The organism is Paractinoplanes aksuensis (genome assembly GCF_024137025.1).
In the GTDB taxonomy this organism is placed as follows: Bacteria; Actinomycetota; Actinomycetes; order Mycobacteriales; family Micromonosporaceae; genus Actinoplanes; species Actinoplanes aksuensis.
In genome coordinates this window covers 1-57671 of record NZ_JAMYJR010000048.1, presented here as the reverse complement: position 1 = coordinate 57671, position 57671 = coordinate 1, and the positions used below count along the sequence as shown (strand labels likewise).

The following is a 57671-nucleotide window of genomic DNA, read 5'->3' as shown; positions in this document are numbered from 1 at the left end:
GAACGGATGCCGCCGCGGCGAGAAGCCGGCCTTGTACGAGAACAGCGAGTCCTGCTCGCCCCCCTTGCCTCCGCCGAGGTGGAAGACGGTGTCGCCGCGTGCCTTGCACCAGCGCCGCACCTCGTCGTAGAGCAGCTCGTCGGCGTACCGCTTGGGCGCCCGCCGGGTCGACGAGACGTACCCGGTGGCGATGCCGTGGTGTTCGAAGAATGTGTTGCCCCCGACCACTTCGCCGTCCTCGAGCGCGACGGCCAGGTGCATGCGGTCGCCCATCACGTCGTGCACGGCGGCCAGGTGTTCGCGGCTGAAGAAGTAGTAGTCGCTGGCCCCGACCCGCCGCATGTTGTCGTGGTAGACCTCGACCCACTCGTCGAGCCGGTCCCAGTCGTCGAACACGACCTCGGTGCCGGCCCGCCGGGCCCGGTTGATGTGGTTGCGGTGGTCGCTGCGCGTCTGTTTCCACATGTCGTCGAGGCTGATCGTCAGGTCCATCGAGACGGTCTCGCCGTGGTGCACCATCGTGCCGAACCGGCCGAGCAGCGACAGCGGCGCGGGCAGCAGCGGGTGCATGCGGATGAACGCGGTGACGATGCCCTCGTCCCGCAGCGTCTCGAGCATGGCCGCGCAGGCGCGTTCCCAGAAGTCGCGGTCGCCCGGCATGGCATCGCTGATGGGCCCCGGATAGCCGTACGGGGAAAGGGCGTCTCTCAGCCCCGTGCCGGGGATCTCGCGCAGGATGAGGGGCAGGAGCAGTTGGCGGTTGCCGTCGGAATACCAGAAGGCGGCCGGCGTGCCGGAGCACAGCGCCGCGTCCAGCGTCACGTAACCGGGCAGATGATAGGTGTCGTGCCGGGCGCGGTGCAGGGCCTCCTTCCATTCCCGGGCCGCCGGTCCCACGAGCGCTGCGGTCATTTCCTGGCTCCTAACAAGCGGGCATTGAGCGCCATGTTGGCGGCGAACTGGTCGTTGACGACGCGGTGGCTCTCCAGCCGCTGCTGGACGCCGGGGCTCGAGCGGCCGAGCTTGACGAAGCCGTCCGAGAACCAGCCGTTGTCGGCGCCGCTGCCGTCCACATAGGCCTTGTAGGTGGTGCCGCCCGGCCACACGACCCGGGTCAGCAGGCTCGAGAAGGCCGCCAGGTCGGCCTGGGTCCAGGTGGTGCCGCGGTCGCGGGCCTCCACCACGTACGCCATGACGCCGTTGCCATGGCTGACGTCCTGGCCCGGCCGCTCCGCCGAGCCCCACCGGTCACTCCAGAAGTACGCAGTCGGCTCGACCGGGTGACGGCGCATCTGCTGGCGCAGTCCTCCGCTCTGCCCCGGCACGTGCTGGTCGACGTCGGCCACGACGCTCAGATAGCGCTGCTTGCGGCCGGCGTCCGCGGTGACCCGCGACAGGTTGAGCGCGATGAGCGCCCAGTGCGCGGTCATGTGAGTGCGTTCCCGATAGATCGTGTCGTCGGAGCCGCGCGAGTACCACTTCTCGAAGATGTGCTTCTCGGCGAACGACACCAGGCGGTCGTAGCGGGCCCGGTAGGCCGGATCGCCGTACACGGCCGCGTTCTCGCGCATCGCGACGAGCAGGCCCGTCCCGTACCGCCAGAAGTAGCTCTCGTACAGCGGCACCTCGTCGCCGTCCTCCTGGGCCGACGTCCAGCCCAGGTAGCCGCCGCGCATCGAGCGCGCCGAGCCCACCACGTTCTCGACGAATTGCAGCGACCGGTCGAGGTAACGCCGTTCGCCGGTGGCCCGGAACATCGCCACCGAAGCATCCACGGTGTACGACACCTCGTAGTGATCCCAGCTGTCGGCCGACCGGCTCAGCGGCAGCCCGACCCGGGCCGTGTAGTCCCAGCCGCGCAGATACACGCCGGCCCAGTGACTGACCGACTTCAGCTCGGCCGCCGTCACCTTGGTGTCGGGTTCAGCCGGCAGCGGACTGAGGGCCGCGGTCGAGTCCTCCTTCGGTGTGGTGCAGGCGGCGACCGATCCGAGCGCCGCCACCAGCAGCGCCCGCCTCGTCACACTCATGCCGGCACCTCCTCGAGCACCCGGGCCGGCACGGTGGCCGCGGCCGCCGCCATCGCCATGAAGATCCAGGCCAGCCGCGAGTCGTAGTAGTCGCCGGAGAACAGGCTGCTCAGCCCCACGAAGACGGCAGCCGCCACGGCCAGCCCGGTCAACTGCGGCCGATGGCCACCCCCGCGTACGGTCGTCGCCCACAACAACACGGCCGCGCTCAGCAGCCCGATGCCGATCAGGCCGCCCTCGGCCGCCACCCCGAGCACGTAGTTGTGCGGGTACTCGACGAACTGGTTCACGCCGACCAGCCCGTAGAAGCCGTCGAGCCCGGCCCCCGCCAGCGGATGGTCGACTGCGAGCTGCCAGGCCGCGGCCCAGATGTCGGTGCGGTCGGAGAGGTAGCGGTCCTGCACGGTCTGCTCGACGAAGCGCTCCTGGAACAGGTTGGTGAACGCGGGCGGCGCGAACGCCCAGATCGCGATGACCGCGACGGTGACGAAGGCGAGCGCGCCCGCGACGGCCCCCGGGTGCAGCTTGCGCCGGATCTTGAACAGCGCGAAGGCGCCCACGGCGGCCCCGGCGAGCAGGCCGGCCCGCGACCCGGAGAGCACGGCGGCCAGGCCGAACAGCGGAGTCGCCAGCAGCGGCCACAGGCGGCGGATGAACAGGGCCAGCGCCACCGCGCTGATGATGCCGAGCACCTCGATGCGGACGAAGACGTTGGGTCCGCCGCCGAACGCCGAGTACCGGCCCTGCTCGCCCGGCCCGTTGATGAACAGCGCGGCCAGCGCGAAGACGATCGCGGCCACGTAGAACAGCAGGAACGCCGTACGCACGACCGCGTCGGGATCACCCAGGGCGTAGAGATAGAAAGCGACGACCAGGGCGCCCATCAGCACGAGGTCGAGCGTCTGCGGCCCGACCCGCGAGGCCGCCGGCGCCCACAGCCCCGACGCGATCTGGAACAGGAAGAACAGCATCGTGGCGACGAGCCAGCCCTCGCGTCTTTCCGCGGTTTCGCGGCGAGGGCGGCGGGCGATGTCCACCACGAGCACGGCCAGCGCGATCAGCAGGCCCACCACGCGCAGGTCGACCCAGGCCAGGTCGGTGTAGCCGGCCCGGTCGAGCGTGTACCGCCCGCCGATCGCGACCAGGATCAGGATCAGGCCGGGCGCCAGGAAGACCCGCGGGGTGCGCAGCCAGGTCATGGCCGGTCACCCGTCACCCGGTTGGCCACGAGCGCGAACAGCAGGCACGAGCCGTAGCCGATGAGCGAACCGTAGGCGGCGCCCAGGATGCCGAAGGGCGGGATGAGCGAGAGGTACGCGACGAAGCTGACCACGAAGCCGGTGATCTCGGCCGCCGAGACCAGACTGCCGTGGCCCTTGGCGATGAGCAGGCCCAGCACGACCCGCGAGAGCGCGTAGAGCCCGGCCGCGGCGACCAGCGGCACCACGACCGCCTTGGCCGCGGCGTAGTCCTGACCGAACACCGGCACGATCAGCAGATAGAGCGCACCCGCGGCGATCGGGGCCACGACCAGGCAGTACAGGCCGACCGCGAGCAGGATCGGGCGGGTCGGCAGGCCACCGTTCTGATGAGCCTGACGCCACTTGCCGAGCCGCGAGTCGGCGTAGGCCCGGATCGGCCAGGCCAGCAGCTCGGTCATCGTGGCCACGGCGGCATAGAGGCCGAGGGCCGACGTCGAGGCCAGCGCGGGCAGGGCCAGGCGGTCGGTCCGCAGCATCGCCATGTTCGAGATGGCGGCCGGGAAAAGGGCCAGACCTTCCCGGCGTACGAGGCGGTTGCGGTCGGGGAGGCCGGGCCCGTCGGGCGCCGGGCGACGCAGCCAGACGACGACGTAGACGGCCGTCGGCAGCAGGCCGGCGATCAGGTAGGCGACGATCCACAGCGCCGGGGTCGTCGTGTCGGCCAGGTAGAGCACGACCAGCAGGCCGAGCAGCAGCAGCGCCTCGGCGACCCGGGCGATCAGGAAGTCGCCGACCCGCCCGGCCGCGATCGCGATCGACCGGGTCGCCAGCCCGGCCACCTCGACCAGCGTGTAGAGCGTGATCAGCCCGATGACCAGCAGCCCCGGGTTGTACCGGGCGGGCGCGAGGATCTCGTAGCCGATGGCCAGGGCGACCCCGGCCGTACAAGGAATGATCAAGAGCTTGGCGTACGCCTTGACGGCCGCGGCCGGGCGGATCTCGTGATAGCCGGCGACGAAGCTGCGTTCGGTGCCCAGCAGCATGAACTGCGTGGACAGATAGACCACCTGCAGCATGAGCGCGACCTCGCCGCGGTGCGCGGGGGCGAGGGCCCGGACCATCAGGATGTTGGCCACGAAGGCCACGCCCCCGGTCAGCAGCTGCGAGGCGAAGAGCTGCACGTACGACTCGCGCAGCTGCCCACCGAGCCAGGCGACCGGGCCGGGACGCCGCTCGGCGACGACCTCGGTGGCCGGGCGCTCGGCCTGGAGCTCACTCATCCTCGTCCTGCTTATCGAGCTTCTCGGTCGCGTCCTCGTCCTTCGCCGGCTTGTCCGGCTTCGCTGTCACGCGGGCCTCTCCCTGGAGGACGTCGCTGCCGTTGACCGGCTTGATCCTCTGGGTGGTGACCCCGTCCGCGGGGACGAAGGCGATCCGCTGCGTGGTCGTGCTGTCGTCCGCAGGCCGGGGCTTGAAGTCGTCCGCTACCGGCTTGCGATGCTTGACCATCGCCCGGCCGCTGACCGGATTGGCCGGGGGCGACGGCGCCTCGTCGGGTTCCTCGCGCCGGCCGAGCAGGGTGGTGACCAGGCTGTCGTTGTCGAGCGGGGCGGGCCGGGGCGGCTGCGGCGGGGCCGGCTCGTCGGGCAGCCGGCGGGGCAGCGCGTTGAGGACGGCCGCGACGAGCCGCGTGCCGATCCGCTCCAGCAGGTCGGTTGAGCGTTGCACGTCGGCTGTCCGGGTCCGGTTGGCCCGCACCACCAGCAGCGCGCCGTCGGTCACCTTGCCCAATACGGCGGCGTCGGCCACCCCGTGCAGCGGCGGCGCGTCGACCAGCACGACGTCAAAACGTGCGGTCAATTCGCTCATGGTCGCGGCCAGCGTGGGCGAAGCGAGCACCTGACCTGGGTCGAACCGTTTCTCGCCGGGTGGGAGCACGGTCAGCCGCCCGTCCAGCGGGTCGCGTAGCACGTCGCTGACCCGGGCTTGCCCGGTCAGCACGTCGGCCAGCCCGGGACCGCCGTCCATGGCCAGGTAGCGGCCCACTCCCGGTGAGCGCAGGTTGGCGTCGACGAGCAGCACCCGGGCGCCGGTCTCGGCGATCGCGATGGCCAGCCCGCAGGCGACCGCGGTCGTGCCCTCCTTGGGGTTGGCCGCGGTGAGCATCAGGGCCGTACCGCGGGCGTTGCCCGTCCGCGGAATTTCGGGCAGCAGGCTGCGGACCCGGCGGAACGCCTCGGCCAGCGCCGAGTCGGCCTGTCCCGACCGCGCCCAGCGGCCGTTCAGCGAGATGACGCCCACCGTGCCGATCCCTAGCCGGCGCAGGTCGTCCTCCTCGCCGACCGTCTTGCGGGTCGCCTCCCGGACAGCTACCGCGACCGCGCCCAGCAACAGCCCGAGCACGCTGGAGAAGCCCACGTCCCGTACGAGCGTGCCCGGTTCCTGGACCGTCACCGCCTCTTGAGCGACGGTGATCTGCGGGGGTGGCCCGTCGCCCGCGGCGGCCGGCGGGTCGAGCTTCTTGGCCAGCGCGACCAGGGCCGACGTGGCGTTCGTGACCATCGCCCGGCTGCGCTCGGACGACGGATCCTTGGCCGTGACGACCAGCAGGTCGGTGCCCGCCTGAACCTCGGCCGACAGGCTCTCGCGGACCTGGTCGGCGGCGGCCGGCTCACCCAGCTTGGCCGCCACGTTCTGCGCCACCCGGGGGCCGGTGAGCAGCGCGATGTACGAGTTGAGCCGGCTCGCTTTGGCGTCCGGGTCGCCCGATCCGGTGGTGACGAACAGGATCATCGAGGACCGGTACGCCGGCTCGCGGGTCAGCGACAGGCCGGCCGCCGCCCCCGCGACCAGCAGCACCGGCACGAGGAGCCAGAGCCATCGGCGCCGGGCCGCCCGGACGTATTCGCGCAGTTCCACGCTCAACTCCTGCTCTCGACGCCGGCAGTGGCGGTGGTCTCGGCGGCGGGCCGGTCGCTTCTGGCGCCGCCGTTGTTCGCGCTTTTCGTGGCGGTGGCGCGTTTGTTCGTGGCCGCTGCGCGGTCGAGGACCTCGGCGAACCGGTCGAACAGGAGGTCGCGGGAGAACTGCTCGACGGCGAGGGTGTGGGCGGCGACGCGGGCCCGGGCCAGCCAGGACTCGTCCCGGCAGTGCTTGACGAACAGCTCGGCCGCGGCGTCGGTGTCGGTCGGGTCGAGCACCAGCCCGGCGCCGGTCCGGTCGAGCAGGTCGGCCTGCCAGCCGCCGTAGTTGATGGCGATGGGCCGGCTCGCGGCGAGAGCGTCGAAGAACTTGTTGGCCGAGTTGTCCCACAGCGCGCGGATCGGGCGCACGAAACTGGTCGACATGGTCGCCGCGCCCAGAATCACCGGCAGCTCGGCCTTCGGCACCTTCTCCCACATGCGTACGGTGTCGTCGAGCACTCCGAGTTCGGCCGCGAGCTGTTTCGTCGGCTCCCACTCCTTGCCGTGCCCCACGATGAGCACCCGGATGTCGGGGTCGAGCTCGCGCATCCGCCGAGCCGCCCGCACGAGATATTCGACGCCGTTGACCGCCCCGAGCGCTCCCGTGTAGACGATCAACGGCCGGTCACCCAGCCACTCGTGCTTGTCCCGGAACGCCTGCACAGCCTCGGGCGCCACCTCGAACATCGCCATGTCGGCCGCGTTCGGGATTACTGTCGTCCGCGTCGACGGCCGGCGGGCGACCACCCCGGCCGCCATGCCGGGGGAGAGGGCCACGACCTCTTTCGCGTTGCGGTAGGCGAAGTTGGCCAGTGCCCCGGCCGCGCCCCGCAGCACCGGGTTGCGCAGCGCGCCCATCTTGATCGGCACCTCGGGCCACAGATCGCGCACCTCGAACACGAACGGCACCCGGCGCACCTTGGCCGCGAGCACGCCCGGGACGGCCACGGTCAGCGGCGTGCTCGTGGCGAAGACCAGGTCGGCCTTCAGCGAGGCCGCCTTCGTCGTCGCCACGACCATGAACTGGGCGAACGCGCGGATCCGGCGCGCGTACGACATCGAGTTGTTGTAGGGGATCGAGAACCAGTGCACGCGTACGCCGTCGTCGACTGTCTGCCGCCAGCCGAGCTTGCCGTGGCTGCCGGTGATGTCGGTCGTGATGACGTCGACCGTGTGTCCCCGCTCGACCAGGCGCCGGGCCTGCTCGTACGACCGGATCCCGCCCGCCATGCCCGGGTTGCAGTAGTACTGGTGGATGTAGACGATGTGCATGCCGTGGCTACCCCTTCGTCCCGGCGACCGCGCGCACGGCGGCCACGACGCGTTCCCGGTCGTGCTCGGTCAGCGCGGATCCGCTGGGCAGGCACAGCCCGCGCTCGAAAAGGCCGGCGCACACGTCGCCCCCGCGCATCACGCAGTCGCGGAAGACCGGCTGCAGATGCATCGGCTTCCAGGTCGGCCGGGCCTCGATCTCGTCGGCGGCCAGCCGTGCGAGCACCTGGTCGCGGCTCGCGCCGAACCGCTCGGCGTCGATCAGCAGACAGGTCAGCCACCCGTTGGCCGTGCCGTAGCCGGCGATCGGCATGAAGGTCACGCCGGGCAGGTCGCCCAGCGCCGCCCGGTAGTAACGGCCGGTCTCGCGGCGCGCGGCGATCATCGAGTCGAGCCGCTGCAGCTGACCCCGGCCGACCGCGGCCAGCAGGTTGCTGAGGCGGTAGTTGTAGCCGACCGCGCGGTGCTCGTAGTGCGGGAACGGCTCGCGGGCCTGCGTCGCCAGGTGCCGGGCCTTGCGGGCCACGCTGTCGTCGCCGGTGACGAGCATGCCGCCGCCCCCGGTGGTGATGATCTTGTTGCCGTTGAACGACAGGACGCCGGCCAGCCCGAACGACCCGGCCGGCTGTCCGCGATACGTGGCTCCGAGCGCCTCGGCCGCGTCCTCGATGAGCGCGACCCCGTAGCGGTCGCACGCGTCGACCAGCGGCTCGTAGTCGGCGCACTGCCCGTACATGTCGACCGCGATGACCGCGCGCGGCGGCCGGCCCTTGGCGCAGCGCCGCCTGAGCTCCTCGGTGACCAGAGCCGGGTCGACGTTCCAGCTCTCGGTGGTGCTGTCGAGGAAGACCGGCCGCGCGCCCAGATACATCACGGCGTTGGCAGTGGCAGCAAAGGTGAACGACGGCACGAGCACGGTGTCGCCCTGCCGCACCCCGGCCGCGACCAGGGCCAGGTGCAGGGCGGCCGTGCCGCTGCTGAGGGCGACCGCGTGGCGGACGCCGACGATCTCGGCCACCTGCTGCTCGAACGCGTCGAGGTCGGGGCCGACGGGCGCCACCCAGTTCGAGTCGAACGCCTCGAGCAGCAGCTTGCGCTCGAGCTCGCCGACGTCCGGTGGCGACAGCCAGATGCGGGTCTCAGTCATGAACGCGCGTCCTTACCGCCCACAACGGCCACGCCGGGTGCAGGCCCTGCCGGTTGATGGCCATCGGGTGGTCGCCGGGCTGCATCGCCGGGCGCAGGGTGCTGGCGAAGCTGCGGTAGCCGGCGGCCCGGGCGATCGCGACGTCGCGCTCGCCGTAGTCGACGGCCGGATGCCCGTACGGGGCCGCGAAGTCCCGCACGTCGAGGCCGAGCTCGGCCTCGAGCCGGTTCCTGGAGTCGACCAGTTCGCGCATCGCCTCGTCGTCGTCCTGGTCGGCCAGCCGCTGATGGGTCACCGTGTGCGAGCCGAAGTCGAAGCCGGCCGCGGCCATCGCCCGGCAGTCGTCCCAGGTGAGGTTGCCGGGTCGCCCGATCAGGTCGGTGGTCACGAAGAACATCGCGGGCACGCCCAGCTCGCGCAGCACCGGCCCGACCACGTCGCGCCAGCTCGCGTGCCCGTCGTCGAAGGACAGGCAGAACACCGGACCGGGCAACGATTGCCGCCCGGCCAGGATGTCGAGCGCGTCGGCCCAGGACACCAGCTGCCCGTGCCGGCGGAAGGTCAGCAGGTGGCGGCGCAGGTCGGCGGCGTACTCGGGAAGCACGTCGTGATAGAAGGGGAAGAACAACCCCGGCGCGCTCGGCAAACGGCGGAAAGCGCCGGCCGGGGCCAGGATCCGGCCCTGGACGCGAGGGCGGGCGCGGAGCCGGCTGCGCAGCTCCAGCTCGTTCAGGCGCTTCCTGATCAGAGTCGGGGACGGCATGGGCACCCTCCGGGTCGCGGTCGGCCTATCGACACTGACAAAGCGGGGGCGGGTGACATCAGTAGCAATTGTCATCGGGTACGTGAAACATCTTCACATCGAATTCCGGGCCCTTGCGGAATGCGTTCCGGGCGGCGCATCATCGCCTTTCCGGTGCCCGGTTCGTGAGGGGATGGCGCATGCTGCGACTGCACCGGGTGGAGCCGACGGCCGACCTCTGGGCCGAGCGCGCCACCTTCGACGACCGCCTGATCTTCCACACCGAGCCCTGGCTGCGCTTCGTGGCCGAGGCCCAGCACGCCGAGCCCGTCCTGGCCCGGGTGGCCGACGGCGACCGCACCGTCGGCCACTTCACGGGCCTGGTCACCAGGCGCTTCGGCCTGCGGATACTCGGCAGTCCCATGGCCGGCTGGACCACGTCGTACGTCGGTTTCCTGCTCGAGCCCGGGGTGTCGCGCCGGGCCGCGCTGGAGGCGCTGATGCCGTTCGCCTTCAAGGAACTGGGCTGCGCCCACCTCGAGATCCGGGACCGCGCCCTCACTCCCGCCGACCTGGGCGGCCTGGGCCTGCGCTGGTCCGACGCGCCCACCGCGGTGATCGACCTGACCCCGCCCGAGGACCAGCTGTTCGGCGCGATGGCGAGCGCCTGTCGTCGCAATATCCGTAAAGCCACGAAGAGCGGAGTGACCATCGAGGAGGTTGTCGCCGATCCGACATTCGCCGACGATTTCTACGATCAGTTACGCGACGTTTTCGCCAAACAGAACCTGGTCCCCACCTATTCGATCGAGCGGGTCCGCACGCTCGTCCGCCACATCGAACCGGCGGGTCAGTTGCTGCTGCTGCGGGCCCGGGACTCTGAGGGCCGCTGCATAGCCACCGCCGTCCTGCCGTGGTATCACCGCACAATGTACTTCTGGGGCGGCGCCAGCTATCGCGACCACCAGCACCTGCGCCCCAACGAGGCCCTCATCTGGCACGCGATGCGCTGGGCCCGGGCCCGCGGCGTCACCGAGTTCGACTTCGTCGGCGGCAACGCGTACAAGTCCAAATACGGAACCACCGAGGTCCCCGTGCCGTGGGCCCGGCGCTCCCGATCCCCGCTGGTGGCCACCCTGCGCGACGCGGCCAAGCAGGGCTTCACCCTCAAGCAGAAAGCAGCGGCCCGCCTGTCCGGCGTCAAGGCGTAGCATCCATTTATGTCTGTCAATATTTTGAGGGTTCTGGCAGCGCTGCTGACGACGGTGGCAGTCGGCCTGCCGGCCCTCCCGGCGGCCGCCGCCGCGCCGACGGTGACAGCCATGTCCACCACAGTGCTGACCACCAGCGGCCGCACCGCGCTGACGTACACCGGCTACATGAACGGCGAATCCTTCCAACAGGACGGCATCACCACGTTCAACGGCCGGCAGTATTCGGCCTTCTGGGACGAGGCCGGATACGTCAACGTCTCCCGCCGCCAACTGCCCTCCGGCGCCTGGGCAAATGTGCGCCTGACCGACTACCGCACGACCTCCACGGACTCGCACAACACGATCAGCATCGGCATCGCGCCCGCGGACGGAACCATTCACCTGGCCTTCGACACTCATTCGTCGCAGTTCCGCTACCGCAAATCAGCAGCCGGACTCGCCACCTCACCGACGTGGACAGCCGCCGGTTTCGGCGCCGTGCAGAGCAGCCTGACGAACACGAGCATGGCCGTGGTCACGTACCCGCAGTTCTTCGCCCACCCCGACGGCACACTGCAACTGGCCATCCGTACGGGCGTAAGCGGCACCGGCGACGAAGTGCTCTACGAATATCGAGCCGCCACCTGGACCTACATAGGCGAATTCATCGACGGCACCACGTACAACAACAACGCCTATTTGTTCGGCATCGAATACGACAGCAACTCGCTCTTGCACGCCACCTGGACCGTGCGGGAAACCTCGGACGCCAGCACCAACCACGACCTCTACTACGCCTACAGCCGCGACAAGGGCCGCACCTGGCGCAACAACGCCGGCACGGTGGTCGCCACCACCGGCAGCACCCCGCTGCCCTCGAACTCGGCCGGCCTGAAGGTGTGGACCATCGCCCGGAACCGCGGCCTGATGAACCAGGAGTCCCAGGTGGTCGACGCGGCCGGCAACGTGCACGTCCTGGCCTCCCACCTACCGGCCAACGCCCCCAGCAACACGAACTTCACCGCGGCTCGCGAAACCGCCGTCCTGGTCCACTACCGGCGCGACAAGGCCACCAAGGCCTGGCACCAGACCTATACGCCTTTCCTGGAGCGCTCCTCCCGCGGCGACATAGCCGTGGACGCAGCCGACAACCTCTACGTGGCCAGCGGCGACTCAGCGACAAGGAAACTCCACATAGAAACCGCCTCCCGCGCCTCCAACTGGACCGACTGGACAATCCGCTACACGTCCCCCGCCATCTACTACTCAGACCCCCTGATCGACCACCAACGCCTACGCACCCAAAGCGTCCTGAGCATCTTCACCCCCCGCTACGGCGGCAGCCAGATAGACGTACAAGACTGGTCAGCCACCGGCTGACCCGCTCTCGAACAGGCCTCGCTACCGGTTCGGCCGAACACGCGTCAGCCGGCAGCGATCGGCGGTTGCCGACAGAGGGTGCAGCGGTTGCCGACGGAGGAGGGAACGGCGGCGTGATGGCGGCGCTTGAGCATTTGAGCGCCTGGGCGCCTGCATCCTGTTTGGTCTGCTGGAGTGCGCCCGCAGTGGATGGACTTCGACCGGACGATCAATCCCTTCGATCGCGCATTGCTTGGTCCGGGCCGGCCGAGGGCGAGCTGTGGGTTGCCTCAGAACGGGGCGAGGGGACGCAGCTTGAAGATCAGAATTCCCAGGTGCTTGTTCATCCACGCCTGCTTGTGCGGGTAGCGCCGCGCGGCTTCGGGCGTGAGCTGAGGCTCGCTGGCGCTCTCGATCCACAGCCCGGCCGCGCTGAACACGTTGAGCAGGTCGGACATCGTGTAGGTGCGCTTAGTCAGCTTGATGTTCTCGTTCCAGCCGGCGCGATAGGTGTAGTCAGCTCGATGAAAGTACTCTTCGCCCAGCGTGGTCCCGTGCTGCTCGGCCCGCTCCACGGCGTAGCGGATGGGCTGAGTCCTCGTAAGCAGAATGAACCCGTCCGGCTTCAACATCGCTTGCGCGGATCGCAGGGTACGCACCGGATCCACGGCATAGCCGAACGACTGCAAGAACAAGATCCGGTCGAACGTGCGCCCACTCAACTCCGGCAACGCCCCCGGATCGAGCAGGTCCCCCCGAATCAGCTCGACACCGACCGGCGGAGAACTGATGAAGTTCCCCGCGATGTCCACACCAGCGGACGCGACCGCGCCATCACGAGCGAGCTCAGCCAACTTGCCACCGGTGCCACAGCCCAGGTCAAGAATCGAACGCCCACTGACATCTCCGAGCATGTCCCGCTCCGCCGGCCACTCAACCAGCCGGTCCAAAGAGTCCTCCCGCGCCCGCCCCCGCTCGTAGTCAGCAGCAAGCTCCACCCAAGCCTGACTGGATTCCCGAACGCCGTCCCCGCCCGCCTCCGCAGCCGCCCAACGATCAAGTCCCGTCATCCCGCGAGCCTAACTGCCCCCACTCGCACCCAAACCAGGGCTCGTAGCGGCAGGGCTCGTAGCGGCAGGGCTCGTAGCGGCAGGGCTCGTAGCGCCAAACAAGCCGAGGGCTGGGCCCCCACAGAGGACCGGGCCGTTGTCGAGGTATGGGCGGCACTGTCTGCCGGCGAGGGTTGGGCCACTAGGTGCGGCAGCCCGGCGGGGCGGCGGCGGGGCAGCCTGGCGGTGTCAGGGTTGGGCCGCTGGGCGGGTGGGAGCTGGGCCGTCGGGTGGGGCGAAGGTTTGGGTTTCCTGACGGGGCAGGGCGGGGCCGCCCGGCCGAGCGAGAGTGGGCCGCTGGGCGGGCCGTGTCGGGCAGTGATGGCAGCCGCTGGGCCGGGCGAGGCGGGCTGTTGGACGGGCCATGTCGTGGGGTGAGGCTGAATCGCTGGGCGGGCCGTCTTGCGGAGGTGAGGCAGGCCGCTGGGCGGAGGGGCGCTTGGCGGAGTGAGGGCTGAGCCGGCTAGCGAGGCGAGGTTTCGGGCGACTGGTGGAGCGAGGGTTGGGTCGCTGGGCGGGGCGGAGGTCGGGTCTCCTGGCGGACCGCCTGCAAGGCGAGGGCGAGGCAGTCGACGGAACGAGGGCGTGGGGCAGTCGACGGGATCGAGGCTGGGCTGCTGGGCGGGATCGAGGCTGGGCTGCTGGGCGGGATCAGGGCTGGGCTGCTGGGCGGGATCAGGGCTGGGCTGCTGGGCGGGGTGAGGGCTGGCCGGCAAGGCGAGGGCGGAGCCGCCGACGTAGCGAGGGTTCATCCGCTGGGCGGGATGAGGTCCGCAAAACCGCCGGGGGAGGTGAAGGTTCTGCCGTCTGGCGAGGCAGAGGTTGGCGCCGCCAGGCGCGAGTGAAGGTCGCCGGCGCCCTGGGGAGCGCACGCGACCCACGCGGGCGTGCCGAAGAGCGCTACCCAACTCCGGCGCAGAAGTGATCAGCCAACCAGCGGCCCCTCCCTCTCGAGGCCTGATAGCGCCGGACCGATACACCCGATCCGACCGCAACCGGCACGGTGCGAACGCGCGCCCCACCACGAAGCTCGGCCTGAGTGACAGACCGTCTCGGCTTCGCCCCCACCGCGGCAGCCAGACCCCGAACCCGCACGGATTCCCCCAGCCCAGCCGACCACCCAGAGAAGCGCCGACCACCACGAAACCGCAAGGTGAACCCCACGCAAGGGCGGGGCCGACGGTGACCATGCAGGGCATAGCTGCTTTTCAGCCCAGCATGGTCACCGTCGGCCCCGCCCGTCCCAGCGCAAGAGAGCCGAGCGGCCCCGTCCCAGCGCGAGGGAGCCGAGCGGCCCCGTCCCAGCGCGAGGGAGCCGAGCGGCCCCGTCCCAGCGCGAGGGAGCTGAGCAACGCCCCGTCCCAGCGTGACAGTGCTGAGCGGCGGCGTCGTGCAGCGCGACGGCAAGCCCGGTGCGGCGAGCAGGCGCGGGGAAGACAGGGCCGCAGCAGGTTTCGCAGATCGTGCAAGAACTTGCAGGAAGTTCCTTCAGGCGGCAGGGGTGGCGATCGGCCGGTCCTGGTGGCGGGGGGCCTTAGCAGTCGAATCCCGGACAACCAGCTCAGGCCGGAACAGATACTCCGAGTGTGGCGCCCCGTGCCCGTTGATCTCGTCCATCAGCGACCGCACCGCCGCCACCGCCATCGCCGTGACCGGCTGGCGCAGGGTGGTCAGTGGCGGATCAGTGAAGGCGATCAACGGTGAATCGTCGAACCCGATCACCGAGACGTCGCCCGGGACCGACAATCCGCGCCGCCGGGCCGCTCGGATGGCGCCCAACGCCATCAGGTCCGAGCCGCACACCAGCCCCGTCGCCCCCATGGCCAGCAGCCTGTCGGCCGCCACCTCGCCGCCTTCGACGCCGAACAGGGTCAGCGACACGTAGTCGTCCAGGTGGGCGTCGGCGGTCCCCAGCTCGCGCTTCATCGCCTGCCGGTAGCCGGCCAGCTTGCGCTGCACCGCGATGAACCGGTTCGGCCCCGAGATCATGCCGATCCTCTTGTGACCCAGCGCGACCAGATGCGTCACCGCCAGATCACCGGCCAGCCGCTCGTCGCACGAGACGAACGGGGCCTCGATGCCCTCGGCGTACCCGTTCATCAGCACTATCGGCAGCGGCCGGTCCAACAGCCGCTGGTAGCGGGCGTGATCAGCCGTCGTGTCGGCCGACAGCCCGGCCACGAAGATGATTCCCGAGACCTGGCGGTCGAGCAGCATCTCGACGTATTCGTCCTCGGTGACGCCGCCCGGCGACTGGGTGCACAGCACCGGTGTGAACCCCTGCTGGGCCAGCGTCGACTCGATCACCTGGGCGAAGGCCGGGAAGATCGGGTTGTCGAGTTCAGGCACGACCAACCCGACCAGCCCGGCGCTGCGTTTGCGCAGCCTTTCCGGCCGCTCGTAGCCCAGCACGTCGAGCGCGGTGAGCACCGCCTGGCGGGTCTCGTGGGACACCCCCGGGCGGTCGTTGATGACACGCGAGACCGTCGCCTCACTGACCTGGGCCTGACGGGCGATGTCGGCCATCCGTGCACGCATGACGCCAACTCTAGTGGTGCAGCGTTTCCCGCGAGTTCCTGCAAGCTCTTCCATTGATTGCAAGGACTTGCTAACGTCCCGCAACAAGCATGACACAGGTCGATGTCCCTCGGCCGCACTTCACGCTGCGCTTATTCGTACTCAACGATGCGATCCTCGGCAAGCCGCCCCGACGTGAGCTTGCTGTCTATGAAAGAAGACGACATGCGAAAAGTAGCCGCCGTCCTGCTGCTGACGTTCGCCCTCGCCGGGTGCGGCGGCAACGACGACAGTCCGGGCACCCAGACCTCAAAAGAGCCGAAAGCCGGTGGCGAGCTGGTCATCTGGGCCGACGACAAGCGTTCGGCCGCCCTCAAGCCCTTCGCTGACAAGTTCGGCGCCGAGAACGGCGTCACCGTCAAGGTGCAGGCCATCAGCAAGGACCAGCAGACCACCTTCGTCACCGCGTCCCAGCAGGGCAGTGGCCCCGACGTGATGGTCGGCGCGCACGACTGGATCGGCAATCTGGTGCAGAACGGCGCCATCGACCCCGTGCAGCTGCCGGCCGACCAGACCGCCAGCTTCAACCCCAACGCGCTCAAGGCGGTCACGTTCAACGGCCAGACGTACGGGGTCCCGTACGCCATGGAGAATCTCGCCCTGATCCGTAACACCGACCTGGCCCCGACGGCCCCGGCCACCATCGAGGAGCTGGTCGAAGCGGCCAAGACCCCCGAGAAGCTCTGCCTGCAGGTCGGCCAGAACGGCGACGCCTACCACCTTTACCCGCTGTACTCGAGCGCCGGCGGCTACCTCTTCGGCACGACCGCCACCGGCGACTACGACCCGAAGGACCTGGGCGTAGGCAAACCCGAGTCGGTCCAGGCGTTCCGGAAGATCGCCACGCTCGGCGAGAAGGGCAGCAAGGCGCTCAAGCGCTCGATCACCCCCGAGAACTCGATCGCCACCTTCACGTCCAAGAAGTGCGCGTTCCTGGTCTCCGGCCCGTGGGCGATCACCGACGTCAAGAAAGCGAACATCAAGTACGACATCAGCCCCGTCCCCGGCTTCCAAGGTGGACAGCCGGCCCGTCCGTTCCTCGGCGTGCAGACGTTCTACGTCGCTTCGAAGGGCAAGAACAAGGCGCTGGCCCAGGAGTTCGTCACCAACTACGTGACCACCCCCGAGCTGGCCGTGGCCCTCTATGAGGCCGAGCCCCGCCCGCCGGCCCTGACCGCCGCGTTCGACCAGGTGAAGACCAAGGACACCGACCTCGAGAAGTTCGTGCAGGCCGGTAAGGACGGTCTGCCGCTGCCCGCCGTCCCCGAGATGGCCGCCATCTGGGACCCGTTCGGCAAGGCCGAGGCCGCGGTGGTCGGTGGGGCCGACCCGGCCCAGACGATCACCGCCGCCGGTAAGACCATCTCTTCCGCGATCAAGTAATGACGGCAACGATGCTCGGCGGGCCTGCCACGCAGGCCCGCCCGGCTCCGCCCGAGCCGACCAGATCGATCGTGGGCCTCGTCAGCAAAGCCCTGCTGCTCGGGCTCACCGTCGCCATCGCGATCTGGGCCGCCTTCCCGCTGATCGAGAACGAGCAGTGGACCGGCCTGGCCGTCCTCGCCGCCACCACGGCGGCGCTGCTCTACCTGTATCTGACCCCGCGTCACATCCCGCTCAAGTACCTGGCTCCGGGCACGATTCTGCTCATCCTGTTCCAGGTCTTCCCGGTGCTCTACACGGCGAGCACGGCCTTCACCAACTTCGGCGACGGCCACCGGGGCAGCAAGGACGAGGCCGTCGTGGCCATCCAGACTGCTTCGGTCACGCAGGTGCCGGGTTCCCAGCAGTACGCGATGACGGTCGCGACGACCGGCGACCCGGGCACCGGCCCGTTGGTCTTCCTCGTCACCGATCCGGTCACCCGCCAGGTCTCGGCCGGTGACGCCGACGGTCTGAAGGCGCTGGACGACGTCACCGTCAATGCCGCCGGCCGGGTCACCGCTGCGGCCGGTTACACAGTGCTGAACGCAGGTCAGGCCAGCCTGCGCAGCGCCGAGATCACCGCCCTGGCCGTCCCCACCCCGGGTGGCGCGATCCGGTCGTCCGGCCTGTCCCGGGCGTACGAGGGCCGGGCCGGTCGCGCCTACGACGAGAGCTGCGACTGCGTCCGCGACACGACCACCGGCCAGACCTGGACCGCCGACGAGAACATCGGCGCATTTGTCGGCGCCAATGGCGAGCGCCTCGCGCAAGGCTGGAAGGTCACGGTCGGCTTCAGCAACTTCACGAGGGTGCTCACGGACTCGGCCGTCGCGGGACCCTTCGTCCGTACGCTGATCTGGAACTTCGGTTTCGCCATTGCCTCCACCGGCGGCACGTTCGTGTTGGGTCTGCTGCTGGCGATGGCGTTGCATTCACCTCGGGTGCGTGGTCGCACCGCCTATCGTGTTCTGCTCGTATTGCCCTACGCCATGCCGTCGTTCGCGATGTTGCTGGTCTGGCGCGACATGTTCAATACCGACTTCGGGCTGATCAACAACCTGTTCGGCACCGATGTGGACTGGTTCGGGGGCAGCGCCTCGGCCCGGCTCGCGGTGATTCTCGTGCAGTTGTGGCTCGGCTATCCGTACATGTTCCTGGTCGCCACCGGCGCGCTGCAGGCCATTCCGCGCGAGCTGTCCGAGGCGTCCCGGATCGACGGCGCGAGCGCGTGGGGCGGTTTCCGGCGCATCACGTTGCCGCTGCTGATGGTCGCGCTCACCCCGTTGCTCATCTCGTCGTTCGCGTTCAATTTCAACAACTTCAACGCGATCTATCTGACCACCGAGGGCGCGCCCTTCCCGGCCGACAACCCGGCCAACGGCGCCACCGATCTGCTCATCACCTACACCTATCGAATCGCCTTCGGCGGTGGGGGAGCGCAGTACGGCTACGCGGCCGCCATCTCCATTTTCATCTTCCTGATCGTGGCCGTCGTGTCGGCGATCAGTTTCCGGCGCACCCGTCACCTGGAGGAGGTACACGCGTGATGCGATGGATTCAGCAGGTGGGGTGGCGGCATCTGGTCGGGGTGCTCGTCCTGGCCTTTGCGATGGTGCCGATCGTGTTCGTCTTCTCGGCGGCGCTCAACCCGCTGGGCACCCTGTCGTCGAGCGAACTCGTGCCGACCGGCGCCTCGTTCGGCAATTTCAGCCGGCTGTTCGCGGACACCGGGTTCGGCGGCTGGTTCCTCAACTCGATCGTCATCGCCTCGGTGTCTTCGGCCGCCTCGGTCTTCATCTCGGCCCTGGCCGCGTACGCGTTCAGCCGCCGCCGTTTCCGCGGCCGCCGCGTCGGTCTGCTCTCGGTGCTGCTGATCCAGATGTTCCCGCAGTTCCTGGCCATCGTCGCGATCTTCCTCATCTTCTCGACGGTGACCGACCTGTGGCCCGCGATCGGCTTCAACACGTCGTCCGGCCTGATCCTGCTCTACCTCGGCGGCGCGCTGGGCGTGAACACGTGGCTCATGAAGGGCTTCTTCGACACGCTGCCCCGCGAACTCGACGAATCGGCCACGGTGGACGGCGCCTCGCACGCGCAGGTGTTCTTCCGCATCCTGTTGCCGCTGGTCGCCCCGATTCTCGCGGTGACCGCGCTGCTGGCCTTCATCGGCACCATCAATGAGTTCCTGATCGCCAACGTGTTCCTGACCGACGCCGGCTCCAAGACGCTGCCGGTCGGCCTGTACGGGCTGGTCGCGGGGGAGCGCAACGCCAACTTCGGCATGTTCTGCGCCGGCACGCTGCTCACCGCCATCCCGACCGTGCTGGTCTTCCAGTTGCTGCAGCGCTACATCACCGACGGGCTGACGGCCGGGGCGGTGAAGGGATGATCCGGCGTCCGCACCACGACGGCAGCGAACTGTATGTGAGCAATCCCGCGCCAGAGCTCGGTGACACCGTGAGCGTTTTTGTCCGGGTGCCGCGCGGTACCGGCGTCTCGCGCGTGCACATGCGCTGGGTCCGCGACGGCGAGCCGGTGTTCACCTCGCTCAAAGTCGACCGGCAGCAGAACGGCGACACGTGGTGGCGCGGGGAGCTCGAGGCGCACAACCCGGTCACCCGCTACCGCTTCCTGCTCGGCACCACGAGCGGGGTGCGCTGGCTGACGGCGTTCGGGCTCACCGCGTACGACGTGCCCGACAGCACCGACTTCCAGCTGGTGGCCTACCCGCCCGCGCCGGCCTGGGCCCGCGACGCCGTGGTCTATCAGATCTTTCCCGACCGGTACGCCCGTTCGCCCGGCGCCGACGTCCGCGAGACCCCGGACTGGGCGGTCCGGGCGTCGTCCTGGGACGAGCCGGTAACCCCCGGCCCGGACGCCACCCGCGTCGTCCACGGCGGCGACCTCGACGGCATCGCGCGCCGGCTAGACCACGTGACCGCGCTCGGCGCCGACACCGTCTATCTGACCCCGTTCTTCCCGGCCCGTTCCAACCACCGGTACGACGCGGCCGCCTTCGACCGGGTCGACCCGCTGCTCGGCGGCGACCGCGCCCTCGAGCGGCTCTCGTCGGCGGCCCGCGAGCGTGGTCTGCGGCTGATCGGCGACCTCACCACCAACCACACCGGCGACACGCATCCGTGGTTCGCCGAGCGCCCCGACTTCTACTACTCGAAGCCGGACGGCGGCCACGTGTCGTGGCTCGACGTGCCGTCGCTGCCCAAGCTGAACTGGTCGGGCCCCGAGCTGCGCCACGAGTTCCGGGCCATTGTGCAGAAGTGGCTGGCCGAGCCGTACGGGTTGTCGGGCTGGCGGATCGACGTGGCCAACATGACGGCCCGCTTCGGTGCCGACGACTGGAATCACGAGGTGGCCGCCCTGCTGTGCCGGGCCGTGCTCGACGCCCGCCCGGACGGGTTGCTGATAGCCGAGCACGGCCACGACGCGACCGGTGACCTCGACCGCGACGGCTGGCACGGCACGATGAACTACGCCGGGTTCACCCGCCCGGTGTGGTGCTGGCTGCGCGGCGAGAGCGTGCCGTTCGACGGCTTTCTGGGCCGGCCCGAAGACCTGCCGTTGCTGGGAGCCGAGTCCCTGGTGGCGACCATGACCGCCTTCGGGTCGCAGATGTCGTGGCGCTCGTGGGAGGCATCGTGGCAGTTGCTCGGTTCGCACGACACGGCCCGGATCCGTACCGTCGTCGGCGACTCGGAAAGGCAGCACGTCGCGGCCGGGTTGTTGTTCACGTTGCCGGGCACGCCGATGGTGTTCGCCGGCGACGAGCTCGGGCTCACCGGCGGCGGCAACGAGTCGGCCCGGGTGCCGATGCCCTGGAACCGCCCGGACACGTGGGACACGACCACGCTGGGCCGGTATCGGGACCTGATCGCGCTGAGAAAGAGCGCGCCGGCCTTGCGAAGAGGCGGGCTCCGCTGGGTGCACGCCGACGGCGACATCGTCGTCTTCCTGCGGGAAAGCACCGAACAGACCTTGCTCGTGCTCGCGGCTCGCGCTCCTGCCGGACAAATCCGACTTGCCGGTCTGCCCGCACAAGCAGTTCTCGAGAACCTTTACGGCGGCGCGCAACCGCTGCACATTGAATCCGATGGTTCCACCGTCATCGATGGATATGGCCCGACCGTGCAGGTCTGGGCTCTCCCATAGAAAGGGACACCGTGGTCTCGAGAAGTCGGCGGCTCCTGGCCGCCGCGGTAGCACTCACTCTGCCGCTCCTGATTTCGATACCCGCGTCCGCGCAGGCCGCGCCGAGCGCGCAGCCCGCACCCGCCGCGCCGAGCGACGCCGTCCTCGCCCGATGGGGTGCGGACAAGCCCGCCGACAACGAGCAGTTCTACTTCGTGCTGCCCGACCGTTTCGCCAACGGCAACAAGGCCAACGACAAGGGCGGCCTCACCGGCGACCGGCTCACCACCGGTCTCGACCCGGCCGACAAGGGCTTCTATCACGGTGGCGACCTGGCCGGCGTGATCAACAAGCTCGACTACATCCAGGGTCTCGGCACGACCGCGATCTGGCTCGCCCCGGTCTTCAAGAACCGCCCTGTGCAGGGCGCCGGCGACGACATCTCGGCCGGCTACCACGGCTACTGGATCACCGACTTCACCCAGGTCGACCCCCACTTCGGCACGAACGACGAGCTCAAGAAGCTGGTCCGTCTGGCCCACCAGCGCGGCCTGAAGGTCTACCTCGACATCATCGCCAACCACACGGCCGACGTCATTCGCTACGCCGAGGCGAAGTACGACTACATCGACAAGGCCACAGCTCCCTACAAGGACGCGCAGGGCCGTCCCTTCGACGACCGCAAGGGCGACTTCCCGAAGGTGTCGACGAAGTCGTTCCCGTACACCCCGGTCTTCCCGACCGCCGCTGACAAGACGGTCAAGAAGCCGGCCTGGCTGAACGACCCCACGATGTACCACAACCGCGGCAACTCCACCTTCGCCGGCGAGAACAGCGAGTACGGCGACTTCTTCGGCCTCGACGACCTGTGGACCGAGCGCCCCGAGGTCGTCCGCGGCCTCACCGACATCTACGCGTACTGGATCGCCGCCACCGGCATCGACGGCTACCGGCTGGACACGGTCAAGCACGTCGACCTCGACTTCTGGCCGCAGTTCAGCGCCGGCATCGAGCAGGCGGCGAAGCGGGCCGGTAAGCCCGACTTCTTCATGTTCGGCGAGGTCTACAGCGCCGACCAGGAAGTTCAGAGCACTTATGTACGCCAGGGCGGCCTGCCCGCCACGCTCGACTTCTCGTTCCAGGAGGCGGCCAAGGGCTTCGTCACCGGCGGCTCGGCCCAGAGCCTGGCCGACCTGTACGCCAAGGACGACCTCTACACCGCCCGCGACACGAACGCCGGTCGCCTGCCCACCTTCCTCGGCAACCACGACATGGGCCGCATCGGTTCGTTCCTCCAGGGCGACGACGCGCTGCGCCGGGACCAGCTGGCCCACGAGCTGATGTTCCTGACCCGCGGCCAGCCCGTCGTCTACTCCGGCGACGAGCAGGGCTTCACCGGCCCGGGCGGCGACAAGGACGCCCGCCAGGACATGTACGCCTCGAAGACGGCCGACTACCTCGACGACGACCTGATCGGCACCGACCGCACCCACGCGGTCGACAACTACAACACCGCGCATCCGATCTACCGGACGATCGCCTCGCTCGGCGCGCTCCGCCAGGCGAACCCGGCCCTGCGCGGCGGCGTCCAGGTCACCCGGCACGCGGCCGACGGCCCGGGCGTCTTCGCGGCCTCGCGCATCGACCCGAAGCAGCGCGTCGAGTATGTGGTCGCGGCCAACAGTGCGACCACCGCCCAGACCGTCACGATCGACACCTGGTCGGCCGGCGCCACCTTCACCGGCATCTACGGCACCTCGGCCGCAGTCAAGGCGGACGGCAAGCTGACCTTCACTGTGCCGCCGCTGTCGGCGGTCGCCTTCAAGGCGAACCGGGCTGTCACAAAGACGGATGCCGCGCCGACGATCAAGTTCACCTCACCTGACACGGCGAGTGTGGCTACGCGGACGAAGCTGGTCGCCGAGACCACCGGCGACCCGCTGTCCACTGTCACCTTCGCGGCCCAGGTCGGCGACGGGCCGTGGCAACTGGTCGGCACCGGCCGGTCGGCCTTCCACGACCTCACCGGGCTGACCGGCGGCACGACCGTGCGCTACAAGGCCGTCGTCCGGGACAGCCGGGGTCGCCTGGCCTCGGCCACCACGACGATCAAGGTGGGCACGCCGGTCACGACCACCAGTCCCGACTACGCGGTCGTGCACTACCAGCGGCCGGCCGGTGGCTACGACGACTACGGGCTCTACGTGTTCGGCGACGTCGACCCGTCGATGACCACGACCTGGCCGGCCGGCCGGCCGTTCGCGGGCGAGGATGCGTACGGGAAATTCGCCTATGTGAAGTTGAAGCCGGGGGCCAAGAACGTGGGCTTCATCGTGGTCAGCAAGGACGGTGTCAAGGATGTCGACGCCGACCGCACGTTCGACCCGTCGCAGCACGGCGAGATCTGGCTCAAGCAGGGCGATGCCACGGTCACGACCACGCCGCCCGCGGTCACGCCGGACCCGAACAAGGTGGTCATCCACTATCGCCGGGCCGACAGCGACTACACCGGCTGGGGTCTGCACGTCTGGGACGGCGCGGCCACCCCGACCGACTGGGCCTCGCCGCTGCCGCCCGCCCGCACCGATTCCTTCGGCGCCGTCTACGAAGTGCCGCTCGCGGCCGGCGCGACCGCGCTGAACTACATTCTGCACAAGGGCGACGAGAAGGATCTGCCCGACGACCAGCGGCTCACGTTCGCCGAGGGCGGCCGCGAGATCTGGCTGCTGGCCGGGACCTCGCCGCGTCTCGCGCCGGTCGTCCGGAAGACCGGCGCGGGCGGCGTCATCGACGTGACCAAGTCGTCCGCGGTGTGGCTCGACCGCGGCACGATCGCCTGGCTGCCCGGCGCGGCCACCGACGGCAAGATCTACGACCTGGTGTACGCGCCGGGTGGCATCGACAACGCGGTCTCGGGCGACTTCAAGAGCGTCAGGCTTTCGGTACGCGGTGACGGCCTGACCGAGCAGCAGCGCTCCCGATTCCCGCATCTGTGGCAGTACAACGCTTTCCAGCTGCCCCGGGGCGTCGACGCCAAGGCGATCCTGCGCGGCCAGGTCGTCGTCACCGAGCGCGACGCCGACGGCAAGCTGCTGGCCGCCACCGGCGTGCAGACGGCCGGGGTGCTCGACGACCTGTACGCCTCAGCGGCGGCCGGCGCCCAGCTCGGGCCGGTCGGCACCACGCTCTCGGTGTGGGCGCCCACGGCCCAGAAGGTCGATCTGCGGCTCGCCGACACCGCCGGCTCGGCGCCGACGGCCGTGGCGATGAAGCGCGACGACCGTACGGGAATCTGGTCGGTCCGGGGCCCGGCGTCGTGGAAGGGCAAGTATTACCAGTACGGCATCACGGCCTGGCAGCCGGCAGTGAACCGCGTTGTCACGGCCGCGGTCACCGACCCGTACGCGCTGGGGCTCTCGACCGATTCGAAGCGCAGCCGCATCATCGATCTGGCCGACCCGGCGCTCGCGCCCTCGGGCTGGACCACGCTGCGCAAGCCGCCTGCCGTCCCCTCGGCGAAGATCCAGATCTCCGAGCTGTCGGTGCGCGACTTCTCCATGGCCGACACGACGGTTCCGGCCGCCCAGCGCGGCACGTACGGCGCTTTCACCGACTCGAAGACGGCCGGCATGAAGCATCTGAAGGCGCTGGCCGACGCCGGAACCACGCATCTGCACCTGCTGCCGGTGTTCGACTTCGCGACCATCCCCGAGAAGCGGGCCGACCAGAAGCAGCCGCCGTGCGACCTGGCTTCGTTCCCGCCGGACAGCGAGGAACAGCAGAAGTGTGTGGCTCTGGTGGCCGCCACCGACGGCTACAACTGGGGCTACGACCCGCTTCACTACACGGTTCCCGAGGGCGGCTACGCCGTCGACCCCGATTCCCGTACGAAGGAATTCCGCCGCATGGTGGCCGGGGTCAACCAGGCCGGGCTGCGCGTGGTGATGGACGTCGTCTACAACCACACCTCGGCCGCGGGCACCGACCCCCACTCGGTGCTCGACCAGATCGTGCCCGGCTACTACCAGCGGCTGCTGGCCGACGGCACGGTGGCCAACTCGACCTGCTGCGCCAACACGGCGACCGAGAACGCGATGATGGGCAAGCTCGTCGTCGACTCGATCGTCACGTGGGCCCGGCAGTACAAGGTGGACGGATTCCGTTTCGACCTGATGGGTCACCACCCCAAGACCAACATCCTGGCCGTACGGGCGGCGCTCGACCGGCTGACGCTGAAGAAGGACGGCGTGGACGGCAAGAGCATCAACCTGTACGGCGAGGGCTGGGACTTCGGCGAGGTGGCCGGGGACGCCCGCTTCGAGCAGGCGACGCAGGCCAACATGGCCGGCACGGGTATCGCCACCTTCAACGACCGGCTGCGTGACGGTGTGCGCGGCGGCGGGCCGTTCGACGAGAACCCGCGTGTGCAGGGCTTCGCCACCGGGTTGCTCAGCGCGCCCAACGGCGACCCGGTCAACGGCACGGCGGCCGAGCAGAAGGCCCGGCTGCTGCACTACCAAGACCTGATCAAGGTCGGGCTGAGCGGCAACCTGGCGTCGTACAAGTTCGTCGGGTCGTCGGGCGCGACGATCACTGGAGCCGAGGTCGACTACAACGGCGCCCCGGCCGGGTACACCGCCGCGCCAGGGGAAGCGATCACCTACGTCGACGCGCACGACAACGAGATTCTGTACGACGCGATGGCGTTCAAGTTGCCGGCGTCCTTGAACGCGGTCGAACGGGCGCGGGCCCAGTCGGTCGCGCTCGCCACCACTGCTCTCGGGCAAGGCGCCGGATTTGTCGCCACCGGCTCGGAGCGGCTGCGGTCGAAGTCGCTGGATCGCAATTCGTACAACTCGGGGGACTGGTTCAACGAGATCGTGTGGGACTGCGCGAAGGGCAACGGCTTCGGTCGTGGATTGCCGCCCGCGGCTGACAACGCCGACAAGTGGCCGTACGCGAAGCCGCTCCTGGCCGACCCCGCCCTCGTGCCCTCCTGCGTGGCGGTGGAGTTGTCCGACGCCCGCTACCAGGAACTGCTGAAGATCCGCGGCTCGTCGCCGGTCTTCGGCCTGCCGACCGCCGCCGAGGTGCAGAAGAGGATGACGTTCCCGCTCTCCGGAACGGCCGAGACCCCGGGGGTCATCACGATGACTCTGGACGGACGGGGAATCGACCGGACCTGGAGATCGGTGACCGTAGTCTTCAACGGCACCTCGGCGGCCACCACCCAGACCGTCCCCGCCCTGGCCGGCAAAGCGGTCACCCTGCACCCCGTGCAGCGGAACTCGGCCGACCCGGTGGTGCGCACCGCGTCGTACGCGAAGGGAACTGGCACTTTCACCGTGCCCGCCCGCACCACCGCGGTGTTCGTCGAGAACTAGGAGCGAGCCCCGTGGCGTCATCTCGGCGCCACGGGGTAAGGCTCCCGTCATGGAGCAACTGCAGTGGCTGGCCGTGGTGAGGCACGGCCAGAGCACCGGGAACGTCACCGCCCAGGATGCCGAGACGGCCGGGATCGAGCAGATCGACATCCCCGAGCGGGATGCCGACGTGCCGCTCTCCGACCTCGGGCGCGAGCAGGCCCAGGCGGTCGGCCCCGCGCTGGCCGGGGCCGCTCCCGACGTCGCGATCGTGTCGCCCTATCTGCGTACGCGGCAGACCGCCGAACTGGCGCTGGCCGGCCTGGACGTGCCGATGGTCGTCGACGAGCGGCTGCGCGACCGCGAGCTCGGCGTCCTCGACCTGCTGACCGCGTACGGCGTGCAGCAGCGGCTGCCGGGGGAGGCGGCCCGGCGCGAGCGGCACGGCAAGTTCTACTACCGTCCGCCCGGCGGCGAATCGTGGGCCGACGTGCTGCTGCGCCTGCGGTCGCTGTTGCGGGAGTTGCGCGAGGACCACCCCGGCGGCCGGGTCGTGCTGGTCGGGCACGAGGCCATCGTGCTGCTCATCCGCTACCTGGCCGAAGGGCTGAGCGAGGCCGAGCTGATGAAGATCGCCCGCGGGACGACCGTGGCCAACTGCTCGATCAGCAGCTGGCGCGGCGAGGGCGGCGAGCTGCGGCCCGAGCTGTTCAACTCGGTCGAGCACCTGCACGCCGAGGGCACCCCGCCGACCAAGCAGGAGGACGTCGATGACGAGCCGGTCTGAGGAACGGGTCATCACCCTGCGCGTGCTGCGCGACTGGCCGCTGCCCGACCCCGAGGGCAGCAAGGAGGCCCGGGGCACGGTGCTCGTGGTGGGCGGGTCCAAGTTCACGCCGGGCGCGGTGCTGCTGGCCGGCGAGGCCGCGCTGCGCGCCGGGGCCGGGCGGCTGCAACTGGCGGTGGCCGAGGAGACGGCGGTGCAGTTGAGCATCGCGGTGCCCGAGGCCAAGGTGGTCGGGCTGGCCCAGGGTGACAAGCTGCTCGAGCTGGCCGAGCAGGCGGATGTGATCGCGCTCGGCCCCGGTCTCGATGACATCGACGAGACCACCCGCCTCATGCGTGACGTGCTCGGCGCGGCCCGGCCCGAGACGGGCGTGGTGCTCGACGCGTACGCCCTGGGCGCCCTGAGCAAGGACGCGGGCCTGCTGAAGCTGCGCCGGGCCGTGCTCACACCGAACGTGGTCGAGGCCGGTCATCTGCTGGGTCGCGAGCCCGGCGACGACCTGGGCGCGGCCGCGGCCGAACTGGCCGGCAAATACCGTGCGGTGGTGTCGCTCTACGGGCACATCGCCACCCCCGACGGGCGGGCCTGGGTCGAGGAGAGCGGCGACGCCGGCCTGGGCACCTCGGGCAGCGGCGACGCCCGGGCCGGCATCGTGGCCGGGCTGCTGGCCCGCGGGGCCGACCCGGCCCAGGCTGCGTGCTGGGGCGCCTACGTGCACGCGGTGAGCGGCCAGCGTCTGACCCCGCGGCACGGCCGCACCGGTTTCCTGGCCCGCGAGCTGGTCGACGAGGTGGCCCGCACGATCGCCACGGTCTGACCATTCGTCGCGGCGCCGTCCCGTTCTGGGGCGGCGCCGTTCGCTGCGTCACAATCGGTTGCGGAGATCGCGATCGGGAGGCGTAGTGTACGAGACAGTTTCGTTCCGCAAAGCTAAGGCGACGGGGGGCCACCATGGCTGAGCAGGCGCGATCCGCCGCGCCGGCCGCGCGTGGCCGTCGGCTCGACAGTGACCGTGAGCAGGCGATCCTGCGCGCGGCCTACGAGCTGCTGGGCGAGACGGGCTATCAGGGGCTGCGGGTGGACGCGGTGGCCGCCCGGGCCCAGGCCAGCAAGGCGACGCTCTACCGGCACTGGCCGACCAAGGCCGAGCTGGTGACCGACGCCGTGCGGACGTGCAAGGCCGCCGACGCGCCCCTGCCGGACACGGGGACGCTCCGCGGCGACCTGCGCGCGTGGTTCTGTGACATCGCCACGATGATCAGCAGCGAGGAGGGTCCGCTCCTCGCCGGCCTGTTCATGGCGCTGCACACCGACCCGGATCTCGCGGCCCAGCTGCGCGAGATGCGCGAGTCCAAGATCCCGCTCGCGGAAACCATCTGCGCGCGGGCGGTGGCTCGCGGCGAGCTGCGGCCCGGCTACAACGCCGGGCTGATCGACGAGATCGTGCCGGCCATGGTCTTCATGCGCCGGTTCGCCCTCGGCGAGCCGCTCGACCCGCCTTTCCTCGACCACCTCGTCGACGACATCGTCCTGCCCCTGCTCACTCGCTGACTTTCTTTCTCGACAAGCCTGCGTCACCGACGCCAGGCGATCTCCGCATGCCCTTCTGAGGGGGACCTCCATGTCCGTCACGACTTCCGACGCTTCCGTTCCGCCGGATATATCGCCCAAACCACGAAACCGGTGGCTCGCGCTCGCCGTCATCGCGGTCTCCCAGCTGCTGATCGTGCTCGACGCCACGATCGTCAACATCGCCCTGCCGACCGCCCAGGCCGAGCTGAACATCAGCGACGCCGACCGGCAGTGGATGATCACCGCGTACACCCTGGCCTTCGGCGGCCTGCTGCTACTCGGCGGTCGCATCGCCGACTTCACCGGTCGCAAGCGGGCCTTCATCATCGGCCTGCTCGGCTTCGCCGCCGCATCCGCGCTGGGCGGCCTGGCCACCAACGCCGAGACGCTGTTCGCAGCCCGCGCGTTGCAGGGCGCGTTCGGCGCGCTGATGGCCCCGGCGGCGTTGTCGCTGCTCACGGTCACCTTCACCGAAGCCAAGGAGCGAGCCCGGGCCTTCGGCGTGTACGGCGCCATCGCCGGCGGCGGCGGTGCGGTCGGCCTGCTGCTGGGTGGCGTCCTGACCGAGTACGCGTCCTGGCGCTGGACCCTGCTCGTCAGCGCCCCCATCGCCATCGTGGCCGCCCTGGCCGCCGTCCGCTTCGTCGGCGAGAGCCGGGCCGAGGGCAACACCCGCTACGACCTGCCCGGCGCGCTCACCTCCACGATCGGTCTCGTCGCATTGGTGTACGGCTTCACGAAGGCCAGCGAGGACGGCTGGAGTTCCGCCACGACAATCGGCTGGCTGATCGCGGCCGTGGTGCTGCTGGTCGCCTTCGTCGTCGTCGAACTGCGCAGCTCGCACCCGCTGCTGCCGATGCGCGTGCTGCTCGACCGCAACCGCGGCGGCGCCTTCCTGGCCTCGCTGCTCATCGGCTCCGGCCTGTTCGGCATGTTCCTGTTCCTGACGTTCTACATGCAGCTCACCCTGGGCTACTCGGCCCTGATGAGCGGGGTGGCGTTCCTGCCCTTCACGTTCGGCATCATCGCCGGCGCCGGCGTGTCGGCCCAGCTGCAGACCCGCCTCGGCCCCCGCGTCCTGATGTTCGGCGGCCTGCTGCTGGCCACGGTCGGCATGGTCATGCTGACCCAGATCGGCGTCGACACCAGCTTCTGGACCCACGTCCTGCCGGCCGAACTGGTGCTGAGCCTCGGCATGGGCATCACCTTCGGCCCGATGTCGAGCACGGCCCTGGTCGGCGTGGCCGACCACGACGCCGGCGTGGCCAGTGCCCTGATCAACACCACCCAGCAGATCGGCGGCTCGCTGGGCACAGCCCTGCTGAACACCATCTTCACCTCGGCCGTGGCCGGCTACATCGCCGACCACCAGGCCTCCGCCCGCCCCGACCTGCAATCCGTGGCGACGGTCCACGGCTACACGATCGCCTTCTGGGTGAGCGCGGCCCTGATCGGCCTGGCCGCCCTGATCGCCGTGGTCCTGGTGCGGGCCAAGCGCGACGAACTCTCCACCACCGGAGTTCCCGTCGGCGTCTGATCGAACCGCACCCGGTCGCGGCGACAACGCTCGCCGCGGCCGGGCACCGGTCATCGGCGGGTGTTTATCCGGTGGATCGGTGTGGTGGTTCGTGGATACGGTGTGGAACTGGTCCAGCCGAGGACGGTCCGTTGTACATCCTGTGAGTTTTGCCGAGCGCTGATTTGTCGCGCGGCGCGTGATCGCGCCGTGCTCCTTCTTGCTGCGGATCTCTCACAGGAACCGGTGTTTCTCTGTGCTCGAAAACTGGACAGTCATGCCCACGCGCCTGCCGCTGATCGTCCGCCGATGTCATTCGTGCGGGGCCGAGCGGTTCCGGGCCGGGGGCGAATTCCGGGTCAACGCCAATCACCAGCTGCTTGATGCCTGGCTGCTCGCCCTCTGCACGGGCTGCGGGCAGACAACTAAGCTGTCCGTGCTGGAGCGGGTGACGGTGCGCTCAGTACGACCCGACATCCTCAACCGTCTGCACCACAACGATCCGGCCCTGGCCGCGAAGCTGTTACGGGATCCGATCGTCCAACACCGCAATCGCGTGGCCCTCGACTGGTCCGCCGCCTGGCGCCTCGACACGGGGCGCTCGTTCCCACTGTTCGCTTCCGCTGTTCCTGGCGTTCCCGCTGTTCCTGGCGGTTTAGACGCTGCTGCTGCTGGCGGTGCGGGTGCTCCTGGCGGTTCGGGCGTTCCTGGAGCTCCAAGCAGTTCGAGCGTTCCTGGCAGTTTGGGCGCTCCCGCTGCTCCTGGCGCTCCCGCTGCTCCTGGCGGTGCGGGTGCTCCAGGCGTTCCGTCCGCGTCGGGCATTTTGGTTGGCGCGGGCGTTGAGGTGATCGACGTCGTGGTCCGATTCGCGGCGCGGATCGCGGTGCGCCCGTCGCGCCTGATCGCCGACGGGTGCGGCCTTTCCCGGGCCGAGGTCGACCGGTTGATCGCGGAAGGAAGGGCCGTCTCGGCGGTCCGGCTGACCGGCAAGGTGTCTGAGAACTTCACCTTTACTCTCAAACCCTGAGCCCGAACGGGGACCGGTCCGCCCGGCCCCCGTCGGTCTCGCCGAGCCCCGGTCGGTTCGGCCTGCGCCTGTCGGCCTGTCTGGCTGTGGTCGGTTTGGCCTGCGCCTGTCAGCCTCGCCGGCTCCGGTCGGTCTGGCCCTGCGGCCCGTCGGTCTTGTCCGGCCGCGCTCGGTCTGGCCGCGCGCGGTCTGGCCGCGCTCGGTCTGGCCGCGCTCGGTCTGGCCCTGCGACCCGTCGGTCTTGTCTGGCCGCGCTCGGTCTGGCCCTGCGGCCCGTCGGTCCTGTCCGAACTCGGTCTGGCCTATCCCTGTCGGGCTTGTCCGGCGCTTGTCGGCCTCTCCACCCCGTCGATCTCGGTCGCCCTCTGTCGGTCTCGTCAGCGCCTCCCCTGGGTGGCGCCTTGGCGCAGGCCGTCGAGGAAGACGGTCAGGATGCGCTGGTTGTGTTCGGGGGGCAGGCCGGGGACCGGGCGGCACAGCTGGGTGATGGCGTGCAGGAGGTCCTCCGCGTTGAGATCGGCGCGGACCGTGCCCGCGGCCACCGCGGCGTCGAGCAGGCCGGCCAGGGCGGGGCCCAGCCGCTCGAGGAAGTAGGCGGGCAGACCCTCGAAGGCCGGGTCGCCCGAGTGCAGCGCCGAGGCCAGGCCGCGCTTGGTCGCCAGCAGGTCGGCGAAGCGCAGGATCCAGGCGGTCAGCGCCTCGGCCGGCTCGTGCTCGGCGCTCAGGGTCGCGGCCGCGTCGGCGACGGCGTCGATGTTGCTCTCGACAACGGCTTTGACCAGGTGGGCCCGCTGGGGAAAGTGCCGGTACATCGTGCCGACCCCCACCCCGGCCCGATCGGTGATCTCTTTGGCCGGCGCGTCCACCCCGGAGGTGGCGAAGATCGCGCGGGCGGCGTCGAGCAGCGCGTCGACGTTGCGGCGGGCGTCGGCCCGGCGGCGTGGCACCTGATCCTCGGACAACGGCGAACCCCTCTCTTGCGTAACCGGAAAGGCTTTCCGTATAGTTCCGGAAAGACTTTCCGCTTCACACTCTAGGTCAGGAGTCCGCCATGCTCCACCGCACCCTCGGCCGCACCGGCATCCAGGTCAGCCCCTACGCCCTGGGCACGCTGATGTTCGCCTCCTCGATGGGCAACACCCCCGACGAGTCGGCCCGCATCCTGCACCGGGCGCTCGACGCCGGCATCAACCTGATCGACACCGCCGATGCCTACGCCGACTCCGAAGAGATCGTCGGCCGGGCCCTGGCCGGCCGCCGCGACGAGGTCGTGCTGGCCACTAAGTTCGGCCGCCCGACCGGCCCCGGCCCCAACCAGCAGGGCGCCTCCCGCCGCTGGATCGTCTCCGCCGTCGAGGCGTCACTGCGCCGCCTGCGCACCGACTACATCGACCTTTACCAACTGCACCGCCCCGACCCGGCGACTGACATGGAAGAAACCTTGGCCGCGCTGACCGACCTGATCAGCAGCGGCAAGGTGCGCGCCATCGGCGCGTCCGGCACCTCAGCCTCGACCATCGTCGACGCCCAGTGGATCGCCGAGCGCCGCGGCCTGGCCCGCTTCCACACCGAGCAGCCGGTCTACTCGCTGCTCAACCGCGGCATCGAGCGCGAGATCCTGCCCACCCTGCAGCGCTTCGGCATGGGCGCCCTGGTCTGGGGCCCGCTCGGCCAGGGGCTGCTCACCGGCCGAGTCCGCAAGAACCACGACAACGACCTGCGCCGCTCCGGCCTGCTCCGCCACGTCGACGACGAACACCGGCTGGACGTGGTCGAACGCCTCATCCCGCTGGCCGCCGACGCCGGCCTGCCGCTGACCCACCTGGCCATGGCGTTCACCATCGCCCACCCCGGCGTCACCAGTGCCCTGATCGGCGTCCGCACCGAGGCCCACCTCGACGCCCTGCTGGCCGGCCTGGACGTGACCCTCACCGACGACATCCTCGACCAGATCGACGAGATCGTCCCGCCCGGCACCGACATCGGCGTCCTCGACCAGGCCGTCCAGCCCCCACCGCTGCTCGATGCCGCCCTACGCCGCCGCCCATGGCCAACCCGCTCCGTCACCGACCAGAAGCAGGCGGCCTGAACAACGCCGAACTGCTGGGCGAACTGGCCCACCGCCAGGCGGAAGTCGGCGGCCTGAGCGGCCCCGGGGGCCGTTGACGATCCGCTCCGTCACCGAACAGAAACCGGCCGCCTGAACGACGCCCAACTGCCAGGCGATCTGGTCCGCCGTCGAGCGGAGGTTGGCTGCCTGAGCGGCGCCGGGCTGTCGGCGATCCGGTCTGCTGTCGAGCGGAGGTGGCTGCCTGAGCGGCGCCGGGCTGTCGGCGATCCGATCCGTCGCGTTGCGGAAGCTGTTTGTCCGAGTGGCTTTGGGTGGCTGGGTAATCGGCTCCGTTGCCGAGCCGAGATTCGCTGCCTGATCGGTGTAGGGCTGTTGGGCCACCTGGTCCATCACCGAGGGGAACCGGTGGTTCGGCAGTGCAATGTCGGGTTGCGGGGCGGGCCCGGCTGTTACTGAGCGGAGACTGGCTGCCTGAGGATTGTGCGCTGCTTTTCGGGGGCAGTTTTACGGGGGTCGCTCAGGTAGATCTCGTGGTGCCGGCCGGTCATCGTGAGGCCGTGGGACGGCACGAACTCGTTGTGGAGGCGGGCCAGCGTTTCGGCCTCGTCGTCGAACGAGCCGACGTGCAGGGTCTGTACGCAGCGTCCCTCGGCCAGCGGGGCCAGGCGCACGTCGGGCAGACGTTCCGGGGCGTTCTTGGCCGTCACCTGTTCGACGGCCTGAGTGAACATCGCCTCGTCGATCCAGTCGGGCGTCATGATCAGCAGGGTCCAGTCCCATTGCGACTTGTCGCGGGCGGTGGTGAAGGCGTCCATGTCGTCGGCCCACCACAGGCCTTCCAGTGGCATGACGACGTAGTCGCGTTCCAGTTTCTGTTTGCTGGCGAACTTCAGCTTGTAGGCCAGCGGATACAGCGCCTCGGTCGCCCGCGCGAAATCCGGGCTGCTGTTGGGGTCGCCGTGCCCGTCGATCATCAGGTACTGCAGTTCGGGCACGTCCACGATCTCGAACGCACCCTTCGGAGCCCGGTAGACACCGATCTCTTTCTTGAAGTCAGTCTTGACCACGAACGCCTCCAGCGGATCCAGTCGAGTGAGCGGGCCGGTCCTGCAGTATCGACGCCACCCGCGCGGATCCGCTCGACTGTGCGGCCGATCCTGCCGTGTCGACGCCACCCGCGCGGATCCGCTCGACTGTGCGGGCCGATCCTGCCGTGTCGACGTCAAGCTCTTCGTTCGGGTGAGCGGCCCGCTCGTGTCTTGCCGGCGTTGAGTTCGGCCGGGCCGCGCGGGTGGGTGGACCTTGTCGTGCTGATGTCGAGCCGGGCGTCTGGATGACTGCGGCCCACCTCGGCGGCTGGCTCTTGCTCGGGCGGGCCGGTCGTGCCTTGGCGGCATCGGGTTCGGCCGGAGTCACTGCGTGGGTGTGTGGATCTTGTCGTGCTGACGGGCTCGGGCCGTTGTGCTGTGCTGCCGCGGCGGACGGTCTCGTGGGCGATGCCCAGGGCCAGTGGCAGGTTTCCGCCGCCGTCGATCGTGACAAACAGTGCGCGCATGGTGATGCCCTCCACGCTGCGGAGCCGAGGAGGGCGATCGTATCCAGGGGTCAGCCGATGCTGTAGGTGTTGCCCGTGCCGGGAACACGGGCCGGAAGGCCCTTGCGAGCCTGCTCGGCCTTGCGGGCGACGTCGAAGCTGTCGTACAGCGAGCCCAGCACGACCCCGGCGATCACCACCACGGTGATCCAGCTGCGCAGGTCGACGTCGGCGTCGCCGAAACCGGTGAAGGCGGGGTTGAAGAATTTGTCAGTGGCCAGCAGATAGACCATGAGCGCACCGGTGGCGACGGACTGGACGGCGTTCACGATGGCGACCTGACGGGTCCAGCGGCCGAGGCGGTAGACCCACAGCGCCCACACGCCCTTGAGCGCGGTCAGGACGATCAGCGCGGGCCACCAGAACGACCAGTTCGCGGGGTCGAGCAGCGGCTCGTCGGTGAACGTGAACTGCTGCAGTACGAGGGCGGCGATGGCCAGGACGGGCCACACCAGGGTGCCGGCGAAGTCCAGACGGGACAGCGCGCCCCGCTCGTACTTGGGCAGGTCGGCCAGGCTCCACTTGCCCTTCAGCTCGGCCTGGCCCAGGCCCGTCCGCTCGATGACCGCGAACACGCCCGTGGTCCAGAAAGCCATGTGGACCGAGACGCCGATGGTGCTGGTGACGATCGCGCCGATGACGCTGCCCACCGTCACGTCGTCGGCGAAGAGCTCGATGACGGCGACCGCCACCACGACGATCGGCAGGATCGTGGTGAACAGCATCATCATGATGCGCCGCCACACCCCGTACAGCTCGGGGCCGATCAGGAAGTTCCGTCTGCCCGCGTAACTGTCGGCGAGGCGGTCGGGGTCGCCCAGCTCGAGCAGCGTGGTCTCGATGGCGGCCTCGCGGGACTCGCCGGCCTCGACCCGGGCGTCGACGGCGTCGTCGATCGAGGCGCGCAACTCGCGGTCGATGTCGGCGCGCTGCTGCTCGGGCACGCGGCGCAGGGCGGTGTAGACGTAACGGTCGACGAGGGTGGTGGTCATTTGTCGCTCCCGGGGGTGGTCGAGGTCTCGGTGGAGAGGTCGCCGATGGCGTCGTCGAGGCGCGCCCATTCGGTGCGCAGGGCGTCGGCGACCGCGTTGCCCTGGTCGGTGGTGGTGTAGAACTTGCGCGGCCGTGCCTCGTCGGTGTTCCAGGCGCTGGTCAGCAGGCCCTGCGACTCGAGGCGGCGCAGCAGGGGGTAGAGCGTGTTGGCCTCGACCTCGAAGCCGGCCTCGCTCAACGTCTCGAGCAGGGAGTAGCCGTAGCCCGGTGTGCGCAGCACGGTGAGGCTGGCGACGACCACCGTGCCGCGGCGCAGCTCCTGCAAGTGGCTGGCTAGTGTCGCGTCCGTTGTCATGTCCAACACCATACTGTGCCTCACACACTATGGCAACGCATTACACCAACGCGCCCACACGAATGTTTTGAAACGCGCGAGAAGAGGACCGTATGCACTATTTGTCAGCGGAAGTTAGATGCAGGTACACGCTCGGACGCGGTGCCCGAGGTCGCAATCGGGCGCCGAGACTCAGCGATGGCCGAATGACGGCCGGACCGGGAGCCGAGCCTGGTGTCGTGGATCAGGCGCGGTGGGGCGGCGTCAGTCGCCGGGATCGGGCGAAGAGGCCGAGTGAGGCCCGGCGCCGGGATCGGAAGCGGAGGCTCAGCGGGGCCCGGAGTCGGAATCGGAAGCGGAAGCCGCGCGGTGCTCAGAGGTGAGATCGAGCGTAGGGGCCGATCTGGTATCGGGCGTGGGGGCCGGGTTCGGATCGGGTGTGACGTCCGAGGGGGGAGGTGAGGTGGTTACCGCGTCGGCGGAGCGGGGGATCAAGGCGGCCAGCACGATCATCACCAGGGCGACCAGCAGCATGCCGATGAAGATCCGGTGCACGGCCGTGGTCAACAGGGCCGGGTCGACCGTGTCGCCGCCGATGATGGCGTTGGCGATCGCGCCGAAGACCGCCGCCCCCAACGCGCTCCCCAGCGACCGCAGGAAGATGTTGTTGGCCGTCACCACACCCCGTTCCGACCACCCCACGCTGGACTGAGCCGCGATCAACGTCGGCGCCGCCGTCAGCCCCATGCCGAGCCCGATGATCAGGCAGTACACGCCCACCGACCACACCGACGACGAAGCGCCGAGCAGCAGCAACAACGCACAACCCGCGGTCACCAGTGCCGTCCCGATCAGCGCCGTGGCCCGGAACCCCACCCGCAGATACACCCGCCCCGCCTGGCCGGCCGTGATCGGCCACCCCAGCGTGAGCGCGGCCAGCGCGAACCCGGCGACCAACGGCCCGTACCCCAGAACGTCCTGCACATAGATCGGCACGTAGGAACTCAGCCCGAGCAGGATCGCCCCCACCCCCACCGCGAGCTGCCCGCTGGTCACCAGCAGCCGCCGCCGGAACACCCACAGCGGCAGCACCGGCTCGCTCGCCCCGCGCTCGACCAGCCCGAACACCAGCAGCAGGACCAGCCCGCCGCCGAGCGTGACCAGGCTGGCCGGCGACACCCAGGCCCAGGCCTGGCCGCCCTCGAGCACGCCCAGGATGACCAGCGTCAGACCGGCCGTGAGCAGCGCCGCCCCGCGGTAGTCGATCACCGGGTGGCGGCGTTCGGCCCGCTCGTGGAACTTGGTGAAGATCATGCCGCCCGCGAGCAGGCACAGCGGGATGTTGACCAGGAAGATCCAGCGCCAGTCGACGTACTCGCTGAACACCCCGCCCAGCGTCGGCCCGACCACCGACGAGATTCCCCACACGCTGGCCAGGTAGCCCTGCACCTTGGCCCGTTCACGCACGGTGTAGAGGTCGCCGACGATCGTGATGGTGGTCGGCGCGATCGCCCCGGCCCCCAGCCCTTGCACCACCCGGAAGATGATCAGCGTGAGCATGCTCCAGGCCAGGCCGCACAGCACCGAGCCGACCAGGAACAGCCCGATCCCCCAGAGCACCACCGGCTTGCGGCCGAAGAGGTCGTTGAGCTTGCCGTAGATCGGCACCGAGACGGCCTGGGCGAGCAGATAGACCGAGAAGAGCCAGGGGAACTCGGTGAACCCGCCGATGTCGTCGACGATCGAGGGAACCGCGGTCGCGATGATCGTGGAATCGATGGCGATCAGGGCGGTCGACAGCATCACGGCGGCGAGGACGGGTCCCCGCTCGGAGCGAAATCCGACGTTGTTCTCCGGCACCATGTTCATCTACCCCGGTCCGGACCGGCCCGCGCGACGAGGCGTGACAGAAGAGTCGGAGATCACCCCTATGCGGGGAATGATCCGGTGAACCGCCCCGGATGGCAACGCGGCGGTCCTAGCCTCGAGGCGTGGCATGCGTGGTGGTGGCGGAGGACAACCTTGACCATCAGCGGGTGATCGCGGAGGTCGTCCGCCGGCTCGGGCACGAGGTCGTGGTGACCGGTGACGGCCGGGCCGCGCTCAAGGCCATCGCCGAGCACCGGCCGGCCCTGGTCGTGGCCGACGTCGACATGCCGCATCTCGACGGGCTCGAGCTGTGTCACGCCATCCGCACCACGCCCGAGATCGCCGGCACGCCGGTCGTGCTCATCACGGCGTACCTGTTGCCGGGGGACCCACGGCTGACCGCGACGGGCGCGCTGGCGGTGATCGGCAAGCCGTTCGGGGTGCCCGAGCTGACCGAGTCCCTGCGGGCCTACCTGGGCACGGCGCCGCCGCCGGCCGAGCCGGAGCCGATCGGGCCGCTCTCGACCGACAATCCCGCTTTCTTCGACGCGCTGCTGGATTGTCTGGACGCCGGGGTCGCCGCGTGCGACACGTCGGGGCGGGTGCTGCTGGCCAACCGCAAGATGCAGGAGTTCATCGGCCCGGGAGTCAGCGACATCCCGATCGCCGACGCCACCCGCCGGTTCGTGCTGCTGCACGCGGACGGCACCCCCCTGCGTACGCACGAATTGGCACTTTCCCGGGCCCTGGCCGGCGAGAACGTCGAGGGAGCCGAGCTGCTCGCCCACGACGAGGCCGGCCGCCCGCGCTGGTTCGCCGTCAACTCCCGTCCCGTACGGGATGAAGCGGGCGAAGTGACAGGGGCCGTGGCCGCGATCCACGACGTGACCACCCAGCACCGCAACCGGCAGTACCAGCACTGCGAGAACGAGGTGCTCAAGGTCATCGCCGACCACCCGCACGCGAGCGATGCCACCGACCGCATCCTGGCCGCCATCGGGGTCGCGCTGAACTGGCCGTACCTGCGGTTGTGGCTGGTCGACGAGATGACCGACCTGCTGCGGCCGGCCGGGGTGTACGCCGAACCCCACTCGCGCCCCCTGCCGGTGCCGGTGAGCATGGCCCGCGGCGACGGCCTGGCCGGTTCGTGCTGGCAGCGGGCCGACCTGATCTGGGTGCCCGATCTGCACGGGGCCGACTCGCCCGTGCTGCCGAGCATCTCGACCGGCAGCGAATTCCGGGCGGCGGGCGCGGTGCCGGTCCGCAGCGGCGACCGCATCGTCGGGGTGCTGACCTTCTTCGCGTACGACCGGCAGGAGCCCGACCCCGCCCTCGGTGTGCTGCTGACCGGTCTGGCCGGCCTGATCGGCGCCCTTCTCGAGCAGCGCCGCAGCGAGGTGCTGGCCCTGCACCTGGCCGCCGCCACCGACGAGTACATCGCCCTGGTCGGCCACGAGCTGCGCACGCCGCTGACCTCGATCGGCGCCTACGTCGACCTGATCGCCGAGTCGAACGACGACGTCACCCTGGGCGAGGTGCGCGAGCTGCTGGACGTGGTGCAGCGCAACAACTCCCGCCTGCGCGACCTGGTCGAGAAACTGCTCGACCTGGCCGCCCTGGAGTCGGGCCACGCCCGCCTGATCGTCGAGCCGGTCGACCTGACCGAGCTGGTGCGCGAGGCGGTCGACGGGGCCAAGGCCGAGGCGGCCGAGCGCGGCGTCGTCGTGCACGCCGAGATCCCGGGCGACGTGGCGGTTCCGGGTGACCGCCGGCGCCTGCGCCAGGTGGCCGACGCCCTGCTCAGCAACGCGATCAAGTTCAGCCGGGCCGACTCGACCGTCACGGTGACGCTGAGCGACGAGCACCGCGAGTCGGCCCTGCTCACCGTGGCCGACAGCGGCACCGGGGTGGCCCCGGCCGAGCAGCCCCGGCTGTTCCGCCGCCTCTACCGGGCCGGCAACGCCCGCCACACCGGCATCCCCGGCGCCGGGCTCGGCCTGGCCCTGTGCCGGGTGGTCGTCGAACGCCACCACGGCTCGATCACGCTGGCCTCGCACGAGTCCACCGGCACCACGGTCACCGTGCGCCTCCCACGTGAGACGGTCACGCCGTAGCCTGCCGGGATGGACGACGCGCAGACACCGCGACGGGCCCGGGACCTCGGCCTCGTCGTCGGGTCGCGGGCGCCCGGGCCGCTCAACGCCATCACCGATGTGGCCGGGGTCCGGGTCGGGCACACGACCCTGGTCGTGGGGGACGACATCCGTACGGGCGTGACGGCGATCGTGCCCGACCAGCTGGACCACCGCCGGGCCCTGGCGGCGGGACTGTTCGTGGGGAACGGGCACGGCAAGATGGTCGGCTCGACGCAGCTGGCCGAGCTGGGCGAGATCGAGACGCCGGTGCTGCTGACCGCCACCCTGTCCACGTTCCGGGTGGCCGACGCGGTGGTCACCCACATGCTCGGGCGCCCCGGCCGGGAGTCGGCGCAGTCGCTGAACCCGATCGTGGCCGAGACCAACGACGGCTACCTGTCGGACATCCGGGCCCGCCCGATCCGCGCTGAACACGTGTTCGCCGCGCTCGACACAGCCGCGGGCGGGCTGCCCGCCGAGGGGTCGGTCGGCGCGGGCACGGGCACCGGCGCGCTCGGTTTCAAGGGCGGGATCGGGACGGCCTCGCGCCGCATCCTCGATGAGGGGACGGTCGGCGTGCTCGTGCAGTCGAACTTCTCCGGCCTGCTGCGCGTGCTCGGCGTGCCGATCCCGGCGCCGCCGACCGAGCACCCCGGCAACTCGTGCGTGATCGTCGTGGCCACCGACGGCCGCTTCGACTCGCGGCAGCTGTCCCGGCTGGCCCGCCGCGCGATCTTCGCCATGGGCCGCGTCGGCGCCGACTTCGCCGGCGGCAGCGGCGACTATGCGATCGCCTTCAGCACCGCCGAACCGGACGGACCGCCGCTGCCCGAGCCGGCCCTGGAACCGGCATTCGCCGCAGTGCTCGAAGCAGTCGAGGAAGCACTGCTCAACTCCCTGTTCATGGCCACGACGACCACCGGCTTCGCCGGCCACACGAAAATCGCCGTGCCGCACGAGGGAACCCTGCGCCGGCTGCGGTCATAAGCGGGACGTGAGCGACGACAGCGAGCTGTGGCGGCGGGCCCGCGAAGGCGAGCCCGAGTGCTTCGGGGTGCTCTTCGACCGGCACGCCGAAGCGGTGCGGGCGTTCTGCGCGCGGCGGTCCGGGTCGCCGCCGTGGCCCTCGGCGTCCCGGTCGGCACCGTGCGCTCGCGCCTGTCCCGGGCCCGCGCCCGCCTCGGCGCCGACATCGTGACCACCCCGCGACTGGAGACGCCATGACCGAGCTCCGCACCCGCCTGGACCCGCAGCGTCACGCCGACCTCCGCCGCGTCCTGGTGACCCCGGACCCCGAACCCGGAACGGTCGTACGCAAGAGCCTTATCGCCGCGGCCGTCCTCGCCACCGTGGTCGTCGCGGTGGCCGTGCGCCCCGATCCGGTGCCCGAGAACAACGCCCCGTGGACCGCCGTCCCGCAGGCCGCGCCCCGCTGACCGCCCCCGTTCACCCCGCCCAAGGGCAGCGACGTCCTGGTGCTGGGCGGCACACTCGAAACTCCGCCCCCGGCGGCCCCGACCTCCAACCCTTCCAGGTGTACGGCCTGAGCGGCCCCGCCGTCACCGGCGTCGACCTGCTGCTGACCAACGGCCTGCGCATCACGGCCAGCCTGCGCAACGGCATCTGGGGCGCCTGGTGGCCCAGCGACCGCGGCGACCCCACCGGCTGCAAGCTGGAAGTACGCACCGCCACCGGCGTCACGACGATCAACCCTTACACGAACCGGCTCGTCTTCGAATGATCAGTGGTCGAGGTGGGCGGCGGCCAGGGCCAGCCAAAGCTGTACCCGGTCGGCGGTGCGGGCCAGGGAACGGCCGGTCAGGCGTTCGATCTGGTCGATGCGGTAGCGGACCGTGTTGCGGTGGACGATCAGGCGGGCCGCGACCGTGGCCACCGAGCCGTCCGCGTCCAGGTAGGCGCGCAGCGTTGTGACCAGGGCGCCGGCGTGGGTGGCGTCGAAGTCGCGCAGCGGGCGCAGCACGTCGCGGGCCAGGTCGCGCAGCGGGCCGTCGTCGCCCGAGAGCAGCAGGCCGGACAGGCTGACCGGGGCGCGCTCGTTCAGCCCGGGACCGCGGGTCATCGCCTCGTACGCCTCGTAGTAGCTGCGCCGCAGTCCGCTGAGGCCGGGGTACCAGCCGCCGATGCCGACCCGCACCTCGCCGTGCCGGGCCAGGCCGGTGCTCAGCTCGGCCCCGGCGGCGTGGGCCGACCGGCCCGGTTCGAGCACCGCGACCAGGCAGTCGTGCAGCACGGCGGTGGTGGCGCCGGTCAGCGGCGGGCTCGAGGCCAGGCCGGCGCCGTCGTCCACTTCGGCCACGAGCAGGGCGTGTTCGTCCTCGGGCCGGATCCCGAAGGGGGCCAGGCGCCGTTCGGCCTCGCCGGTGGCGATCGAGCCGCGCAGCAGGTCCTCGAGCACCTGGCCCGCGAGCCGGCGCTGCCCGGCCAGTTCGGCCTGGTGGCGCCGCAGTTCCAGACCGACCAGCGACACCGCGTACGGCAAAACGTCCGCGGCCCGCCGCGGCCGGCCACAACAGAGGTACGCCACCACGGTGTCCTCCACGCTGACCGGCAGCCCGGCCGGAACGGTGGGCCAGGTCGCCCCGGCCGGCGCGGTGGCCAGCACCCGCCCGTACCGGTCGCGGACCATCGTGGACGCCCCGAGAACCTGGTGCAGCGCGGCGATCAGCGCCCCCAGCCCGCGGCCCGACAGCAGCGACCGGGCCAGGGTGTCGTAGTCGTCGAGCAGATCCGCCCGCGGTGTCATGCGCGCACTGTACGACTGCACAACGCGCTCGCGTAAGGACTGGGCCGCTGTCCGTTTACCACGATCAGTTCCGGCTCTACGGTCCTGCTATGAGCACCCCCGCGATCCGGTTGTCCGGGCTCCGCAAGACGTTCGGCCCGGTCGAGGCGGTGGCCGGGATCGATCTCGAGATCACCGACGGGGAGTTCTTCTCGATGCTCGGGCCGTCCGGGTCGGGCAAGACCACCGTGCTGCGCATGATCGCCGGCTTCGACCGGCCGACCGCGGGCACCGTGGCGCTCGGCGGCCGTGACGTGACGCGACTGCCGGCGTACGAACGCGACGTGAACACGGTCTTCCAGGACTACGCGCTGTTCCCGCACCTCAGCGTGATCGAGAACGTCGAGTACGGGTTGAAGGTGCGCAAGGTGCCGCGCCGGGAGCGCCGAGCCCGGGCGGAGCAGGCTCTCGAGGCCGTCCAGCTCGCCGGCTTCGGCGGCCGGAAGCCGAGCGCGATGTCGGGCGGGCAACGGCAACGGGTGGCCCTGGCCCGGGCCCTGGTCAACCGGCCCAAGGTGCTGCTGCTGGACGAGCCGCTGGGCGCGCTCGACCTCAAGCTGCGCGAGCAGATGCAGGTCGAGCTCAAGCAGATCCAGCGCGACGTCGGCATCACGTTCGTCTTCGTCACCCACGACCAGGACGAGGCGCTGACCATGAGCGACCGGGTGGCCGTGTTCGACGCCGGCCGGATCGCCCAGGTCGGTACGCCGGAGGCGGTCTACGAGCAACCCGCGACACCGTTCGTGGCCGGTTTCGTCGGTACGTCCAACCTGCTCACCGGCGCGGCCGCGCGCTCGCTGACCGGCCGTGACGGCACCTTCTCCGTACGCCCGGAGAAGATCACCATCGGGGCCGAGGGCGCGCCGGGCACCGTCAGCGAGGTCATCTACGCCGGCCCGGTCACGCGCTTCGTCGTCGACCTCGACGCCGGGGCCCGGATGGTCGTGGTCGAACAGAACCGCCGTACCGGAAAAGCGCAGCGGGGGGAACGCGTACAGCTCACCTGGCAGCAGGAACATGTCATCGAGATCGGAGGAAACCGTGCGGCATAGAGCTCTCACAGCGGTTCTGGCGGCGGGTGTGCTCGCGCTCGCCGGGTGCGGTGGCGACGACGGCGGCGGCGACAGCGGCTCCGGTCCGGGCGGCATGAGCGTCCCGAAGATCGACAAGCTGGCCGCGGTCGGCGCGGGCGAGGGCACGGTCAACGTGATCGCCTGGGCCGGTTACGTCGAGGACGGTTCCACCGACCCCAAGGTGGACTGGGTCTCGGACTTCGAGAAAGAAACCGGCTGCCAGGTCAACACGAAGGTCGCGGGCACCTCGGACGAGATGGTCGCGCTGATGAAGACCGGCGAGTACGACGTGGTCTCGGCCTCGGGCGACGCCTCGCTGCGGCTGATCTACGGCGGCGACGTGGCCCCGGTCAACACCGATCTGATCGCCAACTACCAGGACGTCTTCGAGGGCCTCAAGAACAAGCAGTGGAACTCGGTCGACGGCGCTGCTTACGGCGTGCCGCACGGCCGGGGTGCCAACCTGCTCATGTACCGCACCGACACGGTCAAACCGGCGCCGACCTCGTGGAGTGCGGTCTTCGACCCCAACTCGCCCTACAAAGGCAAGATCACCGCGTACGATTCCCCGATCTACATCGCCGACGCGGCGCTCTATCTCATGAAGACCAAGCCCGACCTCGACATCAAGAACCCGTACGCCCTGGACGACACGCAGTTCAAGGCGGCCACCGACCTGCTGACCGAGCAGAACGAACTGATCGGCGAGTACTGGTCGGACTACACCAAAGAGGTGCAGGCCTTCAAGAGCGGCGACTCCGTGCTCGGCACCACCTGGCAGGTCATCGCCAACCTGGCCGCGGCCGACAAGGCGCCGGTCGAGGCGATCCTGCCCACCGAGGGCGCGACCGGGTGGTCCGACACGTGGATGATCTCGTCCAAGGCCAAGCACCCGAACTGCGGCTACCTGTGGATGAACCACATCATCTCGCCCAAGGCCAACGCCGGGGTGGCCGAGTGGTTCGGCGAGGCGCCGTCGAACAAGTTGTCGTGCGCGCAGACCGCCGACAAGGAGCACTGCCAGACGTTCCACGCCGAGGACGAGGCGTACTTCGACCAGGTCTGGTACTGGACCACCCCGCTCGCCCAGTGCGTCGACGGGCGGACCGACGTCACCTGCAAGGACTACGCGGCCTGGACGCAGGCGTGGACGACGATCAAGGGATAGGACGCCGGCGGTGGCAGCTGGCCGCTCTGCTCTCGGCGCCCCTGCTGTGGCTGGGCGTGGCGTATCTGGGCGCGCTGGCCGTGCTGTTCCTGTCGGCGTTCTGGACCGTCAACGGCTTCACCGGCGAGGTGGTCCGGGAGTTCTCGCTGCAGAACTTCCGGACCATCGTCACCGAGGAGGTCTATCGCAATGTCACGCTGCGCAGCCTCGGGGTGGCCGTCGCGGTCACCCTGATCTGTGTTGCCCTGGCCCTGCCGATGGCCTACTACATGGCCAAGGTCGCCTCACCCCGCGCGAGGCACTGGCTGGTCATCGCCATCCTGACCCCGCTGTGGGCGTCGTACCTGGTCAAGGCGTACGCCTGGCGGGTCCTGCTGGCCAACGACGGGCCCCTCGACTCGGTGGTCGGCACGCCCGGCTACGGCCTGATCGCGGTGATCATCGTGCTGACCTACCTGTGGCTGCCGTACATGATCCTGCCGATCTACGCCGGCCTCGAGCGGCTGCCCGACTCGCTGCTCGAGGCCTCGGCCGACCTGGGCGGGCGGGCCGGTCAGACGTTCCGCGGGGTGGTGCTGCCGATCCTGGTGCCCTCGATCTTCGCCGGTTCGATCTTCACGTTCTCGCTGTCGCTGGGCGACTACATCACCGTCCAGATCGTCGGCGGCAAGACCCAGATGATCGGCAACCTGGTGTACGCCAACGTGGGCGCGGCCAACAACCTGCCGTTCGCGGCGGCCATCGCCACCATTCCCGTGATCATCATGGTCGTCTACCTGACCGCGGTCCGCCGCTCGGGCGCCTTGGAGGAGCTGTGACGCGGTGGGTTCTGCGGGCCGTGATGGCGCTCGGCCTGTTCTTCATTTACGTGCCGCTGCTGCTGGTGCTGGTCAACTCGTTCAACGGCGATCGCACGTTCGGCTGGCCGCCGCACGACTTCACCACCCAGTGGTGGTCGGCCGCGTGGCGCAACGGCGGCGCCCGAGACGCCCTGTGGACGTCGGTCAAGGCCGGCCTCGGCGCGACCGCGATCGCTCTCGTACTGGGAACGATGGTTGCTTTTGCTGTTCAGCGTTTCCAGTTCTTCGGCCGGGACACGGTGTCGCTGCTGGTCGTGCTGCCGATCGCGCTGCCCGGCATCGTCACCGGCATCGCCCTCGACAGCGCCTGGCGCTCGGTGATCGCGCCGCTCGGCATCGGCAAGGGCCTGTTCTCGGTGATCGTCGGGCACGCCACGTTCTGCGTGGTCACCGTCTACAACAACGTTCTGGCCCGGCTGCGCCGCAGCGGCGTCAACCTCGAGGAGGCCTCGGCCGACCTGGGCGCGTCGCCGTTCCAGACGTTCCGCTACATCACGTTCCCGATGCTGCGCTCGGCCCTGCTGGCCGGCGGGCTGCTGGCGTTCGCCTTGTCGTTCGACGAAATCATCGTGACCACGTTCACGGCCGGGCCCGGCATCCAGACCCTGCCCATCTGGATCTTCAACAACCTGTTCCGCCCCAACCAGGCCCCGGTCGTCAACGTGGTCGCGGCCGTCCTGATCGTGCTCTCGGTGCTCCCGGTCTGGCTGGCCCAGCGCCTCGCCGGCCCCGAAGCGGGCGCCAGCCGTACCTGATTTTCGCTAAGGTGCGCCGCGTGGATGTCGCCCGTACGTTCCTGGAAGAGATCGACGCCCGCCAGCCCGAGGCGCTGACCGGGCTGTTCCTGCACGGGTCGATCTGCTGGGGCGAGTTCTTCGCCGGCAGCGACGTCGACTTCGTGGGCGTGTGGAGCAAACCGCCGGATCACACCGCGCTGGCCGAGGCGCACGCGGCGACCAAGGCCCGCCATCCTGAGTTGGTCTTCGACGGCTTCCACTGCGCGCCGGACGACCTGGCCGTCTCGGCGCTGACCGTAGGGCGGCGGCCGGTCTTCTTCCAGGGCGAGTTCGACCCCGACGGCAGGATCGACATCAACCCGGTGACCTGGCACGAGCTGGCCGAGCGGGCCGTCGTGATCCGGGGCGAGCTGCCACCCGTGCACACCGACCGGGCCGAGCTGCGCGAGTTCACCCGGAACAACCTCGACACGTACTGGCGCTCGATCCTGACCCAGATCGAACAGGGCGGCGACCTGGGCGAACTGGGCCGGCACGAGCCGTCCGTCGGCTGGGTGGTGCTGGGCGTGGCCCGTCTGCACCACCTGCTGGCCAAGGACGAGCTGACTTCGAAGAGCGGGGCCGGGCGCTACATCGTGGCCGAGCTGGACGAGCGCTGGCGCCGCCTCGGCCTCGACGCGCTGCGCATCCGCGAACGCCCGGACGACCCGACGGCCTACAGCGACCCGGCCGAGCGGGGGCGGGAGACGTACGAGTTCCTGCGCTGGGCGATCGACTCAGGCCAGCGGTAGCCCGGCCGACTGGGTCTCGGTCGGCTGCGGCGCGGCGTGATGGGTCACCACGGCGCCGGTCATAAACGTGCCCCCGACGGCCAGCGCGCCCAGCACACCCAGCGAGATCTGCTGCTCGAGGTCGCCCTGGTGGGAGTAGTCGGACTCGGTCACCACCGTGGTGCGGTCGTCGACGGTCAGCACGTACTGGCCGTCGCGCAGCTCGGTCGTGCCGTCGAGCCCGGCGAAGGCCACCACCACGGCCAGCCAGAACGCGAAGAACAACACCCCGGCCAGCATGCTCGCCCAGTGCGGCACGTGCGGCGGCACCCACGACGTCAGGCTCCACCGGCTGCGCGGGCGCGTCGTGCGGTAGTACCAGCGGTTGCCGATCACGCCGGCGATCACCCCGGGCACCGTCAGCGCCGCGGCCACGCCGACCGCGACCCCGGTCGGCACCAGGCTCGCCCCGGCCATCAGGGTGGCGATGAGCACGGCCGACCACAGCAGGCCGGCGGAGCACATCGCGGCGCACACGAGCATCCAGCGCTGGGGAATCATGCCCGGACGGTATCGGCCCGGCCGCCCCGGTGTGGCCGTTTCAGCGAGAGCGGGCCACGTCGTAGCGCAGCCACAGCGTGCCGTCGGCCTCGGTGTGCGAGGACAGCAGGCGCAGCCGGGTCGGGAACTCGCCGTCGGCCAGCGCGGGCCCGTCGAACAGCCCCGGCGTGCCGGCGCCGCCGATCGCGGCCGGCAGCACGACCAGCTGGATCTCGTCGACCAGGCCGGCCCGCAGCAGGGCGCCGTTGATCCCGCCGCCGCCCGAGGAGACCACGCAGGTGACCCCCAGCCGCGAGCGCATCCGGCGCAGGGCCGCCCCCAGATCGACCCGCTGGGTGCCGGCGACCAGGTAACTGATGCCCTCGCGGCGCAGATAGGCCAGGTAGGCGGCCGGCGTCGCGTGCGAGACGAGCACCAGCAGGTGTTGCCCGCCGGCCTCTTTCATCGTCCACCGCACCCGGCCCCGGCCGTCGACCACGGCGAACCAGCGCTCGGCCTCGACCGCCAGGAAGTCGTCGTACACGTCGTCGGAGCCGGCCGGTGGCAGCCCGGTGAGCGGACCGGCCGACGGCGGCACCATCGACCCGCTGCCCTCGAGCGTGACGGTGGGGGAGTAGAGCCGCTCGAGCTGGGCCGTGCGCGCCTCGTCGACGGCCTGAGCGCTGGGCGGCCGTAACGTCTCCCAGACCTTGCCGTCCTCGGTGGTCATCAGGGGACGGTCGCGGCGCAGGCTGACCCGCCCGTCGACGGTGGTGGTGACGGACACGACAACGCGAGGCTTTTCCATGCCTCCTTGGTAGCAGCGCCTTACGACACTTTCCGGGGTGTGTGCCGCCGGTAGGTGCTGACCGTCGGGTCGCCTTTGATCCAGAAGCGCCAGGGCACGTCGTGGGCCGAGGTGACCCCGACCCGCGGCCCGGCCTCGATCACGAACGGCGTGTCCGGGCCGTCGGTCACGGTGAGCGGGCCGGTGCCGTCGACCACGGACGTCCCGTTGGCGCTGCGGTCGAGCGCCAGCACCTGCATGAGCTTGGCCGGCCCGGCGGCCAGGTCGGTGCGCTTGCGCGCGGCCGGGCGGCGGTCCTGGGCGTACGTGAGACCGTCGACGACCTCGCCCGCGCGCAGCAGCACGGCGGCGGCGCGGCCCTCCTCGCCACAGACGATGTTCGCGCAGAGGTACATGCCGTAGATCTGATAGACGTACAGGAAACCGGCCGGTCCGAACATGACCTCGGTGCGCTTGGTCTTGCCGCGGTGCGCGTGCGAGGCCGGATCCTCGCCCAGACCGCTGTAGGCCTCGACCTCGGTCAGCCGTACGGTGACGTGATTCGCCGTGACGTGCCGCCCCAGCAGCAGGCGGGCGGCCTCGTCGACCGCGCCCGCGGGAAGATCGAGCCAGGATTCGTTCACCGGAACAGCCAAGCACATCCGGAAAACACGCGATGATGGCGAGGCAGGGGGTGAGCGATGCGTCCGGATCCGGATCAGCTCCAGCGATGGGTGCTGCGCGAGAGCGTCCCTGCCTCCGAGGTCGGCTCCCGGCTCGGGCTGAGCCGGGCCGCCGGGTACGGCTGGCTCCGCCGCTACGGCATCACCGCCGCCACGATGTACGTGTCGCAGGAACGTCTCACCGGCCTGTGGCGGGCCGGCATGCTCGCGTCCCGGGTCGCCGTCGAGACCGGCATCCCGCCCGACGCGGTCCGTGAGCGCCTGGTCGCCGCGGCCGTGCTGGTGCCCGACCGCAACTACTTCGTGGTCGGCTCGCCCGAGGACCCGCTGCCCGAGCACCTGCTGCGCGACTGGATCACCCGCGAGGGGTTCACCGCCGCCCAGGTGGCCGCGCTGACCGGCACCACCGTGCGCCAGGTGCGCTACCGGCTCGCCCGCTACCGCCTCTCGACCGGCCGTCCCGGCCCCGCCCCGCGCCTGCGCCGCCGCCTCACCCGCGAGCGGCTGGTCCGGCTCTATCAGATCGAGGAACTGAGCTGCCAGCGCATCGGCGACCAGGAGGGCGTGAGCGCCGAGGCAGTGCGGGAACTGCTCAAGGAGTACGGGATCGACCGCCGCCCCAGCGGCAGCCGGCGCTTGCGGTCGACCCTGCACCCGAAGGTGAAGCGGCAGCACCGCTACCAGGAGACGCTCGACCGCGCTGAAGCGGCCCAGGCCCGCGCGGCCGAACTGATCCGCGCGGCGCGCGAGGTGATGGCCCGGCTCTAGCCCCTACTCGGAGATCCAGGCGTGACCGGGGTGGACCAGGCGTAACGCGTCGTTCAGCCACTCCCGCTCACCGGCGGTGAGGACGGGGGCGACGGCCGCGAAGTCCTGCTCGTCCTTGGGCCGGCGATGCTTGGCCTTGAAGAGCAACACCACCTCGGGGCTGAGGTAGGGGATGCCGTCACGGTCGGTGCGCACCAGTTCCGCGTACGGCCGGCGCAGGCTCTCGTGGCGGCGGGAGATCCAGACGTCGCCGTCGTGCGGCTCCCGGAACACGTCGAAGCGCCACCCGTCGGCCGCCGGGTCGTAGGCCCAGGTCTGATACTGCTCGGCCAGGGCGGCCGGGGTGGCCGGCGCCACCCGGCCGTCGCCCGCGACATAGAAGGCCAGTTCGGGGAAGCGCCCCGCGATCGGCGCGAACCGCTCCCGCGGCACGCCGATCTCGAGGTCCTCGTGCTCGCGCAGGCCGCCGCCCAGGTGCAGGTCGACGGCCCAGCCGCCGGCCACGTACCAGGGCACGCCGACCCCGGCGAGGCGCTCGGCGACCTGCCGCGGGTGCCACGGCAGCCAGGCGTCGATGTCCGGTGTCATACCGGCAGCCTAGAGTTCACGCGTGGCCAAGATGCTCAAGACCTTGCTGCGCCGGGTGGCGGAACGTGTCGCCCCGGCCCGCGTCCCCGCGCAAGCGCCCAAGCCGGCTTCCCGGCCCCGTCATGTACCGACCGGTGACCGCGGCCGTCGCATCGAGTATTCGCCCGATCTCGACGGCGACGCCGATCCGGGCGAGATCGTCTGGACCTGGGTCCCCTACGAGGACGACCCCGCCCAGGGCAAGGACCGCCCGGTCCTGGTGGTCGGCCGCTCCGGTCGCGAGGTGCTGGGTCTCATGCTCTCGTCGCAGGATCGCCGCGGTGGGGAACACAACTGGCTGCCGATCGGCACCGGCGCCTGGGACCGCGAGGACCGCCCGAGTTACATCCGCCTCGATCGGGTGATCGAGGTCGACCAGGACGGCATCCGCCGCGAGGGCGCGATCCTCGACCGGTCCCGGTTCGACGAGGTTGCCGCTCGGCTACGCCAGGAGTACGGCTGGCGCTGAGCGCGCACCTTCGGTGGACAGCCGCCCGCGCGGACCGGATAGCGTTGGGGCCATGGTTAAGGACGTAATGACCGGTTTCGGCGGCAAGCAGGCCTGGCTCGCCGTCCGTCATCGGCCGGGCGCGACACCGGAATCGGTGATCGCCGCTCTCGGCCTGCGCGACCTCGGCCCGGTGCCGTGGCGCGACGGCATCGACCTGGCCCACCTCACCGACGACCGGGTGGCTGTCACCCCGCCCCTGCCCGGCGCCCGCGACGAGCAGTGGGTGCTGGCCACCGGCCGCTGGCTGCTGCGGCCCGACGTCTCCGTCGACGTCGTCGCGCTCTCGGCCACGCTCGGCGCCGAGGTGCAGTTCTTCGCCACCCACCGGGTCACCGAACTGCACCGCTGGCAGCGCGCCGCCGAGGGTGAGCTGATCCGCACTTTCGGGTATGTGGGGCAGACCGGTGAGGTCACGTCCTGGCACGGCGAGCCCGACCCGGCCGAACGCGAGGCCGGCCTGCCCGGCGTACTGGAAGAAGAGACCACTGTCCTGGTGGGCGAGAAGGACGTGCTCGCCGTGGCCGGGGCCTGGAGCATCGACCCGACCACCCTGACCGGCCGCGCGGCGCCGGGACCGCTGCGCATCGGCGCGGCCGACGGAGAGGGCTGACATGCGCAAATTCGTGATCATGGGAGTTCAGGGCAGCGGCAAGGGCACCCAGAGCGAGCTGCTCTGCCGCGACCTCGACCTGGTGCACATCTCCGTCGGCGACATCTTCCGGTGGAACGTGCAGAACCACACCAAACTGGGCGCCCAGGTGCGCCGCACGATGACCGCCGGCGAGCTGGTCAGCGACGACCTGGTCGAGTCGGTCGTCCGCGAACGGCTCGACAACCACGACTGGAACTTCGGCTTCATCATCGACGGCTTCCCGCGCAACGGGCGGCAGGCCGAATTCTTCATGGAGCGCTACGACATCGACGGCGTCATCCACCTCGAGCTCCCCGACGACGAGGTCCGCCGCCGCGTGCTCAGCCGCCGGCTGTGCCCCAACTGCGGCATGGACTACAACCTCATCGCCGACCGGCCTGAGGTCGAGGGCCGCTGCGACATCTGCGGCCACGAGCTGATCACCCGGGCCGACGACACCCCCGAGGCGCTCAACTCCCGGCTGCGGGACTACCACGAGAAGACCCGCCCGGTGCTCGAGCTCTTCGCCCGCAAGGAGTTCATCCACGACATCGACGCGTGCGCCTCGGCCGACGAGGTGCAGCAGTCCATCCGCGAGACGCTGGGCCTGCCGGCCTACAAGCCGGCTAGTACTTGATTCCGCGCTTGGTCAGCTCGGCCTCGACCGCGTCGCAGACCGCCTCGACCACGGCGAAACGCGCGTAGTGCTTGTCGTTGCCGGGGATGACGTGCCACGGCGCCCACGTCGGGTCGGTGCGCTCCAGCATCTCGTCGATCGCGGCCTCGTACGAGGGTCGCTTCTCGCGGTTGCGCCAGTCCTCGTCGGTCAGCTTCCACTGCCGTAGCGGGTCGCCCGACCTGTCCTCGAAGCGGCGCAGCTGCTCCTCGGGCGAGACGTGCATCCAGAACTTGACCATGATCATGCCCTCGTGCACAAGCGTCCGCTCGAACTCGACGATCTCGTTGTAGGCCCGCGACCACTGCTCCTTGGACGCGAACCCCTCGACCCGCTCGACCAGGACCCGCCCGTACCAGGAGCGGTCGAACACGGCCATGCCGCCCCAGCCCGGCAACTTCGGCCAGAAACGCCACAGGAAGTGGTGGCGTTTCTCGTCGTACGTGGGCGCGGCGAACTGTGACACCCGGACGAAGCGCGGGTCGAGCGGGGCGACCAGCCGCTTGATGGCGCCACCCTTGCCCGACGCGTCCCAGCCCTCGAAGACACAGCACAGCGGCGGCCCGATCTTCTGATCACCGATCTGACCGCCGAGGAGCAGCCGCAGCCGCAACATGCGCTGCTGTGCCTCCTCGAGGCGGGCCACGGCCTTCTTCTTCGAGATCTCGATCGGCGGTTCACCGCTACCCAGGCGACTCATCCGTACAGCATGTCCCCGTCGCGCCAGTTCCGCAGCTCCGGCTTTTCTTGGGAGCGCCGAAACCCGGTGTCCTCGCCACCGGGCCGTGCGGGACAATCGCCTGGTGACTCTCCTAGACGACCTGACATGGCGTGGACTGATCCAGGATTCGACCGACCCGGCCGCCCTGGCCGAGGCCCTCACCGGCGACCCGATCACGTTCTATGTGGGTTTCGACCCCACCGCCGCGTCGCTGCACGTCGGTCACCTCATGCAGGTCATCACGGCCGGCCGGCTCCAGCGCGCCGGTCACCGCCCGCTGCTGCTGGTCGGCGGGGCCACCGGCCAGATCGGCGACCCCCGCGAGTCGGCCGAGCGCTCTCTCAACTCGCCGGAGGTGGTCCAGGGCTGGGTCGAGCGTATTCGCGCCCAGCTCGCACCGTTCGTCACGTACGACGGCGACAGCGCGGCCACGCTGGTCAACAACCTCGACTGGACGGGCCCGACCTCGGTCATCGAGTTCCTGCGTGACGTCGGCAAGCACTTCCCGGTCAACAAGATGCTGGCCCGCGACGTGGTGCGCAACCGGCTCGAGAGCGGCATCAGCTTCACCGAGTTCAGCTACCAGCTGCTGCAGGCCAACGACTTCTACCAGCTGCATCAGCGGCACGGCTGCATGCTCCAGTTCGGCGGCTCCGACCAGTGGGGCAATATCACCGCCGGCGTCGACTTCGTGCGCCGCCGCGGCGCCGGCCCGGTCCACGCGTTCACCACCCCGCTGGTGCTCAAGGCTGACGGCACCAAGTTCGGCAAGAGCGAGGGCGGCGCGGTCTGGCTCGACCCCGAGATGACCAGCCCGTACGCGTTCTACCAGTTCTGGATCAACGCCGACGACCGCGACGTGAACAACTACCTGCGGTTCTTCAGCTTCAAGAGCCGCGAAGAGCTGGAAGAGCTTGAGAAGGCCACCGCCGACCGCCCCCAGGCCCGGCTGGCCCAGCGCGCCCTCGCCCTCGAGATCACCGCGCTGGTCCACGGCGACACCGAGGCCGAGCAGGCCGTCATGGCCAGCCAGGCGCTGTTCGGTCGCGGGTCGCTCGATTCACTCTCGGCCGAGACGTTGCGGGCCGCTCTGGGCGAGGCCGGGCTTCTTCCCGTACGCGGTGAGATGCCGAACTACAGCACGCTGCTGAAGGAAACGGGCCTGGTGGCCAGCGCCAACGAGGCCCGGCGCACCATCACCGAGGGCGGCGCCTACGTCAACAACGAACGCATCACCGACGGTGAGGCCGTGCCCGGCGCCGACACCCTGCTGCACGGCCAGTTCCTGGTCCTGCGCCGGGGCAAGCGCACCTTCGCCGGCGTCGAGTACTCCGCCTGACCGGCCCGTCGTCCTGACGGCCGCCCACCCGGTGGCCGTCAGGAAGTCGGCGCCCTTACCCGGCGGCCGTCAGGAAAGTCCGCGCCTCTACCCGGTGGCCGTCAGGAAGTCGGCGTAGAACAGGCTCAGGCCCGCCGCCACGCCGACCCCCGCGATGATCCAGAACCGGATCACGATGTTGACCTCGCTCCACCCGGCCAACTCGAAGTGGTGGTGCAGCGGCACCATCCGGAAGACCCGCCGCCCGGTGGTGCGGTACGACACGATCTGGATCACCCAGGTCACCGTGATGAGCACGAATAGCCCGCCGATCAGGATCGTCAGCAGCGTGGTGCGGGTGGCCACCGCCAACCCGCCCATCAGGCCGCCGAGCGCGAGCGACCCCACGTCGCCCATGAAGATCCGCGCCGGCGACGTGTTCCACCAGAGAAACCCCAGACAAGCGGCGGCCGCCGCGGCCGAGATCATCGCGATCTCCAGCGGATCGCGCACCTGGTAGCAGTAGTCGTTGGCCCGCGAGTAGGCCTCGTCCGCGCACCAGTGCCGGTACTGCCAGAAGCCGATCAACGCGTACGCCGCGAACACCAGCACGGAGACGCCGGTCGCCAGCCCATCGAGGCCGTCGGTGAGGTTCACGCCGTTCGACATCGCCGTGATGACGAAGACGAACACGAGCACCGAACCGAACTTCCCGACGTCCAGCCAGCTGATGTCCCTGACCAACGAGATGTTCTCGCTGGCCACCGTCTGCCCGTTGGTGCTGACGAAATAGAGCGCGACAACGCCGAACCCGACGCCGACGAGCCCCTGGCCGAGCAGCTTGCCCTTGGCGCTCAACCCGTCCGAGTTACGCCGGCGCACCTTGAGGAAGTCGTCGAGGAACCCGACCGCGCCACAGCAGACGAACAGTCCCAGCAGGACGAAGGCCGTCATCGTCGGCTCCTCCTGCGCGATCTGCCGCTCGGGGAGGGTGGTCAGCGCGATGTGCCCCGCGACATAGGCGATGACGGTCGCCACGATGAACGCGACCCCACCCATCGTCGGGGTCCCGCGCTTGCCCTCATTGCTGGCCAGCCCGATCGACCGGATGGGCTGACCCGCCTTGAGCGCGGAGAACACCCGGATAGCCACCGGCGTGACGAACAGCGAGACAAGAAACGCGACCGCCGCCGCGACGATGACCGCCCTCACGACGCCACCCGCACGGGATCCGGCCCAACGAGCTCGAGCATCCGGACCGGCGGCCCGCACCGGTAGTCCCTCGGGAGATCTTCAATCACGGAAGAGGAGCTTGCCATCCAACCCCCAGCGAAGCACCCCCGCCCACCCTCGTGCCGCGACAACTCACCACCCACGACCCGCTCAACTCCGCCCGCCCGCCTGTCCAGCCGCCGCCGTGTCGGCCCGCTCCCCACCTTGCTCGACGTGCTGCCGCTCCGTCCTTCCGGGGGCTGGCTCGACCGACCGCGCTTGGCGCTGGACCAGCTGACCTCTTGGCTCTGAACCAACTGGTCTTGTGGTTCTGGACCGGCGAGCTTCGTGTGTCGTCAAGAGGTAGAGGCGTGCGCCGAGGCCAGGCCGGCATTGCTCCCGGGCTGGCCTCGGCCTGCCCTACGAGCTGCCGGACCGGTTCGTCCTTGCTGTCTTGGTCCCCAGGTGGCTTCCCGCAGTGCCGGACTGGCTGGCGCCGCGTCGTATCGGACCGACGCGACCAGCCTGACATCGTGCCGGACTGACGTAGTGCCGACTGGCCCGACCAGACCGAGTGGTGCCGGACTGACGTAGTGCCGGACTGGCCCGACCAGCCTGAAATCGAGCCGGACTGACGTAGTGCCGGACTGGCGCGACCAGCCCGTGTGGTGCCTGACTGGCGTAGTGCCGGATTGACGCGAGCAGCCTGACGTCGCGCTTCGCCGGTGTCACGCCGACCAGGCGGCCTACGCGTGGTCTTGTGCTCCCAGTCTGGTGAACGCGAACTTTGCCGGCATTGAATACACCGCGTAGTTCCGATCTTGCGCGTTGTCCACAATTCCGCGCCGTCCACAGGAAGGGCAGCTCGCGCCCGCAAAGATCGTCCGTTTCCTCCACACTGACCAACGGGGGTCCCCCTAGGGAGGGTGGGCTGGGCACGATGGGCGCCGGCGTTGATCGAATGCGGCTTGAACTGCGGAAACGGCGTCGGTCGGCGAGTGTCGGACCTGAGGATCTTGGCCGAACGGGGTTCTGTGACGTGGTTCGCAGGGGGTCGATTTGGTGTCCATGCCAGGGGCCTGTAATGTTTACCGAGCCGCCAGGGAGACGGGCGAGCGAGCGGGACTCTTCGGAGGCCCGGAGCGGCCGTCCTGGGGGAACCCGAGAAATTGCCTCAGCAATAGCTGGTGTAGATTCTTGCGGGCTTGAGCAGTTCTGGATCGTGAATTTCCGGGAAGTTACCCGGGTTTGACGAGAAGGAAAAGCCCAAGTAAAGTCGAGCAAGTGCCCCGGAGCGGTTAGCCGGGTAGCGGTTGTTCTTTGAGAACTCAACAGGGTGCTTGATAAGCCAGTGCCAATT

The 57671-nt window shown here is 70.0% G+C and carries 51 protein-coding genes (1 of these 51 running past the window's edge); 28 read left to right on the top strand and 23 right to left on the bottom strand.

The features are described from left to right. The 8 genes in view from M1L60_RS39005 to M1L60_RS38970 are tightly spaced (at most 7 nt apart) and all read right to left on the bottom strand, a layout consistent with a single transcriptional unit that may run on beyond the window. Positions 1–912, bottom strand: the 5' portion of a protein-coding gene (locus M1L60_RS39005; RefSeq protein ID WP_253242610.1) for a GNAT family N-acetyltransferase. The gene continues 102 nt to the left of window position 1, outside the view; only the first 912 of its 1014 coding nucleotides appear in the window; the start codon lies at positions 910–912; the stop codon falls past the left edge of the window. After that, a complete protein-coding gene (locus tag M1L60_RS39000) occupies positions 909–2030 on the bottom strand; it encodes a hypothetical protein (protein WP_253242609.1) in 1122 nt (373 codons plus the stop codon). Before M1L60_RS39000 ends, M1L60_RS39005 begins: the two co-directional genes overlap by 4 nt. Next, positions 2027–3229: an O-antigen ligase family protein gene (locus M1L60_RS38995; protein ID WP_253242608.1), complete on the bottom strand. Its 1203-nt coding sequence runs from the start codon at positions 3227–3229 to the stop codon at positions 2027–2029. The genes M1L60_RS39000 and M1L60_RS38995 overlap by 4 nt, the downstream gene beginning before the upstream one ends. Next, positions 3226–4512, bottom strand: a complete 1287-nt coding sequence (locus M1L60_RS38990; protein ID WP_253242607.1) for a lipopolysaccharide biosynthesis protein — start codon at positions 4510–4512, stop codon at positions 3226–3228. Before M1L60_RS38990 ends, M1L60_RS38995 begins: the two co-directional genes overlap by 4 nt. Continuing rightward, positions 4505–6151, bottom strand: a complete 1647-nt coding sequence (locus M1L60_RS38985; protein ID WP_253242606.1) for a tyrosine-protein kinase domain-containing protein — start codon at positions 6149–6151, stop codon at positions 4505–4507. The genes M1L60_RS38990 and M1L60_RS38985 overlap by 8 nt, the downstream gene beginning before the upstream one ends. 2 nt (positions 6152–6153) lie before the next feature. Further along, positions 6154–7467 (bottom strand): glycosyltransferase family 4 protein, encoded by a 1314-nt coding sequence (locus M1L60_RS38980; protein WP_253242605.1) that lies wholly within the window; start codon positions 7465–7467, stop codon positions 6154–6156. Between the two features lie 7 nt (positions 7468–7474). Then, positions 7475–8614 (bottom strand): aminotransferase class I/II-fold pyridoxal phosphate-dependent enzyme, encoded by a 1140-nt coding sequence (locus tag M1L60_RS38975; protein ID WP_253242604.1) that lies wholly within the window; start codon positions 8612–8614, stop codon positions 7475–7477. Beyond that, the gene (locus M1L60_RS38970) at positions 8607–9377 is read right to left on the bottom strand and encodes a polysaccharide deacetylase family protein (protein WP_253242603.1); all 771 of its coding nucleotides are present in this window, start codon (positions 9375–9377) and stop codon (positions 8607–8609) included. Before M1L60_RS38970 ends, M1L60_RS38975 begins: the two co-directional genes overlap by 8 nt. A 179-nt stretch (positions 9378–9556) precedes the next feature. On the opposite strand from M1L60_RS38970, the gene M1L60_RS38965 reads away from it, so the two are divergent. Then, entirely contained in the window at positions 9557–10567 is a 1011-nt protein-coding gene (locus M1L60_RS38965) for a lipid II:glycine glycyltransferase FemX (RefSeq protein ID WP_253242602.1), read from the top strand. 9 nt (positions 10568–10576) lie between these two features. Further along, positions 10577–11929: a BNR repeat-containing protein gene (locus tag M1L60_RS38960; RefSeq protein WP_253242601.1), complete on the top strand. Its 1353-nt coding sequence runs from the start codon at positions 10577–10579 to the stop codon at positions 11927–11929. A 269-nt stretch (positions 11930–12198) separates the two neighbouring features. On the opposite strand, the gene M1L60_RS38955 is transcribed toward M1L60_RS38960, so the two are convergent. Together M1L60_RS38955 and M1L60_RS38950 are read right to left on the bottom strand one after the other, a co-directional pair. Next, positions 12199–12978: a class I SAM-dependent methyltransferase gene (locus M1L60_RS38955; protein ID WP_253242600.1), complete on the bottom strand. Its 780-nt coding sequence runs from the start codon at positions 12976–12978 to the stop codon at positions 12199–12201. Between the two features lie 1527 nt (positions 12979–14505). Then, positions 14506–15555: a LacI family DNA-binding transcriptional regulator gene (locus M1L60_RS38950; RefSeq protein WP_253242599.1), complete on the bottom strand. Its 1050-nt coding sequence runs from the start codon at positions 15553–15555 to the stop codon at positions 14506–14508. Positions 15556–15759: 204 nt separating this feature from the next. Between M1L60_RS38950 and M1L60_RS38945 the strand changes: the two genes are divergently transcribed. The 10 genes from M1L60_RS38945 to M1L60_RS38900 all read left to right on the top strand — a co-directional run bounded on the left by M1L60_RS38945 (position 15760) and on the right by M1L60_RS38900 (position 31430). Beyond that, on the top strand, positions 15760–16977 hold the full coding sequence (locus M1L60_RS38945) for a sugar ABC transporter substrate-binding protein (protein ID WP_253242598.1): 1218 nt from the start codon (positions 15760–15762) through the stop codon (positions 16975–16977). Further along, entirely contained in the window at positions 16977–18566 is a 1590-nt protein-coding gene (locus tag M1L60_RS38940) for an ABC transporter permease subunit (protein WP_253242597.1), read from the top strand. Before M1L60_RS38945 ends, M1L60_RS38940 begins: the two co-directional genes overlap by 1 nt. After that, the gene (locus M1L60_RS38935) at positions 18566–19408 is read left to right on the top strand and encodes a sugar ABC transporter permease (RefSeq protein ID WP_253242678.1); all 843 of its coding nucleotides are present in this window, start codon (positions 18566–18568) and stop codon (positions 19406–19408) included. Before M1L60_RS38940 ends, M1L60_RS38935 begins: the two co-directional genes overlap by 1 nt. Positions 19409–19476: 68 nt before the next feature. Beyond that, positions 19477–21186, top strand: coding sequence for a glycoside hydrolase family 13 protein (locus M1L60_RS38930; RefSeq protein WP_253242596.1), 1710 nt, complete (start codon positions 19477–19479; stop codon positions 21184–21186). An 11-nt stretch (positions 21187–21197) separates the two neighbouring features. Continuing rightward, positions 21198–26549, top strand: coding sequence for a pullulanase-type alpha-1,6-glucosidase (gene pulA, locus M1L60_RS38925; protein ID WP_253242595.1), 5352 nt, complete (start codon positions 21198–21200; stop codon positions 26547–26549). A gap of 49 nt (positions 26550–26598) precedes the next feature. Beyond that, positions 26599–27315 carry a histidine phosphatase family protein gene (locus M1L60_RS38920; RefSeq protein WP_253242594.1) on the top strand — a complete coding sequence of 239 codons (717 nt, stop codon included), beginning with the start codon at positions 26599–26601 and terminating at the stop codon, positions 27313–27315. After that, on the top strand, positions 27299–28132 hold the full coding sequence (locus M1L60_RS38915) for an NAD(P)H-hydrate dehydratase (RefSeq protein WP_253242593.1): 834 nt from the start codon (positions 27299–27301) through the stop codon (positions 28130–28132). Before M1L60_RS38920 ends, M1L60_RS38915 begins: the two co-directional genes overlap by 17 nt. A gap of 134 nt (positions 28133–28266) precedes the next feature. After that, positions 28267–28866, top strand: coding sequence for a TetR/AcrR family transcriptional regulator (locus M1L60_RS38910; protein ID WP_253242592.1), 600 nt, complete (start codon positions 28267–28269; stop codon positions 28864–28866). A gap of 70 nt (positions 28867–28936) precedes the next feature. Next, positions 28937–30424 carry an MFS transporter gene (locus tag M1L60_RS38905; protein WP_253242591.1) on the top strand — a complete coding sequence of 496 codons (1488 nt, stop codon included), beginning with the start codon at positions 28937–28939 and terminating at the stop codon, positions 30422–30424. Between the two features lie 256 nt (positions 30425–30680). Then, positions 30681–31430, top strand: coding sequence for a DUF1062 domain-containing protein (locus M1L60_RS38900; protein WP_253242590.1), 750 nt, complete (start codon positions 30681–30683; stop codon positions 31428–31430). Positions 31431–31807: 377 nt separating this feature from the next. Here the strand turns inward: M1L60_RS38900 and M1L60_RS38895 are convergent, their stop codons facing one another. Beyond that, on the bottom strand, positions 31808–32392 hold the full coding sequence (locus M1L60_RS38895) for a TetR/AcrR family transcriptional regulator (RefSeq protein WP_253242589.1): 585 nt from the start codon (positions 32390–32392) through the stop codon (positions 31808–31810). An 89-nt stretch (positions 32393–32481) separates the two neighbouring features. Between M1L60_RS38895 and M1L60_RS38890 the strand changes: the two genes are divergently transcribed. Next, positions 32482–33519, top strand: coding sequence for an aldo/keto reductase (locus M1L60_RS38890; protein WP_253242588.1), 1038 nt, complete (start codon positions 32482–32484; stop codon positions 33517–33519). A gap of 431 nt (positions 33520–33950) precedes the next feature. Here M1L60_RS38890 and M1L60_RS38885 read toward each other — a convergent pair whose 3' ends face one another. From M1L60_RS38885 to M1L60_RS38870, 4 genes are all read right to left on the bottom strand, one after another. Continuing rightward, positions 33951–34568, bottom strand: a complete 618-nt coding sequence (locus M1L60_RS38885) for a GyrI-like domain-containing protein (protein WP_253242587.1) — start codon at positions 34566–34568, stop codon at positions 33951–33953. A 538-nt stretch (positions 34569–35106) separates the two neighbouring features. Continuing rightward, entirely contained in the window at positions 35107–36087 is a 981-nt protein-coding gene (locus tag M1L60_RS38880; protein WP_253242586.1) for a permease prefix domain 1-containing protein, read from the bottom strand. Further along, on the bottom strand, positions 36084–36443 hold the full coding sequence (locus tag M1L60_RS38875) for a PadR family transcriptional regulator (protein WP_253242585.1): 360 nt from the start codon (positions 36441–36443) through the stop codon (positions 36084–36086). The genes M1L60_RS38880 and M1L60_RS38875 overlap by 4 nt, the downstream gene beginning before the upstream one ends. A gap of 306 nt (positions 36444–36749) precedes the next feature. Continuing rightward, a complete protein-coding gene (locus M1L60_RS38870; protein ID WP_253242584.1) occupies positions 36750–38291 on the bottom strand; it encodes an MDR family MFS transporter in 1542 nt (513 codons plus the stop codon). Positions 38292–38413: 122 nt separating this feature from the next. Here M1L60_RS38870 and M1L60_RS38865 point away from each other — a divergent pair, with 122 nt between their 5' ends. The 5 genes from M1L60_RS38865 to M1L60_RS38850 all read left to right on the top strand — a co-directional run bounded on the left by M1L60_RS38865 (position 38414) and on the right by M1L60_RS38850 (position 42167). Then, positions 38414–40405 carry an ATP-binding protein gene (locus M1L60_RS38865; protein WP_253242583.1) on the top strand — a complete coding sequence of 664 codons (1992 nt, stop codon included), beginning with the start codon at positions 38414–38416 and terminating at the stop codon, positions 40403–40405. Between the two features lie 9 nt (positions 40406–40414). After that, positions 40415–41413 (top strand): P1 family peptidase, encoded by a 999-nt coding sequence (locus M1L60_RS38860; RefSeq protein ID WP_253242582.1) that lies wholly within the window; start codon positions 40415–40417, stop codon positions 41411–41413. 132 nt (positions 41414–41545) lie between these two features. Next, a complete protein-coding gene (locus M1L60_RS48405; protein WP_369077255.1) occupies positions 41546–41650 on the top strand; it encodes a sigma factor-like helix-turn-helix DNA-binding protein in 105 nt (34 codons plus the stop codon). Beyond that, positions 41647–41862 (top strand): hypothetical protein, encoded by a 216-nt coding sequence (locus M1L60_RS38855; protein WP_253242581.1) that lies wholly within the window; start codon positions 41647–41649, stop codon positions 41860–41862. The genes M1L60_RS48405 and M1L60_RS38855 overlap by 4 nt, the downstream gene beginning before the upstream one ends. 98 nt (positions 41863–41960) lie before the next feature. Beyond that, on the top strand, positions 41961–42167 hold the full coding sequence (locus tag M1L60_RS38850; RefSeq protein ID WP_253242580.1) for a hypothetical protein: 207 nt from the start codon (positions 41961–41963) through the stop codon (positions 42165–42167). Here M1L60_RS38850 and M1L60_RS38845 read toward each other — a convergent pair whose 3' ends face one another. Then, complete coding sequence (locus tag M1L60_RS38845; RefSeq protein WP_253242579.1) at positions 42168–43190, bottom strand: PucR family transcriptional regulator; 1023 nt, start codon at positions 43188–43190, stop codon at positions 42168–42170. 89 nt (positions 43191–43279) lie between these two features. On the opposite strand from M1L60_RS38845, the gene M1L60_RS38840 reads away from it, so the two are divergent. Genes M1L60_RS38840 through M1L60_RS38820 form a run of 5 tightly spaced genes read left to right on the top strand, consistent with a single transcriptional unit; the run spans position 43280 to position 47858 of the window. After that, positions 43280–44281: an ABC transporter ATP-binding protein gene (locus M1L60_RS38840; RefSeq protein ID WP_253242578.1), complete on the top strand. Its 1002-nt coding sequence runs from the start codon at positions 43280–43282 to the stop codon at positions 44279–44281. Then, entirely contained in the window at positions 44271–45470 is a 1200-nt protein-coding gene (locus tag M1L60_RS38835) for an ABC transporter substrate-binding protein (protein ID WP_253242577.1), read from the top strand. Before M1L60_RS38840 ends, M1L60_RS38835 begins: the two co-directional genes overlap by 11 nt. After that, positions 45449–46288: an ABC transporter permease gene (locus M1L60_RS38830; RefSeq protein WP_253242576.1), complete on the top strand. Its 840-nt coding sequence runs from the start codon at positions 45449–45451 to the stop codon at positions 46286–46288. The genes M1L60_RS38835 and M1L60_RS38830 overlap by 22 nt, the downstream gene beginning before the upstream one ends. Continuing rightward, positions 46285–47085: an ABC transporter permease gene (locus tag M1L60_RS38825; protein ID WP_253242575.1), complete on the top strand. Its 801-nt coding sequence runs from the start codon at positions 46285–46287 to the stop codon at positions 47083–47085. The genes M1L60_RS38830 and M1L60_RS38825 overlap by 4 nt, the downstream gene beginning before the upstream one ends. A 20-nt stretch (positions 47086–47105) precedes the next feature. Then, a complete protein-coding gene (locus M1L60_RS38820; RefSeq protein WP_253242574.1) occupies positions 47106–47858 on the top strand; it encodes a hypothetical protein in 753 nt (250 codons plus the stop codon). On the opposite strand, the gene M1L60_RS38815 is transcribed toward M1L60_RS38820, so the two are convergent. The 3 genes from M1L60_RS38815 to M1L60_RS38805 are packed head-to-tail and all read right to left on the bottom strand — an operon-like array spanning position 47844 to position 49808. Further along, a complete protein-coding gene (locus tag M1L60_RS38815; protein ID WP_253242573.1) occupies positions 47844–48398 on the bottom strand; it encodes a hypothetical protein in 555 nt (184 codons plus the stop codon). The genes M1L60_RS38820 and M1L60_RS38815 overlap by 15 nt on opposite strands. A gap of 40 nt (positions 48399–48438) precedes the next feature. Continuing rightward, positions 48439–49185 carry a RibD family protein gene (locus M1L60_RS38810; protein ID WP_253242572.1) on the bottom strand — a complete coding sequence of 249 codons (747 nt, stop codon included), beginning with the start codon at positions 49183–49185 and terminating at the stop codon, positions 48439–48441. A 20-nt stretch (positions 49186–49205) separates the two neighbouring features. Continuing rightward, positions 49206–49808: a DNA-3-methyladenine glycosylase gene (locus M1L60_RS38805; RefSeq protein WP_253242571.1), complete on the bottom strand. Its 603-nt coding sequence runs from the start codon at positions 49806–49808 to the stop codon at positions 49206–49208. A 57-nt stretch (positions 49809–49865) separates the two neighbouring features. Between M1L60_RS38805 and M1L60_RS38800 the strand changes: the two genes are divergently transcribed. After that, positions 49866–50615, top strand: a complete 750-nt coding sequence (locus M1L60_RS38800; RefSeq protein WP_253242570.1) for a beta/alpha barrel domain-containing protein — start codon at positions 49866–49868, stop codon at positions 50613–50615. 3 nt (positions 50616–50618) lie between these two features. Here M1L60_RS38800 and M1L60_RS38795 read toward each other — a convergent pair whose 3' ends face one another. Continuing rightward, entirely contained in the window at positions 50619–51203 is a 585-nt protein-coding gene (locus tag M1L60_RS38795) for a nucleotidyltransferase domain-containing protein (protein WP_253242569.1), read from the bottom strand. Positions 51204–51234: 31 nt separating this feature from the next. Between M1L60_RS38795 and M1L60_RS38790 the strand changes: the two genes are divergently transcribed. Genes M1L60_RS38790 through M1L60_RS38780 form a run of 3 tightly spaced genes read left to right on the top strand, consistent with a single transcriptional unit; the run spans position 51235 to position 53021 of the window. Next, positions 51235–51711: a type II toxin-antitoxin system PemK/MazF family toxin gene (locus M1L60_RS38790; RefSeq protein ID WP_253242677.1), complete on the top strand. Its 477-nt coding sequence runs from the start codon at positions 51235–51237 to the stop codon at positions 51709–51711. Between the two features lie 52 nt (positions 51712–51763). Next, entirely contained in the window at positions 51764–52363 is a 600-nt protein-coding gene (locus M1L60_RS38785; RefSeq protein WP_253242568.1) for a hypothetical protein, read from the top strand. Between the two features lies 1 nt (position 52364). Further along, on the top strand, positions 52365–53021 hold the full coding sequence (locus M1L60_RS38780; RefSeq protein ID WP_253242567.1) for an adenylate kinase family protein: 657 nt from the start codon (positions 52365–52367) through the stop codon (positions 53019–53021). On the opposite strand, the gene M1L60_RS38775 is transcribed toward M1L60_RS38780, so the two are convergent. Then, positions 53011–53760 carry a polyphosphate kinase 2 family protein gene (locus M1L60_RS38775; RefSeq protein ID WP_253242566.1) on the bottom strand — a complete coding sequence of 250 codons (750 nt, stop codon included), beginning with the start codon at positions 53758–53760 and terminating at the stop codon, positions 53011–53013. The genes M1L60_RS38780 and M1L60_RS38775 overlap by 11 nt on opposite strands. Positions 53761–53863: 103 nt before the next feature. Here M1L60_RS38775 and tyrS point away from each other — a divergent pair, with 103 nt between their 5' ends. Further along, positions 53864–55120, top strand: coding sequence for a tyrosine--tRNA ligase (gene tyrS / locus M1L60_RS38770; protein ID WP_253242565.1), 1257 nt, complete (start codon positions 53864–53866; stop codon positions 55118–55120). Between the two features lie 87 nt (positions 55121–55207). Here the strand turns inward: tyrS and mraY are convergent, their stop codons facing one another. Together mraY and M1L60_RS38760 are read right to left on the bottom strand one after the other, a co-directional pair. Further along, entirely contained in the window at positions 55208–56311 is a 1104-nt protein-coding gene (gene mraY / locus M1L60_RS38765) for a phospho-N-acetylmuramoyl-pentapeptide-transferase (protein ID WP_253242564.1), read from the bottom strand. A 1174-nt stretch (positions 56312–57485) separates the two neighbouring features. Then, on the bottom strand, positions 57486–57671 hold a 186-nt coding region (locus M1L60_RS38760), incomplete at its 5' end, for a hypothetical protein (protein WP_253242563.1).

Excerpts from the sequence above, each read along its gene's own strand:
- M1L60_RS38860 (WP_253242582.1), top strand. The coding sequence starts at position 40,415 with ATGGACGACGCGCAGACACCGCGACGGGCCCGGGACCTCGGCCTCGTC.
- M1L60_RS38905 (WP_253242591.1), top strand. The coding sequence starts at position 28,937 with ATGTCCGTCACGACTTCCGACGCTTCCGTTCCGCCGGATATATCGCCC.
- M1L60_RS38780 (WP_253242567.1), top strand. The coding sequence starts at position 52,365 with ATGCGCAAATTCGTGATCATGGGAGTTCAGGGCAGCGGCAAGGGCACC.
- M1L60_RS38855 (WP_253242581.1), top strand. The coding sequence starts at position 41,647 with ATGACCGAGCTCCGCACCCGCCTGGACCCGCAGCGTCACGCCGACCTC.
- M1L60_RS38945 (WP_253242598.1), top strand. The coding sequence starts at position 15,760 with ATGCGAAAAGTAGCCGCCGTCCTGCTGCTGACGTTCGCCCTCGCCGGG.
- M1L60_RS38890 (WP_253242588.1), top strand. The coding sequence starts at position 32,482 with ATGCTCCACCGCACCCTCGGCCGCACCGGCATCCAGGTCAGCCCCTAC.
- M1L60_RS38935 (WP_253242678.1), top strand. The coding sequence starts at position 18,566 with ATGCGATGGATTCAGCAGGTGGGGTGGCGGCATCTGGTCGGGGTGCTC.
- M1L60_RS38775 (WP_253242566.1), bottom strand. The coding sequence starts at position 53,760 with ATGAGTCGCCTGGGTAGCGGTGAACCGCCGATCGAGATCTCGAAGAAG.
- M1L60_RS38990 (WP_253242607.1), bottom strand. The coding sequence starts at position 4,512 with ATGAGTGAGCTCCAGGCCGAGCGCCCGGCCACCGAGGTCGTCGCCGAG.
- M1L60_RS38785 (WP_253242568.1), top strand. The coding sequence starts at position 51,764 with ATGGTTAAGGACGTAATGACCGGTTTCGGCGGCAAGCAGGCCTGGCTC.
- M1L60_RS38795 (WP_253242569.1), bottom strand. The coding sequence starts at position 51,203 with ATGACACCGGACATCGACGCCTGGCTGCCGTGGCACCCGCGGCAGGTC.
- M1L60_RS38845 (WP_253242579.1), bottom strand. The coding sequence starts at position 43,190 with ATGACACCGCGGGCGGATCTGCTCGACGACTACGACACCCTGGCCCGG.
- M1L60_RS38950 (WP_253242599.1), bottom strand. The coding sequence starts at position 15,555 with ATGCGTGCACGGATGGCCGACATCGCCCGTCAGGCCCAGGTCAGTGAG.
- M1L60_RS38900 (WP_253242590.1), top strand. The coding sequence starts at position 30,681 with ATGCCCACGCGCCTGCCGCTGATCGTCCGCCGATGTCATTCGTGCGGG.
- M1L60_RS38955 (WP_253242600.1), bottom strand. The coding sequence starts at position 12,978 with ATGACGGGACTTGATCGTTGGGCGGCTGCGGAGGCGGGCGGGGACGGC.
- M1L60_RS38960 (WP_253242601.1), top strand. The coding sequence starts at position 10,577 with ATGTCTGTCAATATTTTGAGGGTTCTGGCAGCGCTGCTGACGACGGTG.
- M1L60_RS38810 (WP_253242572.1), bottom strand. The coding sequence starts at position 49,185 with ATGGAAAAGCCTCGCGTTGTCGTGTCCGTCACCACCACCGTCGACGGG.
- M1L60_RS39000 (WP_253242609.1), bottom strand. The coding sequence starts at position 2,030 with ATGAGTGTGACGAGGCGGGCGCTGCTGGTGGCGGCGCTCGGATCGGTC.
- M1L60_RS38815 (WP_253242573.1), bottom strand. The coding sequence starts at position 48,398 with ATGATTCCCCAGCGCTGGATGCTCGTGTGCGCCGCGATGTGCTCCGCC.
- M1L60_RS38875 (WP_253242585.1), bottom strand. The coding sequence starts at position 36,443 with ATGACAACGGACGCGACACTAGCCAGCCACTTGCAGGAGCTGCGCCGC.
- M1L60_RS38995 (WP_253242608.1), bottom strand. The coding sequence starts at position 3,229 with ATGACCTGGCTGCGCACCCCGCGGGTCTTCCTGGCGCCCGGCCTGATC.
- M1L60_RS38975 (WP_253242604.1), bottom strand. The coding sequence starts at position 8,614 with ATGACTGAGACCCGCATCTGGCTGTCGCCACCGGACGTCGGCGAGCTC.
- M1L60_RS38940 (WP_253242597.1), top strand. The coding sequence starts at position 16,977 with ATGACGGCAACGATGCTCGGCGGGCCTGCCACGCAGGCCCGCCCGGCT.
- M1L60_RS38910 (WP_253242592.1), top strand. The coding sequence starts at position 28,267 with ATGGCTGAGCAGGCGCGATCCGCCGCGCCGGCCGCGCGTGGCCGTCGG.
- M1L60_RS38915 (WP_253242593.1), top strand. The coding sequence starts at position 27,299 with ATGACGAGCCGGTCTGAGGAACGGGTCATCACCCTGCGCGTGCTGCGC.
- M1L60_RS38800 (WP_253242570.1), top strand. The coding sequence starts at position 49,866 with ATGCGTCCGGATCCGGATCAGCTCCAGCGATGGGTGCTGCGCGAGAGC.
- M1L60_RS38970 (WP_253242603.1), bottom strand. The coding sequence starts at position 9,377 with ATGCCGTCCCCGACTCTGATCAGGAAGCGCCTGAACGAGCTGGAGCTG.
- M1L60_RS38920 (WP_253242594.1), top strand. The coding sequence starts at position 26,599 with ATGGAGCAACTGCAGTGGCTGGCCGTGGTGAGGCACGGCCAGAGCACC.
- M1L60_RS38840 (WP_253242578.1), top strand. The coding sequence starts at position 43,280 with ATGAGCACCCCCGCGATCCGGTTGTCCGGGCTCCGCAAGACGTTCGGC.
- M1L60_RS38880 (WP_253242586.1), bottom strand. The coding sequence starts at position 36,087 with ATGACCACCACCCTCGTCGACCGTTACGTCTACACCGCCCTGCGCCGC.
- M1L60_RS38790 (WP_253242677.1), top strand. The coding sequence starts at position 51,235 with ATGCTCAAGACCTTGCTGCGCCGGGTGGCGGAACGTGTCGCCCCGGCC.
- M1L60_RS38965 (WP_253242602.1), top strand. The coding sequence starts at position 9,557 with ATGCTGCGACTGCACCGGGTGGAGCCGACGGCCGACCTCTGGGCCGAG.
- M1L60_RS38870 (WP_253242584.1), bottom strand. The coding sequence starts at position 38,291 with ATGAACATGGTGCCGGAGAACAACGTCGGATTTCGCTCCGAGCGGGGA.
- M1L60_RS38980 (WP_253242605.1), bottom strand. The coding sequence starts at position 7,467 with ATGCACATCGTCTACATCCACCAGTACTACTGCAACCCGGGCATGGCG.